Origin of the sequence: Methanolobus sp., assembly GCF_016278365.1 — an archaeon.
Classification (GTDB): Archaea; Halobacteriota; Methanosarcinia; order Methanosarcinales; family Methanosarcinaceae; genus Methanolobus.
This window is the reverse complement of record NZ_JADQBZ010000003.1, coordinates 115,343-173,013: the sequence shown is the minus strand read 5'-3', so window position 1 is coordinate 173,013 and position 57,671 is coordinate 115,343. Positions and strand designations below refer to the sequence as shown.

Annotated in this window: 58 protein-coding genes (2 of these 58 running past the window's edge); 25 read left to right on the top strand and 33 right to left on the bottom strand. The window is 45.6% G+C overall.

Going from position 1 to position 57,671, the window contains the following annotated elements; translation table 11 throughout:
- A protein-coding gene (locus QZZ22_RS02965; RefSeq protein WP_292462545.1) for a valine--tRNA ligase crosses the window boundary here: on the bottom strand, positions 1-1,811 show its 5' portion. The gene continues 781 nt to the left of window position 1, outside the view; only the first 1,811 of its 2,592 coding nucleotides appear in the window; the start codon lies at positions 1,809-1,811; its stop codon lies beyond the left edge, outside the window.
- A 257-nt stretch (positions 1,812-2,068) separates the two neighbouring features.
- On the opposite strand from QZZ22_RS02965, the gene QZZ22_RS02960 reads away from it, so the two are divergent.
- Positions 2,069-2,281 carry a hypothetical protein gene (locus tag QZZ22_RS02960; protein WP_292462543.1) on the top strand — a complete coding sequence of 71 codons (213 nt, stop codon included), beginning with the start codon at positions 2,069-2,071 and terminating at the stop codon, positions 2,279-2,281.
- Positions 2,282-2,347: 66 nt separating this feature from the next.
- Positions 2,348-2,698 (top strand): class II SORL domain-containing protein, encoded by a 351-nt coding sequence (locus QZZ22_RS02955; RefSeq protein ID WP_292462541.1) that lies wholly within the window; start codon positions 2,348-2,350, stop codon positions 2,696-2,698.
- A 248-nt stretch (positions 2,699-2,946) separates the two neighbouring features.
- Here the strand turns inward: QZZ22_RS02955 and ahbC are convergent, their stop codons facing one another.
- The 3 genes from ahbC to cobA form a co-directional block, all read right to left on the bottom strand.
- The gene (gene ahbC, locus QZZ22_RS02950; protein WP_292462540.1) at positions 2,947-4,149 is read right to left on the bottom strand and encodes a 12,18-didecarboxysiroheme deacetylase; all 1,203 of its coding nucleotides are present in this window, start codon (positions 4,147-4,149) and stop codon (positions 2,947-2,949) included.
- Positions 4,150-4,280: 131 nt separating this feature from the next.
- Positions 4,281-5,078, bottom strand: a complete 798-nt coding sequence (locus QZZ22_RS02945; RefSeq protein WP_292462538.1) for a uroporphyrinogen-III synthase — start codon at positions 5,076-5,078, stop codon at positions 4,281-4,283.
- Between the two features lie 14 nt (positions 5,079-5,092).
- Positions 5,093-5,854, bottom strand: a complete 762-nt coding sequence (gene cobA, locus QZZ22_RS02940; protein ID WP_292462536.1) for a uroporphyrinogen-III C-methyltransferase — start codon at positions 5,852-5,854, stop codon at positions 5,093-5,095.
- Positions 5,855-6,012: 158 nt separating this feature from the next.
- On the opposite strand from cobA, the gene gpgS reads away from it, so the two are divergent.
- Positions 6,013-7,224: a glucosyl-3-phosphoglycerate synthase gene (gene gpgS / locus QZZ22_RS02935; RefSeq protein WP_292462534.1), complete on the top strand. Its 1,212-nt coding sequence runs from the start codon at positions 6,013-6,015 to the stop codon at positions 7,222-7,224.
- Positions 7,225-7,308: 84 nt separating this feature from the next.
- Here gpgS and QZZ22_RS02930 read toward each other — a convergent pair whose 3' ends face one another.
- The 3 genes from QZZ22_RS02930 to QZZ22_RS02920 all read right to left on the bottom strand — a co-directional run bounded on the left by QZZ22_RS02930 (position 7,309) and on the right by QZZ22_RS02920 (position 11,414).
- Positions 7,309-7,707, bottom strand: coding sequence for a DUF1699 family protein (locus tag QZZ22_RS02930; protein ID WP_292462532.1), 399 nt, complete (start codon positions 7,705-7,707; stop codon positions 7,309-7,311).
- Between the two features lie 103 nt (positions 7,708-7,810).
- The gene (hisD, locus tag QZZ22_RS02925) at positions 7,811-9,091 is read right to left on the bottom strand and encodes a histidinol dehydrogenase (protein WP_292462530.1); all 1,281 of its coding nucleotides are present in this window, start codon (positions 9,089-9,091) and stop codon (positions 7,811-7,813) included.
- Positions 9,092-9,185: 94 nt separating this feature from the next.
- Positions 9,186-11,414, bottom strand: coding sequence for an ATP-dependent DNA helicase (locus QZZ22_RS02920; RefSeq protein WP_292462528.1), 2,229 nt, complete (start codon positions 11,412-11,414; stop codon positions 9,186-9,188).
- 195 nt (positions 11,415-11,609) lie between these two features.
- Here QZZ22_RS02920 and mpgP point away from each other — a divergent pair, with 195 nt between their 5' ends.
- From mpgP to QZZ22_RS02905, 3 genes are all read left to right on the top strand, one after another.
- Positions 11,610-12,434 carry a mannosyl-3-phosphoglycerate phosphatase gene (gene mpgP, locus QZZ22_RS02915; protein WP_292462526.1) on the top strand — a complete coding sequence of 275 codons (825 nt, stop codon included), beginning with the start codon at positions 11,610-11,612 and terminating at the stop codon, positions 12,432-12,434.
- Between the two features lie 167 nt (positions 12,435-12,601).
- Positions 12,602-13,135 (top strand): hypothetical protein, encoded by a 534-nt coding sequence (locus QZZ22_RS02910; RefSeq protein ID WP_292462524.1) that lies wholly within the window; start codon positions 12,602-12,604, stop codon positions 13,133-13,135.
- Between the two features lie 5 nt (positions 13,136-13,140).
- A complete protein-coding gene (locus QZZ22_RS02905; RefSeq protein ID WP_292462521.1) occupies positions 13,141-14,370 on the top strand; it encodes a glycoside hydrolase family 15 protein in 1,230 nt (409 codons plus the stop codon).
- Between the two features lie 85 nt (positions 14,371-14,455).
- Here QZZ22_RS02905 and QZZ22_RS02900 read toward each other — a convergent pair whose 3' ends face one another.
- Positions 14,456-15,754 (bottom strand): TrpB-like pyridoxal phosphate-dependent enzyme, encoded by a 1,299-nt coding sequence (locus QZZ22_RS02900; RefSeq protein ID WP_292462519.1) that lies wholly within the window; start codon positions 15,752-15,754, stop codon positions 14,456-14,458.
- Positions 15,755-16,192: 438 nt separating this feature from the next.
- Here QZZ22_RS02900 and hisS point away from each other — a divergent pair, with 438 nt between their 5' ends.
- From hisS to QZZ22_RS02835, 13 genes are all read left to right on the top strand, one after another.
- On the top strand, positions 16,193-17,467 hold the full coding sequence (hisS, locus tag QZZ22_RS02895) for a histidine--tRNA ligase (RefSeq protein ID WP_292462515.1): 1,275 nt from the start codon (positions 16,193-16,195) through the stop codon (positions 17,465-17,467).
- Complete coding sequence (locus tag QZZ22_RS02890) at positions 17,436-17,921, top strand: hypothetical protein (RefSeq protein ID WP_292462513.1); 486 nt, start codon at positions 17,436-17,438, stop codon at positions 17,919-17,921. The genes hisS and QZZ22_RS02890 overlap by 32 nt, the downstream gene beginning before the upstream one ends.
- Positions 17,911-18,564 carry a hypothetical protein gene (locus QZZ22_RS02885; protein WP_292462511.1) on the top strand — a complete coding sequence of 218 codons (654 nt, stop codon included), beginning with the start codon at positions 17,911-17,913 and terminating at the stop codon, positions 18,562-18,564. Before QZZ22_RS02890 ends, QZZ22_RS02885 begins: the two co-directional genes overlap by 11 nt.
- On the top strand, positions 18,539-19,045 hold the full coding sequence (locus QZZ22_RS02880) for a hypothetical protein (protein WP_292462508.1): 507 nt from the start codon (positions 18,539-18,541) through the stop codon (positions 19,043-19,045). Before QZZ22_RS02885 ends, QZZ22_RS02880 begins: the two co-directional genes overlap by 26 nt.
- A 25-nt stretch (positions 19,046-19,070) precedes the next feature.
- On the top strand, positions 19,071-20,267 hold the full coding sequence (locus QZZ22_RS02875; RefSeq protein WP_292462506.1) for a hypothetical protein: 1,197 nt from the start codon (positions 19,071-19,073) through the stop codon (positions 20,265-20,267).
- 95 nt (positions 20,268-20,362) lie between these two features.
- Positions 20,363-20,569 (top strand): hypothetical protein, encoded by a 207-nt coding sequence (locus tag QZZ22_RS02870; RefSeq protein WP_292462504.1) that lies wholly within the window; start codon positions 20,363-20,365, stop codon positions 20,567-20,569.
- Positions 20,508-20,966 (top strand): 30S ribosomal protein S15, encoded by a 459-nt coding sequence (locus tag QZZ22_RS02865; RefSeq protein WP_292462502.1) that lies wholly within the window; start codon positions 20,508-20,510, stop codon positions 20,964-20,966. Before QZZ22_RS02870 ends, QZZ22_RS02865 begins: the two co-directional genes overlap by 62 nt.
- 189 nt (positions 20,967-21,155) lie before the next feature.
- On the top strand, positions 21,156-22,373 hold the full coding sequence (glmU, locus tag QZZ22_RS02860) for a bifunctional sugar-1-phosphate nucleotidylyltransferase/acetyltransferase (RefSeq protein ID WP_292462500.1): 1,218 nt from the start codon (positions 21,156-21,158) through the stop codon (positions 22,371-22,373).
- 14 nt (positions 22,374-22,387) lie between these two features.
- Positions 22,388-24,220 (top strand): glutamine--fructose-6-phosphate transaminase (isomerizing), encoded by a 1,833-nt coding sequence (glmS, locus tag QZZ22_RS02855; RefSeq protein ID WP_292462498.1) that lies wholly within the window; start codon positions 22,388-22,390, stop codon positions 24,218-24,220.
- Positions 24,221-24,240: 20 nt separating this feature from the next.
- Positions 24,241-25,542: a phosphoglucosamine mutase gene (gene glmM, locus QZZ22_RS02850; protein ID WP_292462496.1), complete on the top strand. Its 1,302-nt coding sequence runs from the start codon at positions 24,241-24,243 to the stop codon at positions 25,540-25,542.
- Positions 25,539-26,747, top strand: coding sequence for a bifunctional sugar-1-phosphate nucleotidylyltransferase/acetyltransferase (glmU, locus tag QZZ22_RS02845; RefSeq protein WP_292462495.1), 1,209 nt, complete (start codon positions 25,539-25,541; stop codon positions 26,745-26,747). The genes glmM and glmU (QZZ22_RS02845) overlap by 4 nt, the downstream gene beginning before the upstream one ends.
- 80 nt (positions 26,748-26,827) lie before the next feature.
- Positions 26,828-28,117, top strand: coding sequence for a DHH family phosphoesterase (locus QZZ22_RS02840; RefSeq protein WP_292462733.1), 1,290 nt, complete (start codon positions 26,828-26,830; stop codon positions 28,115-28,117).
- Positions 28,118-28,134: 17 nt separating this feature from the next.
- The gene (locus tag QZZ22_RS02835; protein WP_292462493.1) at positions 28,135-28,380 is read left to right on the top strand and encodes a KEOPS complex subunit Pcc1; all 246 of its coding nucleotides are present in this window, start codon (positions 28,135-28,137) and stop codon (positions 28,378-28,380) included.
- Positions 28,381-28,412: 32 nt separating this feature from the next.
- Here QZZ22_RS02835 and QZZ22_RS02830 read toward each other — a convergent pair whose 3' ends face one another.
- From QZZ22_RS02830 to QZZ22_RS02820, 3 genes are all read right to left on the bottom strand, one after another.
- On the bottom strand, positions 28,413-29,000 hold the full coding sequence (locus tag QZZ22_RS02830) for a uracil-DNA glycosylase (protein ID WP_292462491.1): 588 nt from the start codon (positions 28,998-29,000) through the stop codon (positions 28,413-28,415).
- A 293-nt stretch (positions 29,001-29,293) separates the two neighbouring features.
- The gene (locus tag QZZ22_RS02825) at positions 29,294-29,926 is read right to left on the bottom strand and encodes an N-acetyltransferase (RefSeq protein ID WP_292462489.1); all 633 of its coding nucleotides are present in this window, start codon (positions 29,924-29,926) and stop codon (positions 29,294-29,296) included.
- A gap of 316 nt (positions 29,927-30,242) precedes the next feature.
- A complete protein-coding gene (locus QZZ22_RS02820; protein WP_292462487.1) occupies positions 30,243-30,419 on the bottom strand; it encodes a hypothetical protein in 177 nt (58 codons plus the stop codon).
- A 207-nt stretch (positions 30,420-30,626) separates the two neighbouring features.
- On the opposite strand from QZZ22_RS02820, the gene QZZ22_RS02815 reads away from it, so the two are divergent.
- Entirely contained in the window at positions 30,627-31,691 is a 1,065-nt protein-coding gene (locus tag QZZ22_RS02815) for a PRC-barrel domain-containing protein (protein WP_292462484.1), read from the top strand.
- Between the two features lie 129 nt (positions 31,692-31,820).
- Here QZZ22_RS02815 and QZZ22_RS02810 read toward each other — a convergent pair whose 3' ends face one another.
- The gene (locus QZZ22_RS02810; RefSeq protein ID WP_292462482.1) at positions 31,821-32,018 is read right to left on the bottom strand and encodes a DUF2795 domain-containing protein; all 198 of its coding nucleotides are present in this window, start codon (positions 32,016-32,018) and stop codon (positions 31,821-31,823) included.
- A gap of 326 nt (positions 32,019-32,344) precedes the next feature.
- On the opposite strand from QZZ22_RS02810, the gene QZZ22_RS02805 reads away from it, so the two are divergent.
- Entirely contained in the window at positions 32,345-33,397 is a 1,053-nt protein-coding gene (locus tag QZZ22_RS02805) for a PRC-barrel domain-containing protein (RefSeq protein ID WP_292462479.1), read from the top strand.
- Between the two features lie 71 nt (positions 33,398-33,468).
- On the opposite strand, the gene QZZ22_RS02800 is transcribed toward QZZ22_RS02805, so the two are convergent.
- From QZZ22_RS02800 to QZZ22_RS02725, 16 genes are all read right to left on the bottom strand, one after another.
- On the bottom strand, positions 33,469-34,770 hold the full coding sequence (locus QZZ22_RS02800; protein ID WP_292462477.1) for a GntP family permease: 1,302 nt from the start codon (positions 34,768-34,770) through the stop codon (positions 33,469-33,471).
- Positions 34,771-35,134: 364 nt separating this feature from the next.
- Entirely contained in the window at positions 35,135-35,752 is a 618-nt protein-coding gene (locus QZZ22_RS02795) for a hypothetical protein (protein ID WP_292462475.1), read from the bottom strand.
- A gap of 10 nt (positions 35,753-35,762) precedes the next feature.
- Complete coding sequence (locus QZZ22_RS02790; protein WP_292462474.1) at positions 35,763-36,389, bottom strand: hypothetical protein; 627 nt, start codon at positions 36,387-36,389, stop codon at positions 35,763-35,765.
- A gap of 121 nt (positions 36,390-36,510) precedes the next feature.
- Positions 36,511-37,062, bottom strand: coding sequence for a hypothetical protein (locus QZZ22_RS02785; protein ID WP_292462472.1), 552 nt, complete (start codon positions 37,060-37,062; stop codon positions 36,511-36,513).
- 45 nt (positions 37,063-37,107) lie between these two features.
- Positions 37,108-37,731 carry a chemotaxis protein CheC gene (locus QZZ22_RS02780; RefSeq protein ID WP_292462470.1) on the bottom strand — a complete coding sequence of 208 codons (624 nt, stop codon included), beginning with the start codon at positions 37,729-37,731 and terminating at the stop codon, positions 37,108-37,110.
- Positions 37,732-37,757: 26 nt separating this feature from the next.
- Positions 37,758-38,990, bottom strand: a complete 1,233-nt coding sequence (locus tag QZZ22_RS02775) for a DUF3795 domain-containing protein (protein WP_292462467.1) — start codon at positions 38,988-38,990, stop codon at positions 37,758-37,760.
- Between the two features lie 53 nt (positions 38,991-39,043).
- Positions 39,044-39,502 (bottom strand): chemotaxis protein CheD, encoded by a 459-nt coding sequence (locus QZZ22_RS02770; protein WP_292462466.1) that lies wholly within the window; start codon positions 39,500-39,502, stop codon positions 39,044-39,046.
- 20 nt (positions 39,503-39,522) lie between these two features.
- The gene (locus QZZ22_RS02765) at positions 39,523-40,134 is read right to left on the bottom strand and encodes a chemotaxis protein CheC (RefSeq protein ID WP_292462464.1); all 612 of its coding nucleotides are present in this window, start codon (positions 40,132-40,134) and stop codon (positions 39,523-39,525) included.
- Positions 40,135-40,150: 16 nt separating this feature from the next.
- Complete coding sequence (locus tag QZZ22_RS02760) at positions 40,151-40,765, bottom strand: chemotaxis protein CheC (protein WP_292462462.1); 615 nt, start codon at positions 40,763-40,765, stop codon at positions 40,151-40,153.
- Between the two features lie 51 nt (positions 40,766-40,816).
- The gene (locus QZZ22_RS02755) at positions 40,817-41,653 is read right to left on the bottom strand and encodes a protein-glutamate O-methyltransferase CheR (RefSeq protein ID WP_292462460.1); all 837 of its coding nucleotides are present in this window, start codon (positions 41,651-41,653) and stop codon (positions 40,817-40,819) included.
- Position 41,654: 1 nt separating this feature from the next.
- A complete protein-coding gene (gene pilM / locus QZZ22_RS02750) occupies positions 41,655-43,772 on the bottom strand; it encodes a pilus assembly protein PilM (RefSeq protein ID WP_292462459.1) in 2,118 nt (705 codons plus the stop codon).
- Position 43,773: 1 nt separating this feature from the next.
- Positions 43,774-44,388 carry a chemotaxis protein CheC gene (locus QZZ22_RS02745; RefSeq protein WP_292462457.1) on the bottom strand — a complete coding sequence of 205 codons (615 nt, stop codon included), beginning with the start codon at positions 44,386-44,388 and terminating at the stop codon, positions 43,774-43,776.
- 17 nt (positions 44,389-44,405) lie between these two features.
- The gene (locus QZZ22_RS02740) at positions 44,406-46,439 is read right to left on the bottom strand and encodes a chemotaxis protein CheA (protein WP_292462455.1); all 2,034 of its coding nucleotides are present in this window, start codon (positions 46,437-46,439) and stop codon (positions 44,406-44,408) included.
- A 61-nt stretch (positions 46,440-46,500) separates the two neighbouring features.
- A complete protein-coding gene (locus tag QZZ22_RS02735; protein WP_292462453.1) occupies positions 46,501-47,595 on the bottom strand; it encodes a chemotaxis response regulator protein-glutamate methylesterase in 1,095 nt (364 codons plus the stop codon).
- Positions 47,596-47,952, bottom strand: a complete 357-nt coding sequence (locus QZZ22_RS02730; RefSeq protein ID WP_292462452.1) for a response regulator — start codon at positions 47,950-47,952, stop codon at positions 47,596-47,598.
- Between the two features lie 231 nt (positions 47,953-48,183).
- Positions 48,184-49,122 carry a nucleoside recognition domain-containing protein gene (locus QZZ22_RS02725; protein ID WP_292462450.1) on the bottom strand — a complete coding sequence of 313 codons (939 nt, stop codon included), beginning with the start codon at positions 49,120-49,122 and terminating at the stop codon, positions 48,184-48,186.
- Positions 49,123-49,259: 137 nt separating this feature from the next.
- Between QZZ22_RS02725 and QZZ22_RS02720 the strand changes: the two genes are divergently transcribed.
- The 3 genes from QZZ22_RS02720 to pyrG are packed head-to-tail and all read left to right on the top strand — an operon-like array spanning position 49,260 to position 51,740.
- Entirely contained in the window at positions 49,260-49,442 is a 183-nt protein-coding gene (locus QZZ22_RS02720) for a methytransferase partner Trm112 (protein ID WP_292462448.1), read from the top strand.
- 17 nt (positions 49,443-49,459) lie between these two features.
- Positions 49,460-50,131, top strand: a complete 672-nt coding sequence (locus QZZ22_RS02715) for a hypothetical protein (RefSeq protein ID WP_292462447.1) — start codon at positions 49,460-49,462, stop codon at positions 50,129-50,131.
- A gap of 19 nt (positions 50,132-50,150) precedes the next feature.
- Positions 50,151-51,740 carry a CTP synthase (glutamine hydrolyzing) gene (gene pyrG / locus QZZ22_RS02710; RefSeq protein ID WP_292462445.1) on the top strand — a complete coding sequence of 530 codons (1,590 nt, stop codon included), beginning with the start codon at positions 50,151-50,153 and terminating at the stop codon, positions 51,738-51,740.
- Between the two features lie 32 nt (positions 51,741-51,772).
- On the opposite strand, the gene truD is transcribed toward pyrG, so the two are convergent.
- From truD to QZZ22_RS02685, 5 genes are all read right to left on the bottom strand, one after another.
- The gene (gene truD / locus QZZ22_RS02705) at positions 51,773-53,089 is read right to left on the bottom strand and encodes a tRNA pseudouridine(13) synthase TruD (protein ID WP_292462443.1); all 1,317 of its coding nucleotides are present in this window, start codon (positions 53,087-53,089) and stop codon (positions 51,773-51,775) included.
- A 3-nt stretch (positions 53,090-53,092) separates the two neighbouring features.
- On the bottom strand, positions 53,093-54,280 hold the full coding sequence (locus QZZ22_RS02700; RefSeq protein WP_292462441.1) for a transglutaminase family protein: 1,188 nt from the start codon (positions 54,278-54,280) through the stop codon (positions 53,093-53,095).
- Positions 54,281-54,313: 33 nt separating this feature from the next.
- Positions 54,314-54,661, bottom strand: a complete 348-nt coding sequence (gene pth2, locus QZZ22_RS02695; RefSeq protein ID WP_292462439.1) for a peptidyl-tRNA hydrolase Pth2 — start codon at positions 54,659-54,661, stop codon at positions 54,314-54,316.
- 76 nt (positions 54,662-54,737) lie between these two features.
- On the bottom strand, positions 54,738-55,646 hold the full coding sequence (gene mptN / locus QZZ22_RS02690; RefSeq protein ID WP_292462437.1) for a tetrahydromethanopterin:alpha-L-glutamate ligase: 909 nt from the start codon (positions 55,644-55,646) through the stop codon (positions 54,738-54,740).
- 10 nt (positions 55,647-55,656) lie between these two features.
- Positions 55,657-56,364, bottom strand: a complete 708-nt coding sequence (locus QZZ22_RS02685; RefSeq protein ID WP_292462435.1) for a DUF434 domain-containing protein — start codon at positions 56,362-56,364, stop codon at positions 55,657-55,659.
- A gap of 253 nt (positions 56,365-56,617) precedes the next feature.
- Between QZZ22_RS02685 and QZZ22_RS02680 the strand changes: the two genes are divergently transcribed.
- Positions 56,618-57,671 carry the 5' portion of a DUF835 domain-containing protein gene (locus QZZ22_RS02680; RefSeq protein WP_292462433.1) on the top strand. It continues 590 nt past the right edge of the window, so the window shows 1,054 of its 1,644 coding nt (coding positions 1-1,054); the start codon lies at positions 56,618-56,620; its stop codon lies beyond the right edge, outside the window.

Here is a 57,671-nt window from a genome sequence, read left to right as displayed (position 1 = left end):
AAAAGCCATCTGTCTATAACTTCAAGTTCGGAAATATCCATTTCAGCGTATTCGTAATCCTCAAGGTGGGACATAGAGAACCTGTAGATGCTCCATACTTTGGTAAAGAACCTGGAAGCTGCTACGACATCCTTCCATCGGAACATAACATCCGAACCAGGGGAACCACCCACAGCCGCCCATTGCCTGAACGAGTCTGCACTGTAATCTTTGATAACTTCCTCAGGTGAGATAACATTGCCCAGGGATTTACTCATCTTGTGTCCATCCTCACCCAGCACCATGCCATTGATGAGTATGGAATCCCATGGCCTCTTCCCGGTGAGTGCCATGGACCTCAGTATTGTATAGAAAGCCCATGTACGGATGATATCATGACCCTGCGGCCGCAGCTGTGCCGGAAGTTTCAGGTCGTGCCCGGAGAGCCAGCCGGAAACATGAAGCGCTGTAATGGATGAATCCATCCAGGTGTCCAGTACATCCTCCTCAGGCTCGAATTCTGTGCAACCGCAACTGCAAGCTTCAGGAGGCTGCTGCCTGGTGGGATCTATGGGCATCCAGTCCTCCTTTGCAACCATGACCTCACCGCACTCCTTACAGTACCAGACAGGTATAGGAGTTGCGAACAGCCTCTGGCGTGAGATACACCAGTCCCATTCCATGGTATTTATCCAGTTGTCAAGCCTGACCTTCATGTACTCGGGAAGCCAGTCAATCTCATCCGCTGCCTTTGCCACTGCATCAGTATCTATTTTTACGAACCACTGCCTTTCAGAGAGAATCTCGATCGGAGTATTACAACGCCAGCACATGCCTACGTTTTGGTCGAGTGTCTTCTGTTCGTACAGGTGACCCTGTGCTCTCAGGTCCTCGATAATGGCAGCTTTGCACTCAGGGATACTCAGTCCTTCATACTTGTCTGCGATAGCAGTCATACGGCCATTCTTATCAATCGCCTTGCGCAACGGAAGCTGATGCTCCACCCACCAGCGTACGTCCTGCTTGTCACCGAACGTGCATATCATGACAACACCAGTACCAAAGGAGGGGTCCACCTGAGAATCACTGATCACAGGAACCTCATGGCCGAACAGAGGGACTTTTACATTTGAACCGACATTGGCGTTGTAGCGCTCATCATCAGGATTGATAGCAACAGCCACACATGCTGCAAGCAGCTCGGGCCTTGTTGTTGCTATCTTGAGCTTGTCGAAATTAAGGAAATTGAGTTTTGTGTCCCTTGCATCATATTCCACTTCAGCGAAGGCAATAGCGGTCTCACATCGGGGGCACCAGTTCACAGGGTGCTCTGACTGGTAGACACGTTTCATGTCATACATCTTCCTGAAGGAGCGCTGGGTCTTGGAATAGTATGCAGGCTCCATTGTCACGAACTCATTGCTCCAGTCCACAGAGAAGCCCAGGTTCATCAGGGTGGCTCGCATCTTCTCGATGTTCCCAAGGGTAAGATCGCGGCACATCTGCCTGAATTGCTCCCTGGGCACTTCATTCTTTGTGATACCGTGAATCTCTTCCACTTTTACTTCCGTGGGCAGTCCATGACAGTCCCATCCCTGAGGGAACATGACATTGTAACCGCACATTCTCTTGTAGCGTGCGACAAAGTCGATATAGCACCAGTTGAGGGAGTTGCCTATGTGAAAATTACCGGTGGGATAAGGGGGAGGAGTATCGATAATATATTGTGGTCTTGTACTGTCGTTCCAGTCGAAATGGTACATGGACATATCCCACATTGCTTTCCACTTTGGTTCAACTTCGTGCGGGATGTATTCTTTTGGGACCGTCATCATAACTCTCCGATAAATATTATATAGTTATTGTATTTTTTATCTTACAGTGGTCTAAGATTATTTAAATATATCTGGTTGCATGCGCCCTTTTATCGTAAGTGATGGTAATGTAAAATGAACATTATGTGGTATAACTGCCCGGTTGAAGATGGCTGGAACAGTTCTAATCTGTACACAACATTTGCAGTCAATAAGAATATGCATTAAAAATAACTTACCGAAAATAGTTTATACGAATATGCCCCATCTAATTTATGGGCGCTCAGGACTACGATTTTATCGAACCTGGCTGGCAGGTGCATATAAGGGAGCAGCTATTTTCACACTTAAGTCAATATCATGTGCCAGATATACTGTCAAATGAATTACACACTACTTATAAGGAAGATGTAATAATTCCAAGTAATGGCCTGTTCATGACAGACAGAAACTCTGGAGCAAGAGGCTTTAGTAAATCTACAGAATAAAAAGAAGAAGAATGAACATCCTGCAATATCATGAATAATATTAGATAAATAAAAAGAGGTTAAAAAATGAATTTTGGAGACATACTTAAGGGAAGAGAGGCAGAAGGTAAGGAAAAGCATGTGCCTGAAATCGATATTATCAGAGGGCATGGGAAAGACAAGAACGATTTTGTAAGAGTTACTGTTGGAAAAGAGGTCCCTCATCCCAACACCGTAGAACACCACATCGAGTGGGTGGAATTATATGGTATCACAAAAGAAGGCCGCACTATCAATTTTGGACGCATGAGTTTTGAACCCGTGCATACAGAGCCGGTAGCCACATTTCATGTAAAGGACATTGATAACTTCAAATCTTTCTGTGCACTGGAATACTGCAACATACACGGGGTATGGCAGAACTGCATCGAAGTCTGAACATAGGCGCCTCGTAATGTGGCAGTATCTCGCCACATCTCTTTTATATATGGGCAGGAATAGTTCTCACTAGATTGTGACTATCGATCAATCTAAAAAACAGGAAGGCGATAATAATGCTTATGGCCCTTATAATAAAACTGACTTTACTTACTATGACAGCAGCCCTGCTGGCTTACGTCTACATAAGTTACATGGCGCCTCATATGTAACACAGTAACCACTATCGGAAACAGGATGCAAAAATATCATACGTCGTTACTGTATTCTATTTCCTCTTTCGTCAGGTAACATGCCGGGTCGTCGGCCCATACATTATTGAACACTGCTTCTGCACGCACACGGAAATTTCCATTACACACATCGAACCACTTGCATTTAGCACATCTGTCAGCATTCGCTTTTATCAGAGATTTACGGTCCTTCAGACCTGCCATAAGGGTATCAGATGTATCTTTCCATATCTCACTGAACCTGCGCTCCTTTACATTACCAAAACTGTAATGCCTCCAGAACTGGTCAGGGTGAACAGAACCGTCCCATGAAACGCATCCAAAACCTATACCTGTGGAGTTACCCCGGTTCATCTGCAGGAGTTCCAGTACCTCTGCAGCACGCTGCGGATCTTCTTTCAGTAGGCGCAGATAGATGTATGGACCGTCGCAGTGGTTGTCAACCGTGAGCACTTCCACCATTTTGCCTTTGTCATGGAGCTCCTTTGTCCTGTCCATCAGCAGGTCCACTGTCTGCCGAGTCTCTTCCAGTGAGAGATCCTCATCCCTCATCCCGGAACCACGTCCGGAGTAAACAAGATGATAGAAGCAGATGCGAGGAATGTTCTCTTCTTCCAGCAGATCGAGGATGGCAGGGATATCCTGTACATTATGCTTGTTGATGGTAAAACGCAAACCCACCTTTATATCTTCTTTCTGGCAATTGCGCACGGCCTGCAAAGCTTTGTCAAAAGCCCCATTCATACCTCTGAAACGATCATTAGTCTCTTTCATGCCATCAAGAGAAATTCCGACATAGGAGAGGCCTATATCTTTAAGTGTCTTTGCCATCTTCTCTGTAATAAGGGTGCCGTTGGTGGATATAACAGCGCGGATGCCCCTGGAGGTTGCATATGCTGCCAGTTCAGGCAGGTCCTTTCTCATCAGGGGTTCTCCTCCGGAGAACAGTATGACAGGAGTACCGAATTCTGCGAGATCGTCTATGAGTTCCTTTCCCTGTTGAGTGGTGAGCTCATTATCATAATCAATATCCTTCGAATGAGCATAGCAGTGAACACAACGAAGGTTACAACGCTGGGTGACATTCCAGACGACTACCGGTTTCTTGTCCTTTGAAAACTGGAGCAGATGGGAGGGAAGTCTCTTCGAGTCGCGTCCGTAACGCAACGCGTCAGATGGCTCTACGGTCCTGCAATACAATTTTGAAATGCCTATCATTATGAATGCTCCTGAATAAAGGACAAAAATTGACCTGTGTCCGTGATTGACCAGACTATATGACAATACTATATTACATCTGTGGTTCGTATATGTACAAAGGAAGTTAAAAGGGGGAAAAAGGTCCTTCTTTACGAAAGGCGTTCCTTTATCGACTTAAGTACTTCCTCGAAAATGAATTTATCGGGGATGACAGACACTTTTACACCATATCCTTCAAGAGTTTGTGCCGTGGGACCACCTATTGCTGCAACAATGACATTGTTCAATGCGCTGACCACCTGTTCCTCTGAAACTCTTGAACGTGCATGTTCAAAGAAATTATGTACCATCATAGAACTTGTGAATGCAAAAGCTGCGATCTCACCGTTGATGGTCGCATCAATAAGCTTATCCTGCTCGTTCCCCGCCGGCTTTTCCAAAGTATATACCTGTGTTTGGTTTACAACGGCTCCGCAGCTACGCAGGCCTTCAACAAGATGCTCCGAGCCGTAGAAGCTCCTGGCAGTATCAACTACTCGACCCGCCACATAGTCACGGAGATAATCCACAATACCTTCGGAACTGTAAACTCCAGGCATTCCCATAACCTTAACACCTGCTTTCTCAAGTGCCTTGCTGGTCGTAGGGCCGATGGCAATGACCTTTGTCCTGTTGAGTGCATCTATGAAATTTTCCCTGGACTCCGCCGATATCTTGCTCATAGTGAAATCTATCCCGTTAGCACTTGTGAAAATCACATAATCAGCCCTGCCGTCGAGAACTCTTTCCACAAAACCATCAAAGAACTCGTCTTTCATATCGGTTATCTCTACCATGGGCACTGTGAACGTGTCAAAATCCATAGATCTGGCCAGTTCTACAGATTCCTTAATGTATCTTTCAGGCCGCATGATAGCAATTACCGGCTTTTTAGTGTTCTCAGCCATTGAAAACCCTCCAGTTACCAGTCCGAAAGAATTTGTTCGCCGAGTTCATCATGAAGCTTCACCACAGTACCGATGACAGTTATAGCAGGTGCCTTTACATTCTTTTCCTTTGCTATGGATGCGATGTTCTCAAGAACACCAATGGTCACACGCTGGTCAGGGCGGGTACCTCGCTCAATAAGTGCAACCGGGGTTTGTGGGTCCTTACCATTCTTTATGAGTTCGCTGACATTGTTCTCAAGCATCTTAACCCCCATGAATACAACTATGGTGCCATCGAATTTCGCAAGGGTCTCCCAGTCCAGAGCGCTCTCGTCCTTTGTGGGGTCCTCGTGACCAGTGATGAATGTAACCATAGAAGCGTGGTCTCTGTGGGTCACGGGTATGCCGGCGTATGCAGGCACGGCTATTGCGGAAGTTATTCCCGGGACGATCTCAAACTCTATTCCCGCTTCGATGAGTTCCTGGGCCTCTTCGCCACCGCGCCCGAACATGTAAGGGTCTCCACCTTTAAGGCGGACGACATTTTTGCCTTCCCTGGCCTTTCCAATGATTACTTCATTGATTTCATCCTGCCTGAGAGTATGATCTCCTGCATGCTTTCCTGCATCTATCTTTTCCGTGCCTGCAGGGATGGAATCAAGGATCATCTTTCCAGGAAGCTGATCATAGACTACGACATCGGCAGAATCTATAAGCCTTCGGGCTTTTAGTGTCAAAAGCTCCGGGTCACCGGGCCCTGAGCCCACCAGATACACTTTTCCATTTTTGGTCATGTTAGCGAAATCCTGTCTGTCTTACTTTGATTCTAATGAATCTGTTAAGTATATATTCATTTTCCCGTCAAATGCATGATAAAAAGGCACATTTTATCTTCTTTAAAGTGTAATTATTATTTACAATTTATTAGCATCTTAAGAGGAAGTGGGCAAAGATGGACTTTTTTCAGGAGAAGATAACAACCATACACAATTTCTACAGCGATACCGACAGAATGTTGCAGCACCTTCATGAACTCTCCTTCATCCGGCCTGCTGTTGTGGTATTACCGATGCTGTACAGTGAAATAGAGAACCCGCCACTGACTCGCATCATTGATGAAATGAACAAATGCACGTTCATACACAATGTTGTTATTGCGCTTGCAGCAGAAGATAGGGAAAAATATACCGCTGTTGTCAATTTCTTCGAGCGTCTTGAATTGGACCATATTGTAGTCTGGTGCAATGGTGACCGCATAACATCTGTAGTTGAGAAGATGAAAGAGAATGAACTTGACATTAGTGAGTTCTCAGGAAAAGGAAAGGATGCATGGATAGCATTAGGTATAGCAAGCCTTCATTCGTATGCAATAGTACTTCATGACGCGGACATTATTAACTACAACAGGGAATTTGTCGCAAAACTTCTCTATCCAATAGTTCACCCCCAGTTAAACTTCTATTTCAATAAGGGTTATTATGCCAGGATCAATCTTGAAAAAAGGACCATGCATGGGCGTGTGTACAGGCTTTTCGTACGCCCTCTGTTAGATACCCTTATGAGGGACGTGCAGTATGAGTCCGATATCCTGGAATACATGCAGGCTTTCAGATATACGCTCTCCGGCGAATTTGCGTTTACAAGGGATCTTGCTCTTAATATCAGGGTGCCTTCTGACTGGGGACTGGAAGTTGGCCTGCTGGCTGAAATATACAGGAACACATCACTGAAAAGAGTATGCCAGACCGACCTTGGTTTTTATGATCACAAGCATAAGGAACTGGGCACTGATGCCAGCGAGGGACTATCAAAAATGGTGAACGATATTATGGCCACATTCCTGCGTGTGGTGAATGAGACCACAAGCACTCAGGTGTCCACTTCTTTCCTCAGAGGTATACAGGTAAAGTACAGGCGTTCGGCACAGGACCTGATAAGGCAGTATCATGCGGATGCGGTCTGTAACGGGCTTGAATACAGCAGGCATCTGGAAGAGCGGCACGTAGAAACTTTTGCTGAAGTGCTGATGAATGCCGGCATACAATACCTGAAAAATCCTTCAAGTGTTCTCCTTCCCGACTGGGCACGCGCCCTGTCTGCAATACCGGATCTCAGGGAACAGTTAATGGAGGCAGCACAGGCAGACCTCAGTGATCTCAGGTAAAAAGAAGCTGAAACCTATACAAAAAAAGTAGAAAATAATATGTGTGCAATATCCGTTGATATCCCACCCATTGCAATACAGGGGTTACTTTTTGCTCAGGATATAGAATAGCATGTCGCGATTCAGTTTACCCTCGCGTTCAAGCTTGTTCACAATCTCTTCATCGGACATACCTTCGGATTTGAGATCCTTCACCTTGTCAAGCAGCGCCGGAGAGACGCTGTAGTATTCATTGATATCCTTCCGGTGACCCCATACGTCCCCTTCAATGAGTTTGATATTCTGCATTTCCAGAAACATCTCAATTGATTTGGAAACCGTGCGCCTGTATGAGCTCGGTATCTGTATCACTTCTACTTTCGGGCAGGTCTGCACCAGGGAAAATATGTCTTTGTTAGATGGTCTGAAAGCTAGATGGATTACCTTTTCATTTGTATTCAGTTCTGGTATCTCCTCTCGCGAACTTACAACTCTGATCTTCATGGAACTCCCTCACATTAAGCCTTAAATTAATAGACTTGCTAAATTAACGTATGTGCTCACCTATTAAATAATTATCGATTTATGACGTAAAAAAAAAAGATTGTTAGTTACTGAACCGAGTTCTTATAGAATCTGCATGACCAGTAAGACCTTCTTTTTCAGCTATCGAGATTACTGCATCCTTGAGAGTTTCAAGTCCTTGCTTACTGATTTTCTGTATGCTTGCACATTTCATGAAATGAGTGATGTTGAGCCCGGAGTATATTTTCGCATAACCTGCTGTCGGCAATACGTGATTGGTGCCCGATGCGTAGTCGCCCACAGGTACCGGAGCATAATTGCCCACGAATATGGAACCTGCGTTCTCTATCGTCTCAAGTACAGAATCCGGCTCATAAACCATTATCTCCAGGTGTTCAGGCGCAAAATCGTTCGAAAAACGGATGCATTCATCAAGAGACTCAGCCAGGAGAATTGCAGCATTTTCCAGGGAATTTTCCACTATTTCCGACCTCGTGGTCCTTGCGGCTTGTTCCAGTACTTCTTTATATACATATTGAGCAAGTTGCGCCGAAGTTGTCACCAGAACGGAAACTGCATTTGGGTCATGCTCAGCCTGGGCGATGATATCCGAAGCGGCCATGCGCGCGTCCGCCGAGTCGTCAGCTATAATAAGGACCTCACTTGGTCCTGCGGGGAAATCGATCTCAGCCTTATCTCTTACCTGCATCTTCGCAGCAGTCACATAAACATTGCCTGGGCCGACTATCTTGCTTACACTGCAAACCGTTTCGGTCCCATATGCCATAGCTCCTATGGCCTGCACGCCACCCACCTTGTACACATGATCAGCACCTGCAATCCTGGCTGCCGCAAGGGTCAGGGGATTGATCCTGCCATCAGCTCCCGGGGGTGTGCACATCACCACACTCTTCACGCCTGCGACCTTGGCAGGGATGATGGTCATAAGGGCCGTGGAGGGATAGGAAGCCCGCCCGCCTGGCACGTATGCACCCACGCTTTCCAGTGGAGTGAACTTCTGGCCGAGTTCTATACCGGGAGATAGTTCCATGAACCATATTCTTTCCGGCATCTGGGCCTCGTGGAACTTCCTGATATTGCCGGCGGCAAACTCAAGGTGCCTGAGCAAGGACGGATCGACATTTCTCATGGCCTCATCAATCTCTTCGGCGGACACTTCAAGAATATCCACATCAGCACCGTCAAACTTCCGGGTGTACATGCGAAGGGCTTCATCACCCTTGTGTTTCACATCCTCCAGTATTGATGCGACAGTTTCCCTCACATCTGCAAGCTCGCCTCCGCGGTTTATGAGTCTGTCCATTTCCTCACTGTTCACTTCAGATAATTTTTTATAAAGCATGATGATTTCCTGTTAGATCGGCATTTGCATTTTTGAAAGGAATAGATTGTCATAATATATACATTGTCATAATATATGGATTCTTCAAAAGACACTATTTATCAAAATCACTGAATGTACTCTGCTCATTCCCGAGCATCGAATCCATTGTCCGCGAGTTCGGATTTCCCGTAGTACCGCTCCCGGGGCGGATACCCGGCCTGGAGCCAATCTCCTGAAGCAGCTTCTCTGTGGTCTTTGGACCCAACAGGCCTCCAAGAACAACCGGATCGGCGTTCCTTAGATCTTCAATATTTCTAAGACCACTGTCATATAGCTTGCGCGCACGCACACGCCCTATGCCACGTATTCCCACAAGTTCCATAAGCTCCTGGCGCGCACCGTAGTGTATCCTCTTTTCGATGGTAATCGCCATATCTGCGCTACTGTGACCTGTCACCCTTGCCAGTCTTGACGCAGAGTGCATGAGCCACTCGGCAAGGTCTGCAAATGAATGGATGTCACCATCACCTACATTAAATACCTTGCTTATGTCATCCATGGACCGCTCATTGATCCAGTCCAGTATCAGAAGTGCAGTTTTCACTTCCCCGAGGAACCATTCATAATCAGTGGCCTTGGAAGGGTGTGGTACCTCACTGAATTCCTCTATATGGGAAAGCACAAAGTCGTTAATCAACTCATAATCACCTGCCCTCAAGTAGAGCTGGCGCATATCAGGGGCCTTGCATATGAGATGCACCAGTGTCAGTTCGGTCACATTTGTGGCTTTACGCAGCCCTTCAATGATGACAGCCGCCGAGAGAGGATCGATATAGAGCATAGAGACAAGTTTTCCCAGAGGCGTCGCTGCCAGATGAGTTTCACCCTCCAGCATCTTATGATGCTTAAGGAAATCCAGGCACTCATCCACCACTGAAACTATACCCCAGGTGTCGTTCTGGTGAGCAAAGAACGTAGCTTCAATGAACTCCATCAAACCATCACGGGTACCTGCAAAGCCGTTGACGATAGTGGACAAGATATGTGTCCTCAGCGCATTCTCTGTACCGAGCTTGGACCATATGTCTTCTGCACTTGCTTCAATATAGTTCTCAAAAAGCAGTTCCATCTCATTATAGGATTTGGCAATAAGCACAGCCTCACCATAAGGATCAAGCTGCGGCCTGCCTGCGCGGCCTGCCATCTGCTTGTATTCAAGGACCGGAATGGGCTGCATGCCAAAATTCGGGTCGTAGCGCTTGTAGCTCCTGACTATCACCCGTCTTGCGGGAAGATTCAGCCCTGCGGCAAGTGTGGGAGTGCTGGCAACCATTTTGATCAGGTTCGCACGAAAACCATCTTCCACAAGCTTGCGGTGCGCGGAATTGAGGCCGGCATGGTGAAAAGCCGTGCCACTCCTTATGCACTGGGCCAGCACCTTTGAAGCTTCCGATTCCCCTGTCTCGATAACCTGCTCGACAATCCCGTCAAGTGCAGCCCGAGTCTTCCTGTCAAGCAGTCCTGATACTTTCGCACCCGCCCTGCGTGCAAAACCTACACTGTTCTTACGACTGCTCTCAAAAACCAGGCATTGCCCCCCACTCTCAAGAGTGTCGATGACCAGGTTGATGGCATCGTCCCCTGAAGCATCAGGCACCAGTTTTTGCGAGCCCCTGAAATTGATGTTGCCACCATAGAAAACACCCTCCATCAGGTCTGTCGGCCTCCACTCACTGAGCACAAGTTCAGCCTTGAGCCAGTTAGCGACTTCGTATGCATTGCCCACGGTTGCAGATAGTGCAATTATCTGGCAGCCCGGGTTGAGTTTCATAAGCTTGGTCAGGGTAACTTCCAGCGTGGGGCCGCGGTTGGCAGAATCAAGCAGGTGCACCTCATCCACTACTATTGTGGTAATATCCTCCATCCATGAGGTTCCATTGCGCAGCAGGGAGTCGGTCTTCTCAGAAGTTGCTACAATGATGTCATTGGAGCCCAGCCACTCATCCCTTGATTCAAAATCCCCTGTGGAGATGCCTACCTTTATGCCCCCTTCCTTCAGGGTAATCGAGGAGAATTCCCTGAAGCGATCGAACTTCTCACTTGCCAGGGCTCTCAGGGGAACTATGTACAGAGCCTTGCCTCCTCTGCTTATGGATGTGAGCATGGCAAGCTCGGCCAGCAGCGTCTTTCCCGATGCAGTAGGAATCGCTGCAAGAACATTCTTCCCGGAGAGCAGCCCCTTTTTAATAGCTTCTGCCTGAGGAGGATATAACTTTTCTATTCCCGAATCGAGATAGAACTTCTGTACCTCTGCCGGAAGTTCAAGGGATTTTATTTCCATATTATCATGTAAAAAGAGATGATATCTAATAAAATTACCCTCGGGAAACTGCTCGTCCATGCAGATAAAAGCAATACAGAGTCATAAGAATACTGGATTGAAGGAGTAGATTATTCTTTTGCAGCATGCTTTTGTTGAATATGATTATATGAGATAAATAAAATAAGGTTATGTAAGGGATTTGGAGAGGAATGAATGAAATACATAGTTTTCACTGATCTTGACGGGACTTTGATAGACCATGACACATACTCTTATGAAGCCGCAAAACCTGCTATCGACGAGCTAAAACAGAGGAACATACCGCTCATATTCTGCACCAGCAAGACCCGTGCCGAAATAGAGGTGTATGTAAGGGAACTGGAGTCTTCCCATCCATTCATCTCCGAGAATGGTGGAGGCATATTTATTCCCATGGGATATTTCGAGGCAGATCATCCGGTTTCAAGGACAGAGGGATCTTATGATGTTATAGAGCTTGGGACAGCCTACGACACACTCAGGAATGTTCTTACAGGCATCAGAAGTCATGATGGAATACATGTGACAGGATTCGGGGACATGGATGCAAGAGAAGTAAGCGAGGATACAGGGCTTGATATTGAGTCAGCAACCCTTGCAAAGATGCGTGAATATGATGAGGCTTTCAAACTGGAAGGAGATGAGAAAGAAGCCGTAAAGCTGGCAGAACTTATAGCGGCACGTGGCCTCAACTACACAAGGGGAGGCAGGTACTGGCATATCCTGGGAGACAATGACAAAGGAAAGGCTGTGAATATCCTCACCCGCCTTTACAGGAAAGATTACGGAGAGATTCAGACTGTAGGACTGGGAGATAGCCTGAATGACCTCCCCATGCTGCACGCGGTTGACATGCCTGTCCTGGTACAGAAGCACGGTGGTAAACATGACCCAAAGATAGACGATCCAGGAATTAACAGGGTTGAAGGAATCGGGCCAGTGGGATGGAATAAAGCGATAATGGATATTCTGGAAGATATCCGGGAATCTGATCGTTGATCAGGACAGAGCGGAAACGCATTCATCAGAGTAGATTCTAAGGAGTCATTCACTAAATACGAATATTGTATTAATGATAAGGATATAATCTCTAATAACTGGTTATGTATCCGGCATGAAGCAACTGCAAAATTCCGGGTTACATTGGGAAGGAAGGGGTAGATGAGATGATAAGGCTTGAAAATATGCTTCCCAGAGCATTTCTGGTAGGGATAACAAAAATGGTGGACATGGCAGGACCGTTGGAAACAATATCCTGGATGCGATCCATAGGTGAGGAACTTGCGCAAATAGAGGGTCCGGGATTTGAGGGTGCGCGGATGGACAGTGATATTGTTTATTTGCCTATATGCCCTTTTGGCAACGAGATCGTCGAGTTCTCAGAGATGTATGATGAAAGTCCTCCACAGTTCGAGGCGATCATTAACACCATGTCAAAGCTCAAGAGAGAATCTGATACTCCCTGGGAATATCCTGCTATGTCACATGTTCTGGATGTCCTGCAACACAGCTATAACCAGAAAAGGGCTGAACTTGCAGGCACCAGGTATCATAATCTCGGTTCTAAATCGCCGCTTGGTGATATAAGACATTATAATGAGGAAGCCATTGAAAGGTCCGGGTTAACAAAGAAAGATGTAACAGAGATACTTGACAAAGCGTTCTTTGTCTATGTGATCGAGCATCCCGAAAAGGAGTGAATCATTTGAACCTGATAGAAGCAGAAAGACTGTACGAGAACAGCGTCAGAATACTCAAAATGAATCAGCATGAGAACGGAGGCTTCTATGCCAGCCCTCCCGGCACACGCTACCCTTTCATCTATCCCAGGGATCACTCCATATGTATTTATGGTGCTGTGGAAGCGGGACTGATGAATGAAGCCCGCAAAGGTCTGGAGTTCATGCTCAACTCACAAAAACCGATGGGTGAATTCTCGCAGAGATACGATGTCGATGGCAATGACGCTAGTTATAAGGAGTTGCAAATAGATGGCAACGGACTTGTACTCTTTGTGCTTGGAAAGTATTTCAAGGCTACTGGCGGCTCTTTTTATGAGGAGATGGCTGACAAGCTATTCATATCCAAATATTGGGAAATCATTGAAAAGGCAGTCCAGTTCATACTGATGAACAAAAACGAAGAAGTAAATCTGATCCACACTATCAATAGCATCCATGAGTATCCTGCTTATGAGCACGGCTTTGAGATATACGCTAATTGCGCCTGCTGCGCTGGCATATATGCTGCTGTAGACATGGGAAAAGCACTCGGTAAAGATGTGTCCGGTTGGGAGGAGCAGGCTGACATAATCAAAAAAGCAATCCTCACAAGACTTTATAGTCCCAGAAGAAGATCCTTTGTCAAATGCATCCGTGTGAAGGACAAGAACAGCAAGCCCATTGGATATGATCCATTTGCCTCTCTCGTCCACGACATCGATGCTGTGGAGTATGCTCCCGCCTATTTTGAATTAATAAGCGATTATGACATCAAGGTAATGTCTACATCCAGAAGGATACACCAGGAACTGTGGGATAAGGAGATTGGCGGCCTCAACAGGTATCCTGAGTACTGGGGACGCAACAACGGTGGCTACGGACCTTGGTGTCATTTCACATGCCAGCTTGCCAACCATCATACAGAAACAAACAACCAGGACATGGCGGAACTTTACCTGGACTGGGTGGTTGACATGGCGCATGAATACACACTTCCGGAACATATCTCCACGATAGAGAGGTTTGAGCTCTGGCTTGAGGATTACACTAACGGCAAGATCCTTAGGGATAGTAAAGTGAAGCTGATAGAAGACATAAGGGCGCATCCTAAATGGGAGGACGGGCTCGCGTATGTCACCATCCCGCTCATCTGGCCGCATGCGGAATTCATTATATCCTATAAAAAATACAGGGATAAGTTCCACCCGGCCTGAAGGAAATTGCGCCAATAAGAAAAAAGGAAGGAAACATGGCAAACTTAAAGCCATGCATCCCTTATGCTTTTTTTGTATTCTGATCTTACTCGTTGGTAAGCTCGCCTGAGAAATACTTATCGTACGAGCCCATGTCAAAGTGACCATGGCCGCTGAGATTGAAGAGGATGGTCTTCTCCTCGCCGGTCTGCTTGCATTTGATAGCTTCATCCACAGCTGCTTTGATGGCATGTGAAGACTCGGGAGCGGGGGCAATTCCCTCGCTGCGTGCAAATGTCACAGCTGCGTCGAATACCTCTATCTGATGATAGGATCTGGCTTCCATGTATTTATCAGCCACAAGTTTGCTGACTATAGGGGAAGCGCCGTGGTATCTCAGGCCGCCTGCGTGGATGGCAGGTGGTATGAAACCGGATCCCAGTGTGAACATCTTGAGCAGTGGTGTCATCTGTGCCATATCACCGAAGTCGTACTCAAATTTGCCTTCCGTGAGAGTTGGGCATGCTGATGGCTCGACGGCTATGATCCTTGTGTCGGCCTTGCCTTCGATGTTGTCCCTGATGTAGGGCAGACTCACACCAGCCAGGTTGCTTCCTCCTCCACAGCACCCGATGACGATGTCCGGATAGTCTTCGGTCAGTTCGAACTGCTTCTGGGTCTCCAGGCCCACTACTGTCTGGTGGAGACATGTATGGTTCAGGACGCTTCCAAGCGCATATTTAGTATTGTCATTGAGAGCTGCGTCCTCGATAGCCTCACTGATGGCTATGCCCAGACTGCCGGTTGTGTCCGGATACATCTCCAGCACCTTCCTTCCAAATTGTGTGTCCGGGCTGGGTGATGGTACGACTGTTGCTCCCCATAGATTGATGAGGGATTTTCTGTATGGTTTCTGGTAGAAACTGGAGCGCACCATGTAAACCTTACATTCGATGTCGAAATAGTTGCATGAGAGCGACAGGGCGCTGCCCCACTGTCCGGCACCGGTCTCAGTACTGATCCTTTCGGTACCCTCTTTCATATTGTAATATGCCTGCGCTATAGCAGTATTTGGCTTGTGGCTTCCTGCGGGGCTTACGCCTTCGTTCTTGTAGTATATCTTTGCAGGAGTTCCAAGTATTTTCTCAAGCCTGTGTGCCCTGTATAGTGGTGAAGGCCTCCACAATTTGTATATCTCGCGAATCTCTTCCGGGATAGTGATATATCTCTCGGAGCTCATTTCCTGTTTGATGAGCTCTTTTGCAAATATGGGTTCAAGGTCCTTCGGGTTCATTGGCTCCTTGGTTGCAGGATTCAGAGGCGGTTCTACAGGCAGATCGGCAAGGATGTTATACCATTGCTTGGGCATATCGTTTTCGTCAAGTAGTATTTTTGTGTGATCCATGATGACACCTTGTTAGCAGGAATAAATCCATTAATGTATATTTTAGTACATTGGTGAAGTATTTAATGTTTGTGATTTGGAACGATAGAGATTAATACAAACCATTAAAGGATAAATCTAACAAATCGAAATCTAGGTCTGCAAATCTTCGTTCTTTATTAATGACAGTATCTCTGAATACTACTGGCACTGGAAGCGCATATAAATCCATGTATCGGATAATAGTCTGCTCAAGACACGGATTCACACAGATGAAAACGGATTTTGAAAGATATGGGATGACATTAAGTTAGAGTCGGGATTTAATGAGCCAATTTGATATCTTTAAGGGATATTTAGAAGTTATAATCGAAAATCTAAAATAGGCTACCCTTATAGTATCCGAACAAAACATGAAAAGTATTGTAGCCACATTCAGTTTTATCAGGTTGATCAAAAATGACAATTAGCAGACCACGAGGGACCAGGGACTTCCTCCCGGAGGACACCAGGTGCAGAAGGAACGTAGAGAACATCTTACGTAAGGTGGTCGGAAACTGGGGATTCCAGGAAGTAATCACCCCCACATTCGAGTCACTTGAGCTGTTCACATTGAAATCGGGAGAAGGCATAGTCGGAGAACTGTACAATTTTACCGACAAGGGGGAGAGAGAGATGACCCTGCGTCCGGAACTCACGGCACCTGTGATGAGGATGTACGTTAACGAGATGCAGGCCCGCCAAAGGCCCCTCAAGTTGTTCTATTTTGAGAATTGCTTCAGGTACGAGCGTCCGCAGAAGGGACGCTTCAGGGAATTCTGGCAGTTCGGGGTAGAGCTTATTGGAAGTGACAAGGCAGACGCCGATGCGGAGGTCATTGCTCTGGCCAGTGAGATGCTTAAGTCAGTGGGCATCCGGGGAGACCTGCATGTAAACCATCTGGGAGTTATCAGACATCTGCTCAGCGTCCTTGAGACAGAGCAGCAAAGCAGGATAATGAGGCTTGTGGATAAAAAAGAGCAACAGGGACTTGAAGACTACCTTGCGGAGATCAGTGCACCTGCAGACCTGCACATGAAGCTGGTCGAACTTATCACTCTTACAGGCAGCGATGCCATCCAAAGGGCGCGGATGCTTGTTGGCGACATACCGGAACTCGCGGCTTACCAGGAACTTCTCACATTATTGGATACCTATGGGGTTGAGTACACAATAGACTTTGGGATTGCCAGAGGGTTGGACTACTACACAGGCACTGTTTTTGAGATATACGCAGAGGGGCTAGGCGCCCAGAAGCAGGTATGCGGAGGCGGGTCCTACCAGCTCATCAAGCTCTTCGGGGGCGGAGACGTTCCCTCCACGGGCTTTGGACTGGGCTTTGACAGGATAATGGAAGTGTGCACAATCGAGCCGGAGGAAGCAAAGCCAGTAGTCATCATCGCGATGGAAGCCACAAGACTTGATGCTGTAAAGATTGCCGTGCAACTTCGCCCTTACATGCCGGTCCATGTAGATCTGATGAAGCGTAACTTCAAATCCCAGCTATCCTATGCCAACTACCTCGAGGCAGGACACGCCATAATCATAGGTGAAAAGGAGGTCAGCGCAGGCAAGGTTATGCTAAAGGACATGCACAGCGGAGAACAGGAACTTCTCACGATCGAGGAAGTCATCCTCAGGCTCGGTAACCAGGGTTCTAAAAATGACTCTGCGGCACAAGAACATATTAAGTGATGAAAGGGCTGCAGATGCCCTGCCCATGAGGTTCACAGTCGCATCAATTGTACTCATGATAGTGGTATTGCTCTGCGCTTCAGCCATATCCGCTATGCTGGAGAATGAACGTATCCGGGAGGCAGGAGCAGTTCTTTCCCGGATAGACTCGAATGCAAAAATGATGTCGGCTCAGGGAGAGGGGAGCAGAGTCACAATTGATATCAATATTCCTGCGAAGGTCACACTTGTCCTGGGAGGCTTACCAGGTCATGAAAATAAATGGCCTGAGGATGCACGTAACCATTACATCAGGGCAGGCAGCAGGCAGATAACAGGAGAATCCACTGCCTCTTATTCAAACGGAGGTCTTAACGGAACAATGGTACTTGGTCCCGGGCAGCACAGGATAACACTGGAAAGTGTTAAAAGGACTTCTTACAATAGAATTTTCGTGAAAGTATATGAAAATTAAGCTATGTCTGCAAAAAAGTACTCCTCGTAAATATCTTTTTCACTTTATTGCAGACGACAGGGCCTGGATAGATCTGCTCCTTTCAAAGGTCGCCCTTATTTTTGTGAGCATCATTATACTGGCAGCTCTCTATCATCTGGCTGCAGATGCCGGGCGCATGAATCATGATCGTCAGCTTGATTTAATTGCACAGGATTTCTGCTCTGCTATTAACAGTGCAGGGAAAAGCAGCTATGAGACTGCTGGTGGAAATATCTACTTTTTTGATGCATACAATAAATATGGCAATTTCGGTTCAGGGATCAACGCTTCGGTATCGGGAGAGTACGTGAGCGTGTCCTTTGAGGAGAACGGAAGAAGATACGGTTCAGTAAAGCCTCTAATGTACAAAACCCTGCCACTTTCGGAAGATGAGGTCCGCGGGGAGCTTATGGGTGCTTTTTCAGCAAACGGCAATATCAGCCAGCCAATACCGGCATTCTATGGATACACAGCCGTCACCGAGTTTCTTGCAGCTCTCGGAACAAAAGAAGAAAATTTAAATACAAGTATGGAAGTTCACATTGAAAAGACCTTGATATACATTCATAATTTAAACGGAACTGAGGTTAAAGAACTTGAGTACATCCTTGTTCATCAGTGATGAAAAAGCATTCATGGAACCGCACAACGACATTATATCAACTGCTATGATCGTGATAGGTTTTGTCATCTTCGCCGCAATACTATCAAAAACATACCTTACATATGATGATAATTCCCTATCCTTGGAAAACTATCGTCAAGCGGCCCTGATAGCAAATGATGTTGTCGGTTATCCTGCCATTCAGGGAAGCCGTCAGGATCTGATATCAGCCTATGCCTTGGATTCCATTACCATGCCTGCTGCAGACAGGGAAATGCATAGTGACTTCTTTCAGAGGTTCTCATCAAATGCCGACTTCTTTGTAGATGTACGCACAGATGACGGAAGCCATGCCTGGATAATAGACAGGTATGAAGCGTCCTCCCATGACGGAGATATCATTGCCGCCTCCGTACCTGTTGTGATCGAGCTCGGTAACAATGCCCGTTGCGTTCCCGGAACGGTGACTGTCAGGTTGAGAAAGAACAAATGGATATAGAGTGAATCAAGGGAGAGCAGAACAGATGGTAAAAGTAACAAAAAAAGCGCTCGCTGATAATGAAAATGCATTCTCTTCAAACCTGGACTCACTTTTGTTCCTTACACTTGTATCCATGTCTGCGATAATACTCATGCCAGCTATCATGGCCGAATATCAGTACCTGTCTGCAGGCTATGTGTCCCAGCAGGACACTGACACACTGCTTCTAAGCTCTATGCTTAACAGCAGGAGCGGGGAAGTGGAGTATATTTACAAACCCGGAGAACTTGCCGGCCTCAACATTTCCCTTCCTCCCGGATCCATGTTAAGGGACGCCGAAGAGACTTTGTATGGGAGGCAGCAGAGACATCGCACATTTGCAGACCTTGTTGCCGAGGACCTTATCCTTGGATTGGCTATAAGTGAAAATAGTAGCAAGGTGTTTCTCAATCCCATGGCAAAGATGCACCGCCCTATGACGGAAGAGGCCATAAGGAATTACCTTGATTCACGCATCGGCGGGCGCTATCATTACAGGTTTGAAGCTCACTGGTATCCTGTGAGCGGTTACACTACAGGCAGTGATATCGAGATTGGAGAGCCTGTACCCATAGATGCCTTCAGGCAGGGGAGCAGGGTATCACTACCGCTGGCTTCCTCACCTTCATATAGTGAGATATTTGATTCCATGAATATCACTACTTTTATGGATGCAGTTAATTCATCTGATCCTTCAGCACATTTGCATGAAGGATATAACAAGAGCATTGAAACCGCATCGATGTCCGCGGCAGAGACTATCACTTCGGTAATCTTTCCTGCGGATTACCTGCTCTCTCTAAGTTCAATGCAGAGCAGTTTCAAAAGCGAGCAACTGGCGCTCATATCAAGTCCGGCGAATGGAAATACGCCAAACCCTGAATATCTGGTGGCCATTCACAGTATCAACCATACAGTTAATGGAGTATTTGGCCTGAACGTTACCCTTCCCGAGGCGAACCAGATGATTGGGGTGAATGTAGTGGATGATATCGAGAACAGCCTGATACAGTCTAACAGTGCTATGATCTCGACATGCCTTAAAGAGGAGATGCAGCCGGAGATAGAGAGAACGATATCAGAAATATTGAACTCCACAGACCCGCATGCCAGGCTTGAACTGCATGAGAGTCAGATGCAATCCATTTTCAGCAGGGTGAATAATGGAGGCACAGACATGATATTGTACCTGTGGCAGTAGATCAGATACCTGAAATATAAGAGATGAAAGAAGGGATGAAAGCAGGAGTGTCATTAGGAGCCAATCACAACATATATATTTGATAATGCTTTTTTATGAGCACTTCGCCCATTACATCTGACATCCGCACAATCAGGTTCTCCTGTTCGTTCAACATGCCTGAGAACTGCGGTAACCACAAGAACAAATCATATCTTAATAAGGATTCAATCAGAATTATAGTTATCAGGAGGAATTTGCATGGCAAAGATGCACACCCGGAAGAAGGGACAATCGGGATCCACAAGGCCGCTTCGTACTGAGCCGCCAGTATGGTCCACTATGAGTGAGGAAGAGATCACAAAGGTCATAATGGACATGTGGAAACAGGGAGTTAGCACAAGTGTGATTGGAATGACACTCAGGGATAAATATGGAGTCCCGGATGTCAAGTTAGTCACCAAGAAGAAACTTGGTCAGATCATAAAAGAGAAGGGAGAGCATTCCGCTGTTCCTGAAGACCTGTACAATCTTATAGTAAAGGCAATAGGTATCAGGAAGCACATTGTAGGTAACCACAAGGATGTCCACAATAAACGCTCCCTTCATAATACAGAAGCAAAGATCAGAAGGCTGGTCAAGTACTACCAGTCCACAAAAGTTCTCTCTGCAGACTGGAAATACAAACCAGAAACCGCAGAGATGCTGATCACAAGATAAACAGTACATATAAATTTGTATCGAAGTCTGGCCAGCAGGCCGGACTCAATTCTTATTTTTACGGTCCTTTATTCATTTTAAGTTGCTCTGATCTGGAGATGATTCTCTTTTCCAAAAGACAATGGCCCTTATTCAATGACCTGCTGTTCAAGGCAAGTTATAAATTGTTTTAAAGAGCAATAGTATTCCATGAAAGCTGTTGTTCTCGCGGCCGGGGAAGGTAGAAGATGTCGTCCGCTTACACTCACAAGATCAAAGGTCATGTTGCCGGTAGCAAATAAGCCAATTCTGGAACATGTAATAAACGCACTAGCTAAAAACGATGTTCAGGACGTCATCCTCATAGTAGGATATGAAAAAGAACGCGTAATGGACTATTTCGGCGATGGGGGCGAGTTCGGAGTCAAAATCCGCTATATCGAACAGAAGGCACAGATCGGGACAGCACATGCCATACTGAAGGCCCGGGATATTATAGACCCTGAAGACGAGGTCTTTCTGGTTGTCAACGGAGACAATATCATTGAACCTGATACTATCCATGACCTTTTGAAAAGCGCTGGTGGAGACGCAACAGTCCTGGCGTGCAAGAAAGAGAACGCCACCGGATACGGAGTCATTGTCGTTGACGGGCAACGTGTCAAAAAAATAGTTGAGAAACCTCAGCATGTGGTCAGCCATCTTATCAATACAGGCATTTATCTCTTCAGGCCGCAGATATTTGAGATAATAGAAAGAACCCCCCTTACGCCCACAGGAGAGTATGCTATCACGGACACTATCCAGATAATGATAGACGAAGGCATGAAGGTTATCATGGCTAACACATTCTCCGACTGGCTTGACGCTCCTTACTCATGGGATCTTTTGAAGGCGAACCCGATAGTCCTTGGGGAGTTCCAGCAGAACCTGGAAAATGGTACAGTTGAAGAAGGTGCTATGGTCAAAGGGAGCGTTTCCATAGGCAGCAATACAACTATTCGTTCAGGGTGCTACATTGTAGGCCCCGTGGTGATTGGGGATAACTGTGATATCGGCCCGAACACGGTCATATTACCTTCAACTAGTATAGGGAACAATGTTTCGATTGCCTCATTCACACAGATTCAGAACAGCATAATAATGAGCGATGTCCGTATAGGAACACATTCATCTATTTCTAACTCCGTGATTGGAAGTAACATCACGATAGGTTCGCATTTCGTCACTGAGGAAAAAGAAAAGCTCATGATAGAGATAGAAGGCAGCCTGCACTCGGCGGACAAACTTGGGACGATCATAGGCGATGACACTGAAATAGGCAGTAATGTACTTGTAAGAGCAGGGATTATGATATATCCGAATTGCCGGATAAACTCGGGCAAGTTACTAACAGAAGCACTGGCTCAAAACTCACTTGTCATATAAAGGAATGGGGTAAAATGTGTGGTATAATAGGGTATGTTGGCAAAGAATTAGCCGCACCGCTCTTACTGGAGTCGCTGAAGAGGCTCGAATACAGAGGATATGATTCTGCAGGGATCACAGTCCTCAACAGCACGATCGAGACATACAAGGCAGTAGGGAGAATAGCAGACCTGGAATTAATCCTGCCTGCTGAGATAATAGCCAACGTGGGAATAGGCCATACAAGGTGGGCCACCCATGGGAAACCAGAAACAAGAAACGCACATCCGCATATCTCCTCCGGTGTTTCGGTAGTACATAACGGGATTATCGAGAATTATCTGGAGCTAAAAGAAAGGCTCATGGGACTAGGATATGTGTTCGAATCGGATACGGACACTGAGGTTATCGTCCATCTGCTCCATCACAATATGAACAATGGCAGCGATAGCATTGATCTGCTTGCATCGATGCGCAAAACTATAGGGGAGCTAGAAGGTTCCTATGCCATAGCGGCCCTGTGCTGCAACGAGCCTGACAGTGTGGTTTTTGCCCGCAAGGACAGCCCGCTTGTGATAGGGATTGGTGAAACCGGGAATTATGCAGCTTCAGATGTAACTGCATTCCTGAAACATACAAAAAATGTCATTTTTGTCAGCGACCATGAGGTAGGCTGCATACACCCTGATGCTATCAGAATATACGATCATGATGGTAATCTGCTGGAGAAGCCGACAGAGGTAATTGAGTGGGACCTTGAGGCTGCCGAAAAGTCGGGCTATGAGCATTTCATGCTTAAAGAGATACATGAACAACCCACATCTATCCAGAACACCTTTGCAGGAAAACTGATGGAGCTTGAAGGCACTGTCAAAATGGATGAACTGTATCTTAGTCCCGAGCAGATCAAACACTTGCGCAGGGCTACGATAATTGCTTGCGGGACATCATGGAATGCCGGCATACTCGGAAAATACCTTTTTGAAAAACTTGCAGGCATTCACACAGATATCGAAACAGCCTCAGAGTTCAGGTATGGGAACCCCGTGCTTTGCGGAGAGGAACTTACCATTGCCATCACACAGTCTGGAGAGACCGCAGATACACTTGCGGCCGTAAGAAGCTCTAAATCCTACGGATGCAGGACAGTAGCCATCACCAATGTTGTAGGAAGCACTATAACAAGAGAGTCAGATAGCGTGGTTTATACACGTGCCGGGCCCGAGATAGGTGTTGCAGCCACAAAGACCTTCACTGCACAACTGATTACGCTCTACATGCTTGCCATCCATATGGGGAGAATAAGGGGAGTTATCACAGCTGATGAAGCAAAGAACCTAATCGTGAACCTCAAGCGTCTTCCCGGTCAGATACAGAAAATACTCAGCAAAAAAGAGAAGATAAGGGAATGTGCCGAGCAGTTTGCTGACAAGAGGGATTATTTCTTTATCGGACGCTATCTCAACTACCCTGTGGCCCTGGAAGGAGCCTTGAAACTCAAGGAGATCTCCTATATCCATGCTGAAGGATACGCTGCGGGAGAACTGAAGCACGGCCCTCTTGCACTCATTACAGAAGAAACGCCCGTAGTTGCCATTGCCACCAAAGGGCATACTTATGACAAGATACTCAGCAATATCAAGGAAGTAAAAGCCCGCAGCGCTGTTGTGATAGCTGTTGCTAATGAAGACGATAAGGAAATAGAAAAGTATGCTGATGTAGTGCTAAGGATCCCTGCCTCACATGAAATGACATCACCTGTGCTCTCTTCCGTTGTACTCCAGCTGCTGGCATATTATACCGCACTTGCAAAGGACTGCTCCATCGATAAGCCAAGGAATCTTGCAAAGAGCGTCACTGTTGAATGATGTAATTACGGAGGCATTTAATGAAACTGTTCGGTTCTTCAGGTATAAGGGGAGTTACAAATAAAGAAATTACAATTGACCTCGCCCTTAAAGTTGGCATGGCACTTGGAAAGTCAAAAAAGAATGCAGTCATTGGGAGAGACCCGCGGGTTGCAGGCGAGATGATAGAGCATGCATTGATCAGCGGGCTTTCCAGTTCCGGATGCAGAGTTGTCCGTGTGGGTATCGTGTCAACTCCCACACTTGCATATGCTGCACGGGATTATGACTGTGGGGTTATGATAACGGCATCTCACAACCCGGCAGAATATGTAGGGATCAAGCTATGGAATCCTGATGGCATGGCTTTTGATTCAAAACAGCAGGAAGAAATAGAATCAATTATAGAGAATGAAGACTTCGTGCGTGTGAGGTGGGATAAGACGGGCAATATAACATCACACGATAGTGCCGTCAGGGAACACATGGACATGATCCTGAAGAATGTCGGAAGAGCATCTATGAGAGTTATCCTCGATTGCGGCTGCGGGGCAGGAGGCACCATCACTCCCTTCCTTCTCAGGGAGATGGGATGCGAGGTCATCACACTTAATAGCCAGCTCGACGGACATTTCCCCGCACGCAACCCGGAACCCAATGAAAAGAATCTTGGATTACTTAGGAAAGCAGTAGTTGAGTTTGATGCCCGTCTGGGAATCGCCCATGATGGCGATGCTGATCGGATGATGGCTGTTGACGAGAAAGGGAATTTTGTATCAGGCGACGAGATGCTTGCCATCTTCGGGCACTGCGAGTGCAAAGGTGGAACCAAGGTGTGTGTACCAGTAGATACTTCTCTTGTGGTCGATGACGCCCTTGAAGGCTCGGAGATAATAAGGACAAGGGTCGGTGATGTGTATGTAGCTGAAGAGATGAAGAAACACATCACCGAATTCGGGGGAGAGCCTTCAGGAAGCTGGATATTCCCAAGAATGTCCTATTGCCCCGACGGAATATATGCTGCTGCCAGACTTGTTGAGATAGTCCGGGAAACGAAGCTCTCACAGCTCAGGGAAGCACTTCCTCAGTACCCGACTCTCAGGGGCACTATCCCCTGTACAGACTGTGCAAAAGAAGGAGTTATGGAAGCGATCAAGTCAAAACTTCAACCCATGGGAGAGGTTTCTGATATTGACGGAATCCGGGTTGAGATGGATAACGGCTGGGTACTTGTCCGGCCTTCGGGAACCGAGCCTAAGATACGTATCACTGCCCAGGCAAGGGAGAATGTGGAAAAACTGTATGCAATGGCAGAGGATATAGTAAAGGAGAGCCTTAAATGAAAGCAGTGATTCTTGCTGCTGGCGAAGGTACAAGAATGCGACCTCTCACGGCATCCAGGCCGAAGGTGATGCTTCCGATAGCTAACAAGCCAATGATGGAGCACACCATAGATGCAGCTGTCAAAGCCGGAATAATGGAATTTGTTATCATCTCAGGTTATTGCGAGGATTCGATAAAGGATTACTTTGGTGATGGCAGCAGAAAAGGGATACGAATAGAATATGTGCATCAGGATGCTCAACTTGGTACTGCCAATGCCATCGGATATGCTAAAGGTCATGTTAATGGAAAATTCTTGGTTCTCAACGGGGATATGCTGATAAGTTCCGAACATATCAGACACCTGATATCCATAGATAAGGATGCAGTCATCACCGTGAAAGAAGTCGATGACCCATCCCACTTTGGAGTTATAGAAACAGAAGGTGACAGGGTTGTAAGGATAATCGAGAAGCCCCAGCACCCGCCAAGCAACCTGGCCAATGCCGGCATATATCTTTTTACAGACGCTATTTTCGAGTTTATAGCAAGGACGCAGCTATCCTCAAGAAAAGAGCTTGAGATAACTGACTCAATGCAAATGATGATAGATAGCGGCTGCAATGTCGGTTATGAGATACTTTACACGGACTGGATAGATATCGGCAGGCCCTGGGACCTGCTTGATGCCAACAAGGTGCTGCTCGGGAACATAACAGGCCTGTGTGAAGGCACTGTAGAACCCTACGCTACCCTGCACGGAGAGGTCGTTATCGGCAAGGGCACATTGATCCGCAATGGATCCTATATTATTGGTCCGGTTGTGATTGGTGATGATTGCGATATCGGACCTAATTGCTTTATCAGGCCATCCACTTCGATTGGTAATAATGTCCATATAGGCAATGCAGTGGAAGTCAAGAACAGCATCATCATGGACGACACCAAAATAGGACATTTGACTTATCTTGGAGACAGCGTCATCGGGTTCAAATGTAATTTCGGCGCCGGTACAAAGATAGCGAACCTGAGGCACGACGGAAAGAGCATCAAATGCTCTGTTAAAGGCACGGTAGTGGATACCGGCAGGAGAAAGCTCGGGGTCATCATGGGTGATGATGTGCACACAGGTATCAATACCAGCATCAATGTAGGCATGATGATGGAAGCTGGCAGTTACAGCCGTCCCGGAGAAATTATGACGCCGGGCAGGAAAACTAATTAAACTCTTTAATATTTATTTATCTATTGATCTACTGAGTGATACCATTGAACTTTAACGTCGAGACCCAAAAACTGAATGACATGGCCAGGCAGGCAGCTGATGTAATAGAGGACCATGAATATGTACGGGTCATATCCCATAATGATGCCGATGGGCTCACCTCTGCAGCTATCATCTGCCAGGCTCTTCTTAGAAAGGGTATCCGCTTCCATACCACTATTGTCCCGAGGCTGGACAGTTCCGTGGTGGATACAGTGAATGCAAGTGCCGGTGAAAAAGATCTGGTAGTTTTTTGTGATATGGGAAGCGGGCAGTCCGATATACTTTCAGGATTAAAGAACAGTATTGTTATCCTTGACCATCATGTGCCGGTTGGTGACTCGCCAGCCAAGGTAGTTGTAAATCCTCATCTTGCAGGAATAGATGGAGCAATGCATATCTCTGCCTCTGGAACCACCTATCTGGTGGCAAAAGCACTCGATCCGGCTAATGTGGACCTCGCAGGTCTGGCTATAGCAGGCGCTGTAGGAGACAAACAGTTAATGGACACCGTGAACGGCACCATCCTCAAGGAAGCAACGGATGTGGGTGTAGTGTCGGTCAGGAAAGGGTTGAGGATTGGGGATGGAAATATAGCGGACGTTCTTGAATACACTCCCGAGCCATATCTCGATATAACCGGTGACAGGCAGAAAATAGATGATTTTCTGGGCATCCTCGGACTGCAGGGGAACATTAGCGAACTTTCGGACGAGCATATGAGGAAACTGGCATCAGCCGTTGCCCTCAAGCTGGCAAAAAAATCAACTTCCGAGGCTGTAGACGCCTCCATAGGGGATGTGTACTATCTGAACAAAGAAATTGTTAAGAATGTCTATGACATGGTGGCTATTCTCAACACTTGCGGCAGAATGGAAAAAGCCGGCATGGCTCTCTCTATTGGTATGCGGGATAAGACACATCTTGAAGAAGCTAGGAAAATGGCAATAGGATACCAGCGCTCCATAGTCGGCAACATCAAGGTCGCCAGTGATATGCTCCGTACCGGACAGAACATAGGCTATCTGATCACAAAGGACATGGAGTCCACAGGAATGGTTGCAAGCACCATGGTCAGGTACATCAATCCTGACATGCCTTTTGTGGCTGTGAATCAGGTTGAAGAGATTGTCAAAGTCTCTGCAAGGGGTACAAGGGCGCTGGTCACAAAAGGTCTTGACCTTGCTTTCGCCCTGAGGGAAGCTTCAAAGGCAGTAGGTGGAGAAGGAGGGGGCCATAATATAGCATCCGGGGCTTCAATACCCCCTGGTACGGAAGAGCAGTTCATCAGCAAGATTGATGAGATAGTGGGACAGCAGCTCGGGAAATAATGGGGAGCATAGTGCACATGAAAATCCAGACCACCATCGAATTCATTGATGAAGATGCATCCCGGACAACTGAGAAGGTTATAAAGTCACTAGCACCGGACAATCTCGCCAGCATGCATACTGAAGTATGCAGGGGGAGTGCAAGGATCTGTATCTCAATGGAAAAGATCAGTTCGCTTATAGCAACTCTTGACGACTTGCTCATGAACGCAAAGATTGCGGAAGAAGTGCTGAATGAAGCGGAGAAATACAAAGCAAAGTAATGTGGGAATGAGAAAAGGGAAACGGGAAGTAATTATTCCCATAGCTGCCTGTTCTTATCTATGAGTGCTTTTTGCTCTTCTATCCTTGAACGCTGGTATATCATGGCTGCCGGGTGATAGATCTTTACTATGCTGATACCGTCGGATACCTTCGGGATGCCCCACTCAAGTTTCTTGCTCCGGCAGAAGGCTTCCTCTGCAGTATTACCAAGCAGGATGATGACCTGCGGGTCCAGCATTTTTATCTGAGCCATCAGGAATGGGCGGCACATCTCAATCTCACCTTTCAGGGGCTTGCGGTTGTTCGGAGGACGGCACTTCACAGCATTGATGACCGCATAATCATCATCTGCCAGGCTCATGTATTCTATCATCTCATCAAGTTTCTTCCCGGCCCTTCCGGTGAAGGGGATGCCGGTCATATCCTCGGTCTTGCCCGGAGCCTCACCTATGAAAAGCACCCGGGGAGTACGGGAGCCTTTCATTATCACGGGATTAGTGGCTCCTTCACGAAGGGCGCAATCCGAGCATTGCAGGATTGACTCTTCCAGATGTCCAAAACCTGCATTGGTCATTTCCTCAACAAGTGCGGAAATATCAGTGCCTTGTACTTTTCCCATATCCTTTCCTCATTTTACTCCTGACCGTACCTCAAGTAGCATTGTGTGTACATAGATGAACTCAATTAAAAGGATAACTCCAGGAGTAATGGAATGTTCGATTCTGATAATACGTACATAGAGGGGTTTGACGCGCTTTATACAATTGATTGATCAAAAAGGAAGTCTATTATAGTCATAAGGATGGTGTTGATGCCATCTTTACATATAATTGAATTTCGCAGTGTCTAAAAGCCTGCGGTAACTTTTCTTAACCTGTTACTAAGTTTTCTCACAAAACCAACAAAAGCGGCTTACATATAAGGAGCCGGAAAAAGACTATTATGTAATTCATTATGAGGTTTTGGATTGTTATCGAGCTTTATTTCCATTCTATAACACTCTTTTCCAGGGCCACAAACATCCATTACTTTTCCTGTTATCTTAAATCCCACTTTTTCATACAGGCTGATAGCAGGTTGATTGTCTGCTGCAACATACAATACAATGCGATCAATTGAATTCAATCGCATCTCAAGTATGCTCTTTTGCAATAGCTTGACACCGATACCCTGTCTTCTGCACCTGTCATCAACTGTGAATGAATACAGGGTGGCTGTTTTTCTCAGTCTGGCAAACGATAATGATGGGACTATGTAATACAGGCAGTATCCTTTGACTTCGTTTTTTTCTGTATATACGTAAGTAGTTCTCTTGAAAAACCGTGCATACTTTGTGAACCTTTTTTCGTTTATCTCTGTAAAATTTTCATTATAAAGTCTCAGGACATTCTTAAGCATTTCATCGCTTACATTGGTGACATATTTGTCTGATATCCTTAACCAATGTTGAGTGGCAAGGCTGCCCAATACCAGCTTTGTTGCTGTTACAGACTGTCTTTTGCCAACATGAAGTTTCCAGAGAAATCCTTTCACAATTGATATCATGGTTCTGACAAGTTACGTATTATTGTTTAGAAACCGGTGAACATAGCCGCGTTAACGGCGTTATGACTGTCTATATCATTATTGCTTTAAAGCATTTACGACAATATGTTTAGGAGCTATATCATTTGATCCAATGCTAGGGCTTATTTCTGTTAATACTGCCTGGTAAGTACAGCTACGAGCAGTAAGTCTATATTTATTATGAATCTTCATCTGAATTTGGGAGGCTATGCTTATCCCTTTCTTTAATTAGATTTCATGGGACCTATATTGCACATATTATGAGGTAGTTATCCATACTTTCTTGGTTCTTTTACTACTTCCTCTTACAAAGACTTCCTGAAAGTATTATGCACATTATTGCTCCGGCTCCGTATATAGGCATTAGCTGGAGGAAATATTCCGTCTCTCTCAGCGTGAATGCAGAAGCAAAAATGACCGCTGCCCATATCACGGCAATGGCGATAACTGTCCGGTTGCATTTCGTAATCATACCTTTCTTTAATGCTATCGCCATTTTAAATATATATTCCGACCAAACCCGTTGTCAGAATTATGTATGGAAGGAGGACTTTTTAGAGGTAGATGCTTTCGTTCTTTAGTTCTCATATTTCGCAATACTTAAATAAGCTCCAGTCCCATATTACTTGGGGTAGGCAATATATTGCCTCATATTGAAAATCAAAGGGGAGTGATAACTGTGGCTGTGCCAGAGATGTTGTCAATTAATTCAATGGAAGGAGATAAAGTAGTAAATGAGAAAGGCGAGAAGCTTGGAGATATAAAAGACATAATGATCGATATGCAAACAGGGTCTGTTGCTTATGTTGTGCTGTCTTTTGGTGGTTTTTTAGGCCTCGGAAATAAGTTATTTGGTGTCCCTCTTGAGGCTATGAAGAAAAAACCTGATGAGCATGCTTTCATTCTTAATGTCGATAAAGAAAGGCTTGAGAATGCTCCGGGATTTGATAAAGACCATTGGCCTGGGACAGCATCGGGTGAGTCTTATCAGGATTATGTCATAAGTGTCTATGATCACTACGGATATGAATGTCCTTACAGGGAGCGTATATACGGAGAAGCCTTGGGATCCAGGGACCGGAGTGAGGAAGCCAGTGGCAGGACCATTGAGGGCATGGGAGGCATTACTGAAAAAGGGAGGACCCTCACGGAATATGGGAACAAGGACCTTGAGGAATCCGGTGGCAGGACACTGAAGGCACCGCGCAGAAAGACCACGGAAGAAGAAGTTCTGGCCCGCGATCAAGCAGCATGTGCTACAGCAGCCGGGGTAGAGACTTCCCGTGTGAGGACCCGTGAAGTAAAGGCTGGTGAAGTGCAGACCGATATATATAGTATATTGACAAATGAGCATGACAGAGTACTGAACCTGTTCGATGAGGCCATTAATAACCGCTCAAAGGACACTTTTATGCAAATAAGGGACGAACTTAACTCTCACATGAGTGGGGAGGAAGAAGTTCTTTATCCTGTATTAAGAGACAGGGACAGGACTCATGATGTTGCTATGGAAGGCTATCAGGAACATCATGTAGCAAAGCTGCTGCTCTCGGAACTTGAAGTCATGGATGAGAAAAGTGACATGTGGGTACCTAAGATGAAGGTGCTGAAAGAGACTGTCAGGCATCATGTGAAAGAGGAAGAGAAGCAGATGTTCCCTGGTGCACAGGACGAGATGAGTGAAAGTGAATCCCGGGAAGTTGCACAAAAATATCTTGATTTCAAGAGTCACCACCGGACTTGATATTGGGTTTTCTACATCCCTTAATTCAAAAACAATATATTTTAAAAGCCGACCGGCATTGGCCGGTCGGCCACATATGCTTTATTTCTCATTCACAACCTTTAGCTGTACATAAGACAGCTGAAGGTTTTACTTTCCTGAGAACTCTTTGCTGAGTTCCGCTGCAGTATTATATTTCCTATCTGAAATCTGTTCCAGATCGGCCATAACATCTTTGGAAGCTTTGTGGTCTTTGGCGTAGTCTATGACTTCATCCTTTTCTTTAGGATAGTCTATGCCTTTCAATGCTTCCTGCACAGCAGCAACGTTACTTTTCAAATATCTCACCCCCCTGTTTATTGGAAGTATTTACCTCCATATTCCTTTGGGTAACCACTAATATAAATAAGTACTTAAATAATAAATTGGCACAAAAATAGTTAGAGGCATATTGAAATTCTGTTTCTTATGTATACTACAAACGGCTTTTCAGTTATTAAACATAACATGTAGAATAATTATATCCATTGTATAATCTATGTGCTTACTTAGATGTAGGTGAAAACAATTTACCTGCCTTGTGCTTCGCAATTCTTAAATAAACTCGGGTCCCATATTAACTAGGTGAGGTAAAATGAACTGCCTCATACCGAATTTAAATGGGAGTGTTATATGTGGCTGTGCCAGAAGTAATATCTGCTACTACTATTGAAGGGGATAAGATTGTAAATGAAAAAGGTGAGGATCTTGGAAACATAAAAGATATAATGATCGATCTGAAGGATGGATCTGTATCTTATGTTGTGTTATCGTTTGGTGGCTTCCTGGGACTCGGGGACAAGTTATTCGGAGTGCCATGGAAGGCAATTCACAAGGATCCGGGCGCTCACAATTTCATCTTGAATGTTGACAAAGAAAAGCTTGAGAACGCTCCCGGTTTTGACAAGGATAACTGGCCAGGGACAACAGATGAATCCCACCGTGAATATGTGACAACCATTTATGACTACTACGGCTATGAACAGCCCTCCCTGAGAAGAGGAAGTATGGAGGAGACGAGGACCCGTTCTCTTGAGGAACCTGTGGTCATGTCTGGTAATGAATATGAAGCAGGGGCCAGAAGCAGAAGTGATAAGGATGAACCAGCAACTATGGGCGCAGAAGAAACAATGGCTGCATCACGCCAGGGAGAGATCATAGGTGCCGGTACTACTGCCGGCATGGCTTCTGAAAGGACCACTGAAGTGAAGGAAGGCAGCATCACCCGTGAAAGTTACCCGAACACACACCGGGAGATATACCAGATTCTCAAGGATGAACATGACAAAGTGTTGAGCATGTTTGATGAGGCTATCAGGAATGGCTCAAGAGATACCTTCATGCAGATAAAGGATGAGCTTGACACACATCTGAACGGAGAGGAAGAACTTCTGTATCCGGTGCTTAAGGGTGAGAACAGGACACATGATATCACCATGGAAGGCTATCAGGAACACCATGTTGCGAAAGTCCTGTTATCAGAACTGGATTCAATGAGTGAGAAAGATGAGATGTGGATTTCCAAGCTCAAGGTCCTTAAGGAGAATGTGAAGCACCACGTAGAGGAAGAAGAAAAAGATATGTTCCCGGCTTCCAGGAATGTCCTTAGCGAGCAGAAGGCAGAAGAGCTTGCAGAACAGTATCTCGCCTTCAAGGACAAGTATAGAGCTGCTCACGGCAGAAGATGATCGGTTTTATCTGACCAGAAAATAAGGGGATAATAATCCCCAAACCTCTTTTCTTTAAAAAAGCTTCATACTCAATAAAATAAGAAGTAGATTATACTGGTTATTGCCATGCTGGCGATTCCCATAACTATTCCTCCCATAGTATACGTCTTCAATATTTCAGGTGTTTCCATATCAGCAAGGTCCCCCAATATCCAGAAGAAGGGGTCATTAAAGTGAGAGATAAGGAATGTTCCGGAAGCCATGGAGAAAAGCACTATCTCGGCAGGCAATCCAAGTTGTGGCATAATAGGTATCACTAATGCTGAAGCAACGAACAATGTTACCATTCTTGAACCCTGAACTGTCTGGATGGCTGCTCCAATAAGAAATGGTATGAACAGGGCAGGTACGCTTGAAGTAATCAACATATTGCCAAGTGCTTCGCCAACACCTGCCAGTACGAGAGTTGCTCCGAGAGCTCCGCCCCCGCATATATCCAGCATTACCAGCCCACTCCTGCGAATACCTTTTTCGACCCATGCCCGCACATCAGCGGCAGCGAACTTCCTGGTTGGTAATACCATTGCAACCACAGCCCCGGACATCAGTGCCATGCCTGGGTTCCCTATAAAATAGAACACATCTGCATGTGTGGTGATGCGCATAAGGATAAGTACAACCGGAATGATGATAGGTGCATAGCATGCTACCCTGGTGGGAAGAAGACTCACCACAGCAGGATCCTTTGCAGGAGTTTTGTATCGGAAATAATCTTCCTTTATGTTCATTTTGAATACTTTCATGATATAAAGATACCCTACCAGTGACACAAGCACAGCAATCAGGGCCCCGGCGATCAGTACCCTTAGTGCACTTATTTCAGTTGTGGGACCTACATCTCTTACAAAAGCGTAAATGCCGGGTGAAGGATATACCAGGCCGAAGGAGACCATGGTCCCCAGTGCCAAAGCACCTTCTGTCACACCTTTTTTCAGGTTGAGCTTCTCGTTCAGGTCTTTGGCAACAGGGAGGAAAATGATAAAAGCCAGTATAAGGCACATCATGGGAACTGCAAACATGAATCCCAGCAGGAAGAGCGCCAGTATTGGTTTTTTGAATATTTTGATGATGTCATCTGCTATTATCGAGGTTGCACCGCTTCTCTGCAGTATCACTCCGATTATGCTTCCGGCAGTAACGACGATTGCAAATTCTGCAAAGATACTGCTCATGCCTGCCGTGATTGCATCCATTGTTCCTTCAGCCTCGCCTGCAAGCAGACCCACCAGCATAGAACCGGCAATCAGGCTAAGGAAAGGGTGCACCCTCAAACGTGCGGTTAGGATTAAAATAAAAATCAAAGCTACTATGAAAATGGTTATTGGCCCCATTGATACCCCATCTATTCTAACTTACGCTATATTATTTAAAGCAGATGGCTATCCAAAAAAGTTGCTATTTTTGCACTAACGCAAACCTTCCCCTGGTATAGCATCAGTAGAGCAGGAAGTATATCATGGCTGTCTGGCCAAAGACCCTGCCATGCCTGTGGAAATAGCATCCATTGTCCCTTTAGCCTCGCCTGTAAGCAGATTTCCAGCAGCGAGCCGGCAATCAGGATAAGGAACGGAGATATCCTTAATCGTGCAGTAAGTATAAGGATGAATACCAGTGCAATAAAAAAAATTAGAAGCGGATTTGTTGTTTGGAATAGCCTTAAGTATTTTTTTTACTTAAAGCCAGCCCTTAAAAAAGTTAACGGGAACTTCGCTCTTCCACGTACAAGAGGTAAAGGCAACTGTTTTCTCTCATCTCCATGAACCCCTGGGTCTCGGAGATGCCTGCCTTTTCAAGTAAGACCTTCTTCCAGGATTCAGGAGGAAGTGCAATATCACCTGTATACGCTTTGGCGCCTATCTGGGCATATTGCAGGGGTTTGCCATCTATCTTGATTCTTTTTGCCACTTCTTTCCTGTAGGTCTGATGCATCATGCATGCACTGTGGGCTGCTGATGGCTGTATCGTGTGATTGTAGTGGTCTGTGGCCTCAACATGCACAGGATTGAAGTTACCTATGCGTTTGATATACTCCCTTATCGCCTTGGAGAACGGGCATATGTTGGTGACGAACCCGTATTTGCTTATCTGCTCTATACTCTCAAAGGATGAGAATACAGATTCCCCACTGGCAACAGCTTTTGCAAAATCGTCCCATGTCTCGTATTCTTCCTCAGGTACGGACTTGGCGAGTGATTCAGCCTGGCCGACCATATAATTGGTAAAACCTTCCACTCCCTGTTTATCTGAGATATCCTCAAAGAACAGGAAGACGGAAACATCAACAAACGGATTGGATTCAATGTTCTCTGCCATATTATCACCCTTAATCGACTACTTCCTCACCTGCGCTCTTTCCCTTTACTATGATAGCGAACACGCAGGATGCACTGCGGAGGATACTTTTGATGTGACGCTCGTCCACATTTATCCTCGCAAGATTCTCAGGTACCATTTTTACATCTCCTGTCATGCCTTTGTTTGCAAGCTGCAGGCATTCAAGGGCCTGTTTAGCGACTGTGACATTATTGGCCGCTATCTCCCTGAATCTCTGGTGAGTGATACAGTAATTGGAAACCGCTGAATCCCTTATGCGGTTATTGTAACTATCGGCAACGTCGGTGTCTGAATCGGGAATTGGCCCTATCCTGGAGATGTATCTTCTCATTGTAGGTGCCATAGGGCAGGTCTTCAGTGCATAAACATATCCTATAACATCCCCGTCCTTGTCAATAATGGCAAGATCGGTAAGTACGTTAACTTCTCCTTCTACGGTAAGGGATGTCCTTCCCTCTTTCATTGCCACGTTAAAGGCAGGCCAGCCTACATAAGCTTCTTTGCCCATCCTTTCGGCATAACTTTCACCTACACGGAGCCAGTATTCTACAACACCTTCCGTTCCTGCTTTGCTGACCATATCATCAACAAGTGAATATATTGCAATGTCCATCATGGCTATGGTTCTCCTTATTAGTCTCGCACCATTCTATCTAAATATACTATATTTATATATTAATTGCACTGATTGCTTTTATTCTTTACCATTGAATTATGTGGATTATATTAAAATAGTATTATTTTTTTGACCACTGGTATTCCGGGTTCCCCGGATAGAGCATGGCAGTCGTCATATTATCATCAGATATAACCTTCTCTGCTTCTTCAACAGAGCCCACAACTATTTCGAATACATCCTCTCCTGTTACATTATAACTGAGAAACAGCTGTCCGTTCACTGAACTCAGGAGTTGGACAAAATCCTCTCCCGTAGCAGCGATACCATTTTCAGGACCCAGTTGGCTTTCCGCAATCCATCTGCACAGTTCCACCTGTGCATCATCTTCTCTTAGGGGCGTATCAACAGATGAAGTGCTTCCATGTGCCGGGACAGTGCTTGTAACAGTGACACTCTTCGGGTGATCTTCAGTACATACAGTCGTGTAATGTTCTTTTTTCTCCGGGAACTTACCCCTGCTACGCTGTGAACTGTTCTTCCTGTGTAAATGGTTTTCTTTTCCCTTCCCGCCATCTCTGGCCAGGACATGTAACATCTTTACGAAAGATGTCCCATGCTCCCTTTTTTCGGGTAACGCCTTTTCAAGGTGTTGTATCCATTGGTTTTTCATGCAGGATCGGTTTTATGATTGTTTTAGTTTTTACTGGTTATCTGATCAGGAGAGCATTTTTCCGATTGACTCCCTTAATCTATCCAGAGAAGCCGGGTCAAGCAGGAGGAACATGTCCCCGTAGATAGTGTTGAGCCCTTTTCCATCGCCAGCATCATGGACCATAAACATCGTTTCAATATTCAGCAACTCTTCAGGTTCGTTTTCGATAAGTGAAGAAGCCTTTTTGAGAACATTCAGTATTGGCCCTATGGCAATTTCAGGGGCTCTATGGCTTACTTCCATATCAAGGAAAGAGGTAAGTGCACCTATATAGGAACCTGCAAGGATATTTCCAAGCTCGGAAAGTGCGGATTCGTGCATTGTAGGATCATTGACCTGTTCAGAATCTCCAAGCATAAGACTGCTCAGAAGCACAGCATTATTAAATTCAAACAGGAGCAGGGCAACGCCCCTGAGTTCACCTTCTATTCTTAACATGACCCCTGCCATTGTGATAGATTCGGGAATCAGCATAGAGACTTTTTCCTGCTGCAGCATTCCTACGTCAGATAGATTAAGTCTTACGTTGCGGTTCACAAGTTTTGAAAGGGATGTTGTTGCATTCCCCATCCCTATGCTTCCGATCTCTTTGAGCGCATCAGTCTCGAAACTGTTCAATATATCCATGATCCTCTCTACCTCCGTTATGGCTTCTATTGCAGTCCGCTGGCCTGCATTTCCATTCCTTCGTTTTGCTCCATGTAGAACTTCTCTCCTACATAGAAACGAATATACTCCTCCCTGCCGCCTTTTGCGATACGTATTCTGGAATGGGTGATATCTGCAAGATTGAGGAAAAGTCCTTCGAATCTGGAAACAATTTTTTCATCATGCGCTGGTTTATTGAGAAGGCCTATAAGAGTTATCTCACTGGCACTGAGCTTTTCTACCATTTTGGATACGAACTCGTAGGTCTCCGTTTCCCCCTCACTAACAATAAGATGTGTAAGAGGTTCAAATATGATAGTGCAATCTTTGGGTAACTTGCTTGTGAGGTCAAAGAATTTGTCAAGCTCGGTAGCTGGCAATTTAATTATTCCATTGTCCTCTGAAATTGTTTTTACTGTAGATGAGATCTCAATGAACTTCATAGCACCTACATCCATGAGGTCGGCCAGCTTTTCCCTGTAAAGGTTTGTCCGTGGCTGGGTAGATACAAGTACCGTATTCACAGTCTCTCCGTACAACCTCAGGCAGATCTCAATAACTGCATCCTCATATCTCATATGAGGAACGTATTCAAGCAAAGTAGATCTTTTGAATAGGTTGGCAGTTTGTTCAAATTCTGCAAAAATCCCTGCCCTGTCACTCATGGGACATTTATCGATCTCTCTTTCATACTTGATGCATGTATCCACTACATCGCAGTCCATGCATGAGGTCATGCCCTTATCAACAACACACTCATATATCAGGCATTTTTCTTCTGCATGCTTGTTCTTAGCAACGCATCCCGGGCATTCTTCATTTTCATATTTATCGCAAAGAGAACATTTCTTTGAACATGCTGATTTTACCATCTGGTTCTTCTGGAACACCATGCCTTCAAGAAGGAAATCCCCTAACTTCTCTCTGGGTATAGTTCTGAAAGCAGTGAACATCATAAAACCTGCAGCTGCAAATATACTGGTATATACCGCACTCCAGAAACCCAGATAGATAAGAATTGTCTCAGAGACCGTGGGGTCTGGTATACTGACTGCCACAGAAGGAAATACGGATGTTGTTATGAGGAATATGGCTGTCAGTGCAAGCAACAGCCATGCGATGGACCCTTTCTTTGTTTCATAATATATCCTGACCCAGAAGTATATCGCGGCTATACCTGCTGAAAGTGAGATAGAGATGAATAGAATATATACTAATGTAATATCCGGGGTTAACATTTTGGTGCCACCTTAATTCCTCATAAGATCATGATGTTATTTATATCTAATAATTAATATATTTTTTGCCCTTTTAGAGCACTTTTAACAATAAGCTGGCCATTATCCGTATCCAGGATTATTGTACGTCCATAGTTCTCGCCCGTATCTTCTGCAACCAGCGGGATTCGAAGTTTTTTCAGGATCTCCTTGGTTGCAGTAACATTCCTCTCTCCTATATTGAGCTGGGCATTTGAGCTGAAGGAGAACATTCTGGCTCCTCCTGCGATCTTAGCTTTGATAGTACTCTTTGCAGCACCTTCTTTTACCATACATTCTACAAGATAAGGTATGCCTGTATCAGCAAATTTTGCAAGGTTATCCTTGGCTCTTGCATTTTCTATACTTGGAAGCATTACATGCACCATTCCGCCGACACAACTGTTTTTATCGTACATGGCAACACCTACGCACGACCCCAGCCCGAGGGTCGTTATCTTAGCAGGTTTTTTTGCTACCGCGCTGTCTGCCATTCCTACGATTATCATGATGTTCAGATACGCATTTTGTTGATCCTGTCAAGGATAGTCTTCATGGAGGCTGCATCCAGCAGCATGTACATGTCACCGCTGAGGCTATGGTACTCGTCCTCAGCTTCAATCTCGAACAGGGCGGTCAGCCCAATTATGTGATCTACTTTTCCGTTCAGATATTTTCCACATTTCTTCAACAGGTCACCAGGGCTTCCTTCTGCCAAAACGGGTAGTGAAGGTGTTACTGACAGGTCCAGGAACTTTGAAAGAGCAGTACAGTAGGTGCCTGCCAGGATATTTGCCACTTCAATGACAACTGAATTCTTCATATAGGGGTCATTCTCGTATTCTGTACGCGCAAGCATCATGTTTGATAGCACTTCAGAATGCCTTTCATCCAGCACGAGTATGAAACCACCGTTCATGTCACCTATAATCTTGACTATGGCTCCTATCTTGTTATGCTCTTCATGGTCGGTAATACAGTCTGGATCAAGAGATGTGAGCTCAGAGGCGCTGACCTTTATCGTTTTCCCGATAAGTTGAGAAAGAGCTGTGGTAGCGTTTCCCATGCCAATGTTCCCAATCTCATTAAGCGCGTCATAATAAAACTGGTCAAGTATTATTTTCATATTCTACCTCCTTTAATCATACCATATCATTGATTCGTGTAAGTATCCTTTCCATTGATTCAGGATCGAATAATGTGAGCAGGATACCTTCCATCCTGTTTCCTTCCATTGTGAAGAATGTATCAAAGAGAAATGTATACTCCACGTTCTTACTCATCTCAATAAGCATCTGGTCCATGATGGCGCCGAGCATGTCATAGGTCTGCATTGGAGGTGAGATCCTGAAATCAAGCCCAAGGAATTCGGAGAGGGAGCTCACGTAGGAGCCTGCCAGGATGTGGCCCACTTCCTCTATCAGGGACTGGTTCATAGCACTCAGGATATCGGGAGTTTCTTCTCCGGTGATGGTTGTGCATATTGTCTCGGCAGTTTCTCTGGATAGCAGCATCATAATGTAGCCGTTAATGTCCCCATCGAGATGCATGATTACTCCTGAAACCACAGTATCAGCGCCGCCTGCTTTCTCAGGTACTTTCTCTATCTTCTCTATCTTTAGTTCCGGAACTTCTATGCTGATCTGCTTGCCTATCATTTTTGAGAGGGAAGTCACAGCATTGCCTACGCCGATATTAACTATTTCTTTCAATGCACTGGCCTGCAGTTCAGTGAGTTCATCCATCCTGCCTATCATATGTTTTCCTCAGTATCCGTTTTTAATTTACATGGCCCTGATCGGACCCGGCTATTTACAGTATATCCTTTCCTTTGCGTTGAAAGGCTTGAACCGGTCTTTGGAAGGGCCAAGGAGTGTCTCCGTTTTTCCCATGACAAAAAATCCGTTCTCATTCAGTCCATCGTAAAAGTCCATGTACAGCTTTTCCTGCAGTTCTTTCTCAAAATAAATAGTGACATTCCTGCAGAATATGATGTCAAATCCCTTGATCTTAGGGCCTGATATCATGTCATGGGGCTTGAAATGTGTCATCTTTTTCAGTTCGTCTATGATATGGTACTGGTTTCCCTGCTTTACAAAATATTTTTCAAGGAACGCAGGACGCACATCTTTCATTTCAACATCGCTGTAGACACCCTGCTGAGCCTGCTGAAGGCTCGCCTTATCTATGTCAGTGCCCGTTATCGATATATTGTACCGTCTGATCGTATTTCCCAGAATGTGGTCCATAAGCATTGCAATGGAATAAGCTTCCACTCCTATAGAGCAGCCGGCACTCCATATTTTTATGGATTTGAGAGGGCTTGTACTTTTAGACTTGATCACAGCAGGGAGCACTTCTTTTTCGACGATGTCATATACTTCCGTGTTACGGAAGAAATTCGTGACATTAACAGTTAACGTATCCATGAGGATAGTACGTTCATCAGCATTCTCTTTCAGGAGCCTGACGTAATCTCCATAGTTCTTCGAGCCAGAAGCTCTCAGCCTCACGTCTATTCTTCTTTTAAAATGGGAATCCTTGTAGTACTCACAATTAAATCCGAGTTTGTCTTTGATCAAATTCTTGAGCATTACAAAATCGGTATCCTCTTTTGTAACATGTTTCTCAGCAGTCTTAAGCATTTTAAACCTCCTGGAATTCTATGCTAACTTTGTTTCCCTCTCTCAATGGTGTTGTAAAGCGAGCGGGGGTGCCATTCACAAACAGCTTGATGTTCTTTCCGACAAGCTCCTCTCTGTTAATGTCCATAAACTCAAAAAGATCTGAAAGGATTGGGTTTTCATCAGGCCCTTCTTTAATTGTTATATCATCGCCGTCGAACACTCTTTCAGAAAGCTCTGCTTTCCTTCCATTAACAATTACAGAATTATCGTGACCGTTGAATGTCACTTTTTCACCATTAAGAATCACGCTGGTACTTTTCCTGCTCGCGGGCATATCAAATATGTCAGCAACTGTCCAGATAGCTTCATTTTTGCATATCTGTACCTTATCCCCGCTCTTGATGATTATATTGGAAAGATCGGCAGACTTTACTGCAGTCCCGTTCAGCCGGATTAATAATTGAGTCCTGTCAAGAAGCTTTGGCCTTCTATTTACAGTGACCTGTATCTTATCTGTGACATCATTACCTGTTCTATGAAGCACTTCTTCCAGTGTAGCGGGTTCGATAATGACTTCTGCCCTGTCGGGTACGTTCTCCTCAGGCGGGACTATTTTCCCATTTACCAGAACAGAAATCATTTGTCTTGTCGCTTCATCATTGACAGTAACATCCGTAAACAGATCCATTTCCATTTTAGATATGAGCTCTCTGACAGTTATGCTTGCACCCCTGCCATCCGAAGGTGGTTCAAACTCTATTCTGGAACCCTTTCGGACCGGATCCCCAAGGTTGGCCTTTTTTCCATCCAGCAGGACAGTGGCATGCTTGCCGGCATCTCCTTCAATTGTGATGAACTGAGAGTTCACTTTGAGAGTAAGGGCAAGTCCGGGACGCGGGTAGAGTCTTTTTATGTGTGTGGCTACAAGGGCGTCCATTACTGAGAGGCCATTCAGTGCCATTAGATGGACTGGTGTGTTATTGACTGTCAGGTCTGTAAATTCGATACCCGTCTTTCGGATAGCTGTCAGGGCTATACCAAGAGGCGTTATCATATCGGCGCCTGTAACCTTGCTTGTATTATCCCTGAATGTCTCTATCATTGCAGGAAGGCGTGCTCCTATTCTCTGTACCGGAACTCCGAGGTGCACTGAAAGCCGCTCTTTGAGCATAACTGTCTGTGACCCTCCTCCGACGAGGACGACTGCACGTGGAGGCTTTCCATTTATTGCGAGTATCTCGTCCGCTATATGCAGGGCGAGTTTGTCTATTTCACTGCCTACGACAGAGATAATTTCTGTGGTCTTTATGCTGGTGACATTACCAAAAAAATCCTGCATCTCTATTATGTCACATGCGGAAATCCTTTGCTTGATCTCCTCGCCCTTTTTAAAATCGACAAGGTAATGATCACAAATGAAATCCGTGATCTCGTCACCTGCTTCTGCAACCATGCCATAGCCTATGACCGTTCCGTCATTGGTTACAGCGATATCTGATGTGCCCGCCCCTATATCCACAAGTGCTATGTTCAGTTTGCGCATATCCAGAGGGATGGCAACACTCAGTGCGGCTATGGGTTCCAGAGTTATGCTTGAAACTTCCATATCACATCTGGCAAGCACGGCAAACATACTGTTAACAACGGCTTCAGGCAGAAAGGTTGCAAGAACCTCAATTGAAATTGAGCTTCCACTGTGTCCTTTTATATTTGAGATCCGCTGTCCGTCAAGTTCATACCCGATAACTGAATAACCTACACAGTTAAACCGTTCGCCAGAATCGATTTCAGCGCTGGCTCTTGCCAGGGCTTCAAACTCGATCTCGGACACATCATTATCACTTATCTCCCTGTAGGGCAGGTCGATTGACACTTTTGCTTTAGATGTTCTCAGGGCCCTGCCGGCAACTGCCACGCAGGCCCGTGTGAGCTTATAACCGATCTCTTTTTCGAGTTCGGTTTTTACTTTTCTTACGACCTCTGCAACCTTGTCCACATCGTGGATCTGTCCGTCATGCATACTGCGTTCTTCATGTTCGCATATGCATGCGGCTTTTACTTCCAGAGGCTCTCCTTCAACAATGAGCCCCACAACAGTCCTGGTACCTATATCCAGGGCAAAGTGGGAGTTGCTCATTTCATCCCATCATCTTTTTCATGATTGCAGCCATTATAACGTCACTTGCTTCAGGTTCGAACAGCATGTTGAACTCATTCCTTGAGTTTGTGGATGGTATATAGCATTCTCCTTTGACAACTATGAATTCGTCAGCAAGTTGCCCTATCTCCTTTTTGATGAACTCAGTCACACCTTCCATATTCACATCCATCCGGGGATCTCCGATCGCAAGGTTGATCCCGAGAAACTCATTGACCACACGCATGTATGAGCTACAGAGACGCACTCCCATTTCACGAAGCTTGCGAATTTCCATCTCTTCTATCTTTGTGGTAGTCCCTATTGACTTCTTTAAAAGAAGGTCAGAGAATGAAAGTGCTGAGAATTTTGGTAAAAGGATCAGAGTGCCTCCGGTCACATCTCCTGAGATATTGAGATGTATTCCTACAACACTCTTCTGCTTTCCATTGGAAGCCCGGGAGATTATCTCATCCAGTGATAGCATTTCTACAACAGGGATGTCTATCTTTACCTCTCTGTTTACCATTTTTGAGAGAGAAGTTGCCAGATGACCCATTCCTATATTCCCTGCTTCCTGGAATGCTCCTTTTGTCATTTCGTCCATTTCAGTCATTTTATACCCTCATCATATCATATCAAAGTTGCAATATCGAGAATCAGCGCAACGCTTCCATCTCCCAGGATGGTTGCACCTGCAAATCCTCTTGTGTTTTTCAAAAGTTTGTTATCAAGAGTCTTGATGATTACTTCCTGCTGTCCTAGAAGTTGATCAACAACAAATCCGATGTTGCTGCCCATGCGCTCTACGACTACAACTATAAGGTTCTCTTTCTTGTCTGCTTCTCCGGGACAGTCAAGCACATTATGTAGTCTCAGGAGTGGCAAGACCTCTCCTCGCAGCAGAACGACCTCTTTTCCTTCGATGGTCTTGATGTCACTGGCTTTTATGCCCACATCCCTCACCACATTTGCAAGGGGTACTGCGTAGGTTTCACCTGTAATGGTCACCATCAGGGACTGGATAATGGCGACAGTCAGGGGAAGTTGCAGTTTGATGGAGCTTCCCTGTCCAGGTACCGAACTTACCTTGACGGTACCTCCGAGCGCCTCTATCTTTGTCTTGACAGCGTCCATGCCGACTCCTCTGCCGGATACATCGGTGATGGTCTTGGCACCGCTGAAGCCTGCCACGAATATTAGGTTAAGCGCGTCTGTGTCAGATAGCTTGTCCGCTTCTTCACGACTCATTATGCCCTTTTTAACAGCTACATCTCTCAGATGAGACGGTTCCATACCTTTTCCGTCATCTTCTACTTCTATGATGACACTGTTCCTCTGTCTGGAAGCTGAAAGACCGACAAAGCCCGCTATCGGCTTGCCAAGCCTGGTCCGTTCTTCTGTGGGCTCGATGCCATGGTCTACTGCATTGCGTAAAAGGTGGACAAGCGGATCACCTATCTCGTCAAGCACTGTCCTGTCAAGCTCTATATCCTTTCCTTCGATAACAAGGTCCACTTGCTTGCCTTCGGATTTTGCAAGATCCCTTATCATCCGTGGGAACCTGCTGAATACCTGATCGATAGGCACCATCCTGGCTTCCATGACCTCAGTCTGTATCTCGTTGGTCAGGCGGTCCAGGTTAGCAAGAGACTCATCAAGGGTTTTAGCATTGATGTCGGAAGCAAGCTGGTTCAGTCTTATCTTATTGATGATCAGCTCGCCCACGAGATTCATGAGATTGTCAAGGCGCTCAATATTCACCCTGACACTCTGGATGCTTTTTACAGATTCCGATCTCTTAACCGCTGAATTACATTGCTGTGACTCAGTTGTATCTTCTTTTGTCGAGGACTCTGGTTCACCATCGCTTTCACAGGTACACACAGTTGAGATATCGATAGATTTTATCTCCGATATTTTTGTGATCACTTCTGTAATTCTGGCATCGTCTTCTTTTGTGGCTAAAACGACCGTGAACTCAAAGTCAAACTTCTCGTCCTCAAGATCGGCTTCGGAAGGCATACACTTAATGATCTTTCCCATCTTTGACAGGTTTATGAGAACAAGTGTGGATCTTGCTGACCTCAGCACACATGACGGGTCTAGCATGACCTTTAACTCAAGTATCCTGTCTCCATCATGAAGTGCAGTTTCAATGCAGGAATTTTCCGACTCCGAGAAATGGATGTGCATTTCTGCTCCAGCCGGCTTTAAGTTTTCCTCAGTAGATATCGGGCTAATTCCCGCGAAGTCGTTTGTAATATCAACTGTAGTTTCAACAGCACAGAGGGTTCCTTCCATGGCTTGTGCAAGTGTGGCCTGAAGGTGGGATATGTTGACTTCTCCTCCGGTGTCCACGCTCTCTACAAGGGCTTCAAGTGTATCCAGACACTCAAAAAGTATGTCTATCAGGGAATTGCTGACAGTCACCTGGCATTTGCGTACCATGTCCATCAGGTTTTCCATCTCATGGGTAAGTTCCGCGATGGTGCTGAATCCCATGGTTGCTGACATTCCTTTAAGGGTATGCGCAGAGCGGAACATCGTGTTGATGTATTCGATCTCCAGGGGATTCTGTTCAAGTCCGAGCAGTGACTCGTTCAACTGTTGCAGGTGTTCTTCAGACTCTGCCTTGAAAATGTCCTTATATTCTGACATGTCCATGTCTATTCACACCCCTCTCAGTTTCATTGTAATCGTGTAGCTTATCATTGTAATCCCCTGGTTATCTTAACATATGAACTATCTCGCTTGAGACTCTTTCAAGACTCACTATACTGTCCGACAGCCCACGCTGGACAACCACTTTTGGCATACCATAAACAACACAGGATCTCTCATCCTCTGTTATCACCTTGCCGCCGGCTTTCTTTATCTCTTCGGCCCCATCCGCTCCATCTGCCCCCATTCCGGTGAGCACTACGGCCAGTATGTTTTGTCCGTAGAGCGGAACCAGAGACTTGAAAAGAATGTTCGCACATGGCCTGACACCCTGCTCACGCGGATTCTGGTTAAGGGAAACAACTTCTGATGTGCGTCCGCTTATGTTCTTCTGTACTATCTCCATATGGTAGTTTCCGGGAGCAATGTACACAACGCCTGGTTCCAGCACATCTCCTTCCTTAGCCTCACATACAGTAAGTTGTGACTGCATATCCAGCCTTTGTGCAAGAGACGCTGTAAAACCGGCAGGCATGTGCTGTACGATGACAACCGGAACTTTTAGGTCTCCTGGCAGCTTTGGAACTACCTGCTCAAGTGCCCGCGGTCCTCCTGTAGAAGAAGCTATTGCAAGGATCTTCTGGTTTGAAAAGTGCTTTCTCTTCGGGTCCTCAGGAATCTTTGCGGGTATATCCAACTGTTTTTTTGCAGGTATTCCTCTGGAATTCACATGTTCTTCCATGAAACCCAGCTTTTTGAGATCCACCCTGGATGCAATCTTTACCTTCAAACGGATCTCGTCAGCTATATCCATGATGTTCAGGCTGATATTGCCTGAAGGTTTCTGGATAAAGTCCACAGCTCCATATTCAAAAGCATTCAGTGTTCTTTCGGCGGACTTTGGATCAAGAGCAGTGAGCATTACTACTGGAGTGGGGCATTCGCTCATTATGTATCCAAGCGCATGCAGCCCGTCAAGTGTTGGCATCTCTACATCAAGAGTGACCACGTCTGGCTTGAGCCTCTCAACCTTTTCCACAGCGTCGAGGCCGTTCCTTGCTGTTCCTATCACTCTGATCTCCTGATCTTCTGAGAGGATGTCAGAAATAACTTTACGCATCAGCGCCGAGTCATCGACTACAAGGACATTGATTGTCATTTACATTACTTTTCCGATAACTTCAAGGACCTTTGCGGCATCGAATGGCTTCACGATGAAATCAAGGGCTCCACTTTTGAGAGCATCAGTAACTACTGACTGCTGCCCAATGGATGAGCACATGACTACTTTTGCAGAGGGATCCATCTGCATTATTTTCTTTAATGCATCAGTCCCTTCCATATTTGGCATAACGATGTCCATAAATACCAGGTCCGGTTTGAACTGGGGATATTTTTGGACAGCATCAAGTCCGTCAACACATTCAGCCACGACCTCATGACCATTCTTTTTTAGAATATCCTTGATGACCATACGCATAAATGCGGCGTCGTCCACAATCATTACTTTTGCCATTTTGTCTATATCTCCCTTTATATTATGTGCGTAACCATTACACATTTATAATTATTATATGGCTTTAATTGCCATGTTAATATATAGATGATTATATAATATATTAATTTATTGATTAAAATTTTATATTTTGGCACTTTCCTTTTCCCCTGGTCTCAGGGTTAGTTCAGTGCCTCGCTCAAAAAAGTAGGTTTTAGGCACAAGTACCATTTGCTAATATTCTTCAGGACCTTAATTTGCTATTGATAAAAGAACCAGTAGTATGACAAATCGCACAATTATGCTTATGCCGGTTGAAAAGGCCACGATACTTATGCCTGTACGTGCACCGAATATGGAAATATACCTGGGTAGCAGGGTCCGCACGCTAAATATGGGGAGCATGAACATGCTTCCAAGCATGAGTACTATCATTGCCTGCAAGGGCGATATTCCGTTGTTGCTTAACATTGGCCCCAGCAAAGATATTCCAAGAATAGGGCTTGCAACAAAGCTTGTGAGAGGCACTATGCTTTCAGGCGGGATGCCAAATAATTCTGCAAGGGGCAGGACACTAAAAACCTCAAATGCACCTCTGTCCCGGAGATAGAATACCAGTGTTGTCATTGCAAGATATATTACTGCGATCTTTGTGAACAGTTTCCTATTTTTGTTCAATGACTTTTTGACAGCCTCTTTGAGGCTTACTTTCTTGTCGGTTACCGTTTCTTCAAACTTGCAGGGATTCTTCTTCAGGAGCAGCTTACTGAGAACAATAACAGTTGTCACTTTCACGATCGCTGTCAGCATGAAGACCGCCACGTAGAAGCCACCGACGACCGGGCCAAGAGCAGGCAGTACTATCGGTATCTGATAAGTAAAGATCTCCCTTATATATGCAGGTGTACTGTTCATCACGGCACAAAGGGCTGCTTCACGGCCATTTATGCAGCCGTTATCCCGGAAATTGACCACCATGGTGTTAGCTGCAACAGTGGACCCCATGGATACCACAAACGATGAAGCGCATGTGTCCGGCAGGTTAGTGAACCTGAATAAGGGGTTTGCAAAACGCGATAATTTTTGCATCAGGCCTAACTCAATGAGGACACCAGTCCCGAACAGTCCTATAAAGATGACTATCAGGATTGGTATTGCAAAGTCAAGGGCACTGATAAGGACAGAGAACATGGATTATGGTAGAAGGCAGGAACTAAATTAAGTTATCTCTTTAAAGAAAGGTCCATGGTTGAGATTCATATTCTTTGCCCCTGATTATTATTGCAAAAACTTATATCATTGTAATATATTGGTAGGTACTGATCGAGATGAAAAAGGACCTTATGGAAATTCTTGCCTGCCCGATTTGTAAGGGCGACCTGATCCTCAATATTGAAAAGGAGGATGTTAATGAGATTATTTCCGGGACTCTTTATTGTCCGAAATGCAACGAATACTATCCCATTGAAGAGGGCATCCCAAACATGCTTCCTCCTGACCTCAGGGAATAACCGGCGAGGACATACAATTGCAACAGGTGCACATTAACAGGCTTGGAGTCAACTCTATTGAATTCGATACAGGTACGGTTGAGTTGCCTTTGTCGCCGGGTGAGGAAAGAAGTTTTGAGCTGGTGATGATAAATTATGGTGCTCCCACACATGTGAATCTCTCCGTAAGTGATTCCCTGCGTGAGAACATTACTATGCTCGAGGATAACCCTTATGTCAGGCATGAAGAGTACATCCCGATAATAGCCCGGATACCATATGGCGGAAGGCTCTATACCAAAGGGCAGGTATTCGTCACGGTCGGTTACGGTTCCAGGAAAGCTGGTTTTGACTTCAACATAGGGATGCCAGGACCGGACGACGCAAATTTCACAGTAGATGTGGACACATCATTATCAACTCCCAGTAAGAGTTCTTCGCGTGGGTACAAGGACAGTGGGGAGAACTGGAGCTCTCAGCTTCCGGAGATCTCGCTGCAGATGGTAAGGTCGGTCTTTGAGGTGGCTTCCTCCAGATCAGTTTACATGGTAGCAGTTTTTGTATTCCTGATATCCGTAACGGTCATGGTCATGATATTTCTCTCCGTGGACTTTGGCCCTTTCTTTGGATTCTATCCTTCAGTTTTCTATTCGATTCTTCTGACTTTCCTAACGGCTTTTTTACTGATCAGACTTCCTATATTCAAATAAAAACAAGGCGATGCATCATATGAAGTATATTATAGTAACCGGCGGAGTAATGAGCGGGCTTGGCAAGGGAATAACCACTGCTTCCATCGGGCGCAACCTGAAGAACAAGGGCTATAAGGTAACGGCCATCAAGATAGACCCGTACATCAATATTGATGCAGGCACAATGAGCCCTTTCCAGCATGGAGAAGTCTTTGTACTGAAAGACGGCGGTGAGGTTGACCTTGACCTTGGCAACTACGAACGTTTTCTTGATACCGAACTTACAAGGGAGCACAACCTCACAACCGGAAAAGTTTACCAGGCAGTTATATCAAAGGAGCGCCGTGGCGAGTATCTGGGTAAGACCGTGCAGATAATCCCTCATATTACTAATGAGATCAAGGATCGTATAAGGAAGGTTGCTGCAAAGAGTGGTGCCGATGTATGCCTTATCGAAGTAGGTGGTACTGTCGGTGACATCGAGAGCATGCCTTTTCTGGAGGCAGTCCGACAAATGCACAGGGAAGAGCCCAGGGGCGATCTGGCATTCGTCCATGTTACTTTGGTGCCCATGGATCCCCAGGGAGACCAGAAGACAAAACCTACTCAGCACTCAGTGAAGGAACTAAGGGAACTGGGGTTAACTCCACATGTTATTGTTACAAGGTGTAAGGAACCGTTGCTTGATAGCACTATATCCAAGATTGCTCTCTTCTGTGATGTCCCGGAAGAGGCTGTTATAAGTGCTCATGATGCAAAGGATATCTATGAAGTTCCTCTGATGATGGAAAAGGAAGGGCTGACCGATTACCTGATGAGACTGATGAACCTCCAGTCGTCCAGTGTGGACACTGCCTGGGCTCAAATGGTCGACAGGATGCACAACCTCAAGGGTGTGGTAAATATTGGCATCGTGGGTAAATATACTCATCTTGAGGATTCCTATCTTAGCATAAGTGCTTCCATTAAGCATGCAGCTATTGATTGTGGAGTTAATTATTGCACAACGTGGATCAATGCGGAGTCCTTTGAAAATGATCCCTCTCTGGTGGCGACCCTGTCAAAGTATGATGGAATACTTGTTCCCGGAGGTTTCGGGGAAAGGGGTGTTGAAGGCAAGATCATGGCTATCAGGTTCGCCCGCGAGAACGACATCCCATACCTGGGGCTCTGCCTGGGTATGCAGCTTTCGGTGATTGAGTTTGCAAGACATGTCGCCGGGCTGGAGAATGCGAACAGCACGGAGTTCGATGAGAACACACCATATCCGGTAATCGACATACTGCCCGAGCAGGAGAATGTGGTTGACATGGGTGCCACAATGAGACTTGGTGACTACGAAGCAGATCTGAAGTCAGGCTCCCTTGCAGAATGCGTTTATGGGTGCCCTAAAATAATAGAGCGTCACAGGCACAGGTACGAGGTCAATCCTAACTTTGTTGAGCGCATAGAAGAGAAAGGTATGGTATTCTCGGGCAAGAACAGGAACAGGATGGAAATAGCAGAGATTCCCGGAAAGAAATTCTTTTTCGGATCCCAGTTCCATCCCGAGTTTAAATCCAGGCCGGGAAGACCCTCTCCGCCTTTCAGGGCATTCATAGAAGCCATGATGCCGGAAGTGAACTAATTTTGAAAATATAAATTGAGGGATTCACACCCTCAGCTCATTTTTATCGGCTCGACCTTCATGTATTCACGAAGGACGGTCGTGGCATAGCTTCCCTTTGGAAGCATGAACCTCAGAACAGCCTTAGATTTTCCGGGGTTGAGCTCATCCTCCGATACTTCAAAAGACGGCTTGCTATGGAGCAATATCTCCCTGCGCAACCCGGCGGAGGCCAATTCCGGCAGTCCCGGGACCCTGAAGTTCTCTGCAGGGATGCCTGTCTCTTCAAATATTTCCCTTTCGATCTCCCCGGGAGCACCGGATGCAAGGGGTGTATCGTATCCTATCAGGGGTGCTGTCACAAAAGCCCTGTTCCTTTTTACCAGGTTATTCATGCCTTCAATATTCTCTTCAGTGACCTGCTGCGTCTTTTTCACATCCGGAAGCCCTTCCTTGTTCTTGAAACAGACTATATCCCCCGGTACTGCAGCATCAAGCGGTAACTCCTCTTCTATACGCCTGCAGATCATACGGTTGAACATATATGACTGATAGGCGTGCACGAACATTTTGCTGATATTATGAGCAAGCACGCGGAAAGATCCGGCATAGTCTCCGGGATTTTCAACAAGATAGTGCATCATCGCCCTTTCATACCTGAGGCGCAATGGATATGTTTGCAGTCCCTGTACAAAATCCCGTGTATTCCAAACATGATCGCGCACTTCCCTCACATCCTCCGGCTCATCGGGGAACGATCTGGCAATGTATATCATCGCGGCTTTTTCAAAATCTCCCAACAGGATCTCCCTGCCAACGAGATGTGTAACAGGCCGGATGGCTCCAAAGCGCTGTATCCCGAAGAAGTTAGGCACTCCTCCAAAAGCGTTGAGCTCTGCGGTAATTCCGTCAAGGATATCTCTGAGTTCCTGCGTGCCGTGCCCGATATCCCTTATCGTTATCACGAACTCGTTCCCGAAAAGGTCACCAAGCTCAACAGAACGCTCAGACCTGCCAATGACTTTCAGCTCTACGTCCTTGAGGTAGAAATTCTCGATCTCCTCCTCTTTTCCATCATATATGCTGATCTTCTGTGTGGTCTTCGCTCTTTTGTCTTTTGTGCCGGCAAAACCAATACGTTTCTGGCTGATACCTAGTTTCCTGGATATGTCCCTGGCTACATGATGCATATCCCAGTTGCTCTTGGTAAGTTCCAGGATCAGCTGTTTCCCGGAATCCCCTTCCTCGCGGTTGCTGATCTCCTTTACAATAAAGTCTTCTATTTCCTGCCTTAGTTTCCCGCCAATTCCTGGCAGGGACGTACAGTATATTTCAATGCCGATCTGTTTTTCCACAGGTGGTATGTTCATGATTCACTCCTGATCCTTGGGTGCGATGTCTATAACGATGACTTGCGATGTATTCTGGAAGGTCCATCCGCCTTTAACAGGCGCCGCACCCGCGGGAAGTCCTCCCGCATAAACGCTTGATGTCGGGTCCATTAGAAGCCAGGACCCATATTCATCTGTAGTGTAATATACAGGCAGATCACCATAATACTGGCGTATCGCCTCAACTATTAGTGCAGTACTATTCGCATCTCCAATATAAACAGATGCAAGTGCATGTGTGTCAGTAAGGTATATCCTCGAAGTGCCTCCAATGGCTTCTACAAGAGATGACAGCAATATCGCATAGTCTTCACAGTCCCCCGCACCAATTTCCAGTGTATTGGCCGGTAAAGACCAGAGGTCTCTGCCCCGGGGATCGCTTATGTAATCTATCCTGCTCTTCGTATCATCGAAAAGGGAGCACAACTGATAGATATTATACTGCCCCGGATATTTCTTTGCAGATACGGCCGCTATTTTGCGCACTTCTGTATCATAAGGGTCTATTTTACTATTCATTAAGGAAAAAACGCTCCGGGGATTTGAGACGTATTCCGGACTCTCTGCTTGTAGCTCTTTTTCCACATCAATTGTGAATTCCTCAAAGTACTGCCTGTCATAATCATACCATTGCCCGGACTGTGTACTGACAAGGAGGGACATACCAAGCTTGAGCTTAAGATTCTCTGCTCCTTCCGGCACCTGCACTGATACGTATCCTATTCTCTTTTTCTCTCCCGGGATTATGGTAGTGCCGGTATCATGTCCGTACCAGCTACCAGTACTCACGTCAAGTAAGCCGAACTCATAAGCGAAGATCGTATAGTCTCCCAGGTTCTCAACATAGATGCCGGTCACTCCATCGCTGCCTTCATAGAATGTTGTATAGTAATAGCTGCTGGCAAGCTGGTATCCTGGAGAGTACCCTTTTTCTTCAGCAAGTGGGCTGCTCTCGTACCTGAAAGGGGCCTGCGCCGGTACGACAGGCACTGTCAGCCTTAGAGGGTCGATATCATATGCCTTCTCATTCTGCAGGTAGGCAGTTGAGGATGGGGCAATGTATTCCCCCAGCTTTTGCACGGGCTCAGAAACGCATCCTAAAGAAATAACAGAATATGTAATGAGTATGATAACTATCAATAATGGATACTTTTTTTCAAACAACCTCATCCCATTCCCCGTATATTGGATTCCCGGTAATGCTCACAGTAACTTCAGATTGCCAGTGATCTTGTTCAGCTCTTCTTCTTTAGCAGGCCCGATACCAAGAACTGTGATGGTGCCAGGTTTTATTTCCGTGAGTCCGGCATCCTGGATAAGAGCAGTGGGTATGTTCTGCCTTCTTGCCAGCTCCTTTAGCTCAAAGAGGCCCTGGGTGTTGGGCACACGTAGGACTACTTTTTTCTGCCCTCCCTCCTTCCACTTCTCCAGTGTGGACCGATCGGCCCATTCTGCAGATGAAACTGCGGCGTGGGCCACCTGGACTGCAAGTTTCCCGGGAGATAGTTTAAGGTCATCCCTTACTATAATACATTGTTTATATTCAGCCATTTGATGTACAACCTTTTTTACAATTTGCCTTTATCATTTATCAGAGTATTTGATCTACTATATCTTAAGTTATCCTTCAAAGGCGTTTCAAGACAGCCTCTACAATATGATCAGCCACATTGATATTCCATGCTTTATATATGCCTGCTCCGGATGGTGTACCATTTATCTCAAGCAACATGCAGCCTTTCGCCCCTTCGATGATATCGACTCCTGCAAAGATCGTACCCACAGTTTGTGCCGCTTTTTCACATATCTCTTTCTGCTTGGGTGTAAGTGTGCACCTATCAGCACTACCTCCCTGGCTGAGATTGTTCAGCCACCAGCCCCGCGGAGCTTCCCTGTAGATGGCACCGATGACCTTTCCGTCAACAACGAAAGCTCTCATATCCCTGCCGGAATTCTCCACGAATTCCTGGATGTACAGCATCCCCTTCTCCCGGAGAAGGGATGATACCAGCTCTTCGGGGCAGGCAGGATCCATTGTGCCGTCAGGATTGATGAGTTCCATGTTCTTTATGCGGCGTATTCCGATGCCCTTGTATCCGAAAACTGGCTTCACTACTGCATCTTTGAAAGATTCCAGTATTTTCATCGCCCCATCTGTATCCTGAACGACCTTTGTCCGGGGAGCTGGCAATCCGGCCTTTGAAAAAAGATAGGATGATTGATACTTATTTGCAGAATTCTGTATTGCAGAGGTGGGATTGGCGATCAGCAGGCCTTCTTTCTCAAGTTGTCTCAATATATCAAAACGGAAAGTAACTGCATCATTTTTTCCTGCCCCCACGTCACGTACAATGATTGCATCAAGCCCGGTAAGGTCTGTACCATTTACTTTGTAGTCCAGTTCTGCGCCGATACTGCTCTCTGCATTCCGCAGGTTAAATATATGGGGTTCTATCCCCTTCTTTCTTACGCTATCAATAATGGCTTTCGCGGTCCAGTCATCAGCGTCAGTTATTGCAATTCCTAGCTTTTTCATTTTATGCGCATTATCTTTTTGTTGTCTGGTCTGTACTGGGGCTCAATGAATAAAGCAATTTCCGGCTATGTGGATCTCCTTTCATCACACAGTACGGGATATCGACAACCATTTCCACAGCATCTATAATCACTCCATCAGCAGTCGCCACTATGGTATTGCCTCCGGCTATTTTAAGGTCGTGATCAGTGCTTGCTGATGTGAGAACGCGCCCCTTTACGCCTGTTCCAGCCATCTTTTGCCTGATGTCCAGCGCAAGTTGCCCGCTCATGCTCATTTGCTCATCCAGTAATACAATGATATCTCCCACGGTACTTTTCCGGAGCACAAGCAGCATGAGCTCTACAGATCGGAGTGTCGCTGTATCATTGACATGGTTCCTGAATACTCCTCTGTTGTCCCGGATGAAGCCATCGTCCCCTATCCACATATCCTCACCTTTCAGGTAGTTCTCAATGGTTATCAGTACATTGTATCCACCGATGATGACATGGCGTTCTCTTATTTCACTGCACGGAACGCTCTTCATCCGACGGACAGAGGCTATTTCAGGTGCGAGCACATTTCGTGAAAGTATGTACCTGCGGTTTTTTTCAAGGCCGTAATGATCGCTTACGAATCTAACGGCACTGCCTTTAGGATATCCTTTATCGAGAAGATATCGGATGTCCCGGGCAGCCATGTGTAGATTCTCTTCAGGATGATTCATTCCATGCATTTCGGACGTGCTCCTGTCAATATCCTCTAAGTTCAGATTAGAATGCTCATTGTAATATTGTGTATCTGTATTAATTAATTGACCGGATACAAGGACACTATTCTTATATATCTTCCACTATAATATTTATATGCTTAAAATATATATCCTATCTTCTAACGTATATGACGGTGAATGAAGAATCTCCCGGTTTTGGAGGGGATGCTCTAATTCCTTCAGAGATGATAAGATCTTACTGAATGAGTGATTACGTATGAGTGAAGTAAAAAGAGGGAAGGTGCTCATAGTTGACGATGAGCAGGTGAACATAGCATTACTGAGGGCTTATCTGAAAGACAGCTATGACATAATTTCTGCTCAATGTGGCGAAGAAGCACTTCACATGGCCCGGGAACATGAGCCTGACATAGTCCTTCTCGATATAATGATGCCTGATATTACGGGGTATGAAGTTTGCAGGATATTGAAAGATTCTGAAAAAACCAGGTTCATACCTGTGGTGATGGTAACAGCCCTGTCTGGTGCTGGAGACCGTATAAGGGGATTACAGGCAGGTGCAGATGATTTCCTGACAAAGCCTCTTGACAGAATTGAAATTGTTGCCAGGGTGAGCTCTCTTCTCCGTATAAAATACCTGCATGACGAACTAATAAACGAACGTGACCAAGCTAATCTCTACCTTGACCTTGCTGCAGTCATGTTACTTGTAATGGACGAAAAAGGCACTGTGAAACTCCTCAATAAAAAAGGTTATGATGTGCTGGGTTACACTGATGGGGAACTGGACGGGATCAACTGGTTTGACAAATGTGTCCCGGCGTCTGAAAGGGAATCATTCCGGGGAATACTCATGGATTTCTTTTCCGGTGATAAGTCATTTGAAGGTCTTTTTGAGAGCCCTGTGCTGACAAATGACGGGAAAGAGAGAGTAATAGGCTGGAACAATGTTGTCCTTATGAAAGAATACGGGAATGTAAGCAGCCTGCTCATATCAGGGACGGACATTACAGAAAGAAAAGATGCAGATGAGAAGATAAAACGTGCGAACGAACATCTCGGTAATCTTCTGGAAGCTTCTCCCATTGCAACTCTTTCAATTGATATCGACACGAATATAACCACTGCTAATAAGAATGCTGCCAACCTGCTTGGTGTGCCTGTGAACGACTTAGTAGGAAGATCCATTTCATCTTTAGTGGAAGGCAATGAATTCTCTGACTTAAAAGATATCAGGGACAGTGAAGTAACTTTCCGCAGGGGGGATGGTAAAAAGGTCCCGATGAATGTTTCAACTTCTCTGATAAAGA

Coding starts and splice junctions, on each gene's coding strand:
- QZZ22_RS02875 (WP_292462506.1), top strand. CDS start 19,071: ATGGTAAAAGTAACAAAAAAAGCGCTCGCTGATAATGAAAATGCATTC.
- QZZ22_RS02885 (WP_292462511.1), top strand. CDS start 17,911: ATGAAAATTAAGCTATGTCTGCAAAAAAGTACTCCTCGTAAATATCTT.
- QZZ22_RS02780 (WP_292462470.1), bottom strand. CDS start 37,731: ATGGATATATTGAACAGTTTCGAGACTGATGCGCTCAAAGAGATCGGA.
- QZZ22_RS02800 (WP_292462477.1), bottom strand. CDS start 34,770: ATGGGGCCAATAACCATTTTCATAGTAGCTTTGATTTTTATTTTAATC.
- QZZ22_RS02945 (WP_292462538.1), bottom strand. CDS start 5,078: ATGGCTGAGAACACTAAAAAGCCGGTAATTGCTATCATGCGGCCTGAA.
- QZZ22_RS02890 (WP_292462513.1), top strand. CDS start 17,436: ATGACTCTGCGGCACAAGAACATATTAAGTGATGAAAGGGCTGCAGAT.
- QZZ22_RS02775 (WP_292462467.1), bottom strand. CDS start 38,990: ATGTTAACCCCGGATATTACATTAGTATATATTCTATTCATCTCTATC.
- QZZ22_RS02835 (WP_292462493.1), top strand. CDS start 28,135: ATGAAAATCCAGACCACCATCGAATTCATTGATGAAGATGCATCCCGG.
- QZZ22_RS02740 (WP_292462455.1), bottom strand. CDS start 46,439: ATGGACATGTCAGAATATAAGGACATTTTCAAGGCAGAGTCTGAAGAA.
- QZZ22_RS02725 (WP_292462450.1), bottom strand. CDS start 49,122: ATGTTCTCTGTCCTTATCAGTGCCCTTGACTTTGCAATACCAATCCTG.
- QZZ22_RS02900 (WP_292462519.1), bottom strand. CDS start 15,754: ATGGATCACACAAAAATACTACTTGACGAAAACGATATGCCCAAGCAA.
- glmM (WP_292462496.1), top strand. CDS start 24,241: ATGAAACTGTTCGGTTCTTCAGGTATAAGGGGAGTTACAAATAAAGAA.
- mptN (WP_292462437.1), bottom strand. CDS start 55,646: ATGAAAAAGCTAGGAATTGCAATAACTGACGCTGATGACTGGACCGCG.
- truD (WP_292462443.1), bottom strand. CDS start 53,089: ATGAACATACCACCTGTGGAAAAACAGATCGGCATTGAAATATACTGT.
- QZZ22_RS02735 (WP_292462453.1), bottom strand. CDS start 47,595: ATGACAATCAATGTCCTTGTAGTCGATGACTCGGCGCTGATGCGTAAA.
- QZZ22_RS02825 (WP_292462489.1), bottom strand. CDS start 29,926: ATGATATCAATTGTGAAAGGATTTCTCTGGAAACTTCATGTTGGCAAA.
- QZZ22_RS02870 (WP_292462504.1), top strand. CDS start 20,363: ATGAGCACTTCGCCCATTACATCTGACATCCGCACAATCAGGTTCTCC.
- mpgP (WP_292462526.1), top strand. CDS start 11,610: ATGAAATACATAGTTTTCACTGATCTTGACGGGACTTTGATAGACCAT.
- QZZ22_RS02820 (WP_292462487.1), bottom strand. CDS start 30,419: ATGATTACGAAATGCAACCGGACAGTTATCGCCATTGCCGTGATATGG.
- QZZ22_RS02960 (WP_292462543.1), top strand. CDS start 2,069: ATGGGCGCTCAGGACTACGATTTTATCGAACCTGGCTGGCAGGTGCAT.
- QZZ22_RS02865 (WP_292462502.1), top strand. CDS start 20,508: ATGGCAAAGATGCACACCCGGAAGAAGGGACAATCGGGATCCACAAGG.
- QZZ22_RS02685 (WP_292462435.1), bottom strand. CDS start 56,364: ATGCATGGAATGAATCATCCTGAAGAGAATCTACACATGGCTGCCCGG.
- pyrG (WP_292462445.1), top strand. CDS start 50,151: ATGAAGTATATTATAGTAACCGGCGGAGTAATGAGCGGGCTTGGCAAG.
- QZZ22_RS02910 (WP_292462524.1), top strand. CDS start 12,602: ATGATAAGGCTTGAAAATATGCTTCCCAGAGCATTTCTGGTAGGGATA.
- QZZ22_RS02785 (WP_292462472.1), bottom strand. CDS start 37,062: ATGAAAAACCAATGGATACAACACCTTGAAAAGGCGTTACCCGAAAAA.
- ahbC (WP_292462540.1), bottom strand. CDS start 4,149: ATGATAGGCATTTCAAAATTGTATTGCAGGACCGTAGAGCCATCTGAC.
- QZZ22_RS02730 (WP_292462452.1), bottom strand. CDS start 47,952: ATGGCAAAAGTAATGATTGTGGACGACGCCGCATTTATGCGTATGGTC.
- glmU (WP_292462500.1), top strand. CDS start 21,156: ATGAAAGCTGTTGTTCTCGCGGCCGGGGAAGGTAGAAGATGTCGTCCG.
- QZZ22_RS02765 (WP_292462464.1), bottom strand. CDS start 40,134: ATGAAAATAATACTTGACCAGTTTTATTATGACGCGCTTAATGAGATT.
- QZZ22_RS02755 (WP_292462460.1), bottom strand. CDS start 41,653: ATGCTTAAGACTGCTGAGAAACATGTTACAAAAGAGGATACCGATTTT.
- QZZ22_RS02770 (WP_292462466.1), bottom strand. CDS start 39,502: ATGGCAGACAGCGCGGTAGCAAAAAAACCTGCTAAGATAACGACCCTC.
- pth2 (WP_292462439.1), bottom strand. CDS start 54,661: ATGGCTGAATATAAACAATGTATTATAGTAAGGGATGACCTTAAACTA.
- QZZ22_RS02920 (WP_292462528.1), bottom strand. CDS start 11,414: ATGGAAATAAAATCCCTTGAACTTCCGGCAGAGGTACAGAAGTTCTAT.
- glmS (WP_292462498.1), top strand. CDS start 22,388: ATGTGTGGTATAATAGGGTATGTTGGCAAAGAATTAGCCGCACCGCTC.
- QZZ22_RS02720 (WP_292462448.1), top strand. CDS start 49,260: ATGAAAAAGGACCTTATGGAAATTCTTGCCTGCCCGATTTGTAAGGGC.
- QZZ22_RS02745 (WP_292462457.1), bottom strand. CDS start 44,388: ATGACTGAAATGGACGAAATGACAAAAGGAGCATTCCAGGAAGCAGGG.
- gpgS (WP_292462534.1), top strand. CDS start 6,013: ATGGACTTTTTTCAGGAGAAGATAACAACCATACACAATTTCTACAGC.
- QZZ22_RS02760 (WP_292462462.1), bottom strand. CDS start 40,765: ATGATAGGCAGGATGGATGAACTCACTGAACTGCAGGCCAGTGCATTG.
- QZZ22_RS02830 (WP_292462491.1), bottom strand. CDS start 29,000: ATGGGAAAAGTACAAGGCACTGATATTTCCGCACTTGTTGAGGAAATG.
- QZZ22_RS02700 (WP_292462441.1), bottom strand. CDS start 54,280: ATGAGGTTGTTTGAAAAAAAGTATCCATTATTGATAGTTATCATACTC.
- QZZ22_RS02955 (WP_292462541.1), top strand. CDS start 2,348: ATGAATTTTGGAGACATACTTAAGGGAAGAGAGGCAGAAGGTAAGGAA.
- glmU (WP_292462495.1), top strand. CDS start 25,539: ATGAAAGCAGTGATTCTTGCTGCTGGCGAAGGTACAAGAATGCGACCT.
- QZZ22_RS02790 (WP_292462474.1), bottom strand. CDS start 36,389: ATGATGGACATTGCAATATATTCACTTGTTGATGATATGGTCAGCAAA.
- pilM (WP_292462459.1), bottom strand. CDS start 43,772: ATGAGCAACTCCCACTTTGCCCTGGATATAGGTACCAGGACTGTTGTG.
- QZZ22_RS02840 (WP_292462733.1), top strand. CDS start 26,828: ATGGCCAGGCAGGCAGCTGATGTAATAGAGGACCATGAATATGTACGG.
- QZZ22_RS02930 (WP_292462532.1), bottom strand. CDS start 7,707: ATGAAGATCAGAGTTGTAAGTTCGCGAGAGGAGATACCAGAACTGAAT.
- cobA (WP_292462536.1), bottom strand. CDS start 5,854: ATGACCAAAAATGGAAAAGTGTATCTGGTGGGCTCAGGGCCCGGTGAC.
- hisS (WP_292462515.1), top strand. CDS start 16,193: ATGACAATTAGCAGACCACGAGGGACCAGGGACTTCCTCCCGGAGGAC.
- hisD (WP_292462530.1), bottom strand. CDS start 9,091: ATGCTTTATAAAAAATTATCTGAAGTGAACAGTGAGGAAATGGACAGA.
- QZZ22_RS02795 (WP_292462475.1), bottom strand. CDS start 35,752: ATGGCAGAGAACATTGAATCCAATCCGTTTGTTGATGTTTCCGTCTTC.